We start from the raw sequence: 57,671 nt of genomic DNA, 5'->3' as shown, positions 1-57,671 counted from the left end.
GGAGACCGGCCTGATCTCCGACGTGCTGCACCACCTGGACGAGCAGCGCGCCGACGGTGCGGAGACCACGCTGGAGGACGCCCGCCCGCACTTCGCGGAGAGCTGGATCAGCAGCATCGCCGTGCGGCCGGACGACAGCGCGGAGCACGGTGCGCCGGTGCCGCCCTGCCGGTCCTGCGCGGCCCTGCTGGCGGAGCTCGGCGTCGAGGTGGTCGAGGGGGGTCGGCGATGACGGAGGCCCGTTTCACCACGGCACTGCGCGAATCCCTGGCCGAGGCCGGCTGGACCGAGGGCCGCCGGCCCGACGCCGACGCCGAACAGCGGCTGCTGATGGCGGTCGTCGCGGTCGTCGACGAGGACGCCCTGGTGGAGCCGTCCGAGGCGGCGCAGCGCTTCCTCGCGGAGTACGGCGACCTGACCGTCCCCCGCGGCGGCCCCGGGGTGGAGGTCGCGGCGCACAGTGCCGTGATCGACCCGGCGGTGGCGCGCGGCAGCCGCACGGTGGCCGCCGCGCTCGCCCGCCGGCTGGGCGCCTCGGTGTTCCCGGTCGGCCGGACCGGCGACGGAGTCCTCGCGCTCGACGCGCAGGGCCGGCTGTTCCGGCAGGGCCGGAGCGACTGGTGGTACCTCGGCGCCACCCCCGAGGAGGGGCTCGCCCGGCTGGTCGAGGGCTACGCCCCGGCCCGGGTCGGGGCCGACGGCCGGTGGACGGAGCCCGCTCCGCTGCCGCGCGCCGTCCACCAGGACAGCTGGACCGACCACGGCCCGGCCAGCGAACTGCTCGCCGCCGCCATGGCGCTGGCGGCCGAGGCCACCCGCCCGCTGCGGCGGTACGGGGTGCCCGCGGTCGGACACCTGACCCTCACCGTGGAGGGCGAGGGCGTCGAACTGCCGCTGCTGCACCGCGAGTTCGAGCTCGACCCGGCGGATCCGGAGGGGCGGATCGCGGACATCGTGGACCGGACGTTCCTGCGGCCCGGCACCCGGCCGGTCCGGGTGTCCGTCCGGCTGGCCGGCCCGCCCGCCGCCGCCGGCGACTGGGACGTCCTGGTGGTCGCCCGCGCCGACCGCAGCAGGCAACTGGCGCTCCGGCACCGGGGCTTCGCCGGCGAGCCGCTGCCCGAATCGCCCGAACTCACCGCCACTGTCGCGGCGCTGGCCGCACTCGGCGACGCACACCGCACCGCAGGAGGAAACGCATGATCACCCAGGAGCAGGCCCTCGCGAAGGCGCAGGCATGGCTGAACGACGGCGCGCCGCAGGGGGCCGCCGGGCGGGAGGTCAGGTTCCGGGAGTTCGACCTCGGCTGGGTGGTGTGGGCCGCGCCCGCGCCGCTGGAGGTGGACCCGGCGACCGGGCAGCCGCGCCCGCCGGCGAACCTCGGCGACGCCACCGGCGTGGTCGACCGGGAGACCGGAGAGATCAGCACCTGGCCGTCGATTCCGATCGACGCGGTGATCGACGCGTACCAGGAGCGCCGAGCCGGACGGTGACCGCCGGTGGGGGTGGATGTCACCGTTCGTAGCGGCCGGGCCCCGCTGCCAAGGGGCCCGGCCGCGAACGCAGTTGGGCCCGCCGCCACTGTTCACCCGGGAACACTCGACCCTCACTGGACCATCACGACTCTCCGTCGCGCAGAGCGAAGACCTCTGCTGCGGGGCCGCCGTACGGCGTGACGGACTTTGCCAACTCCATACCTTCGGGGCGTGCGTCGCCCCGGGAAGCTCCCCGCCGAGGTGACGTTGCGTCACCTCGGCGGTCGTCTTCGGCCCTACGCTTCCGGACGGCAAGTAGAGTTGCCTGCCAATTGGCGGGTACGGCAGCCGCGAGTGCCTCGGCCTGCCCTGAATCCGGTGCGAGCGCTGCGGCGTGTCCGCGAGACCGGAGGGCGGGGGTCCGAGCCCGGCTGCCCGGGGGCGCGAACACCTGGAGGGTGGAAGAAATGGCGAACGAAACGGTGTGGATCGACCTGGACGAGGTCGAGACCGCAGCCAAGAAGATCATGGACCTGCTGCACGAACTGGAGGGCCCGGCCAACCGGTTGGAGGCCAAGGTCAAGCAGGTCGAGGAGACGGTGTACGGCAGCGACCTGCTCGGCAAGGCCCTCAAGGGCGGCGGCTCGTCGGTCGGCGGGCTGGGCAAGCACCAGCAGCAGGCCCTCACCGGCATCCGGGAGTTGATGAAGAACGCCACCGCCGTCGGGCAGAACCTGCAGGCCATGGCGGCCCGGCATCGGGTCAACGACGAGGAGCACGGCGACCGGATCGGCCGGATCACCACCGACGGGACCACCCCGGCGTCCCCGCGCCCGGCCTCCCCGCGTCCGGTCGGCGCCGACGCGGCGCCCCCGGCGGTGCCGAGCGCCGACCGGGAGATCCGCGTGCCCCACGAGACGGTGGCCGTCGACCGCGAACCGGACCTGCCCCCGCCGCCGGCCCCGATCGCGTCGATCGGCAACACCGGCGCGGACGACAGCTACCACAAGCCGGACGCCCCCACCCTCGACTACAACCACCACAAGAACACCCCGGACCCGATCCGCGGCGGCGGCGGGCCCGGCATGCGGCAGGTCATCTGACCGAGAAAGCCCCCGGGCGAGGCGTCGCCCGGGGGCGTGTTCATTCGTTGTCCATCGCGGCCGGGGACGCTCACCCGTCCAAGCTCCGAACATGATCGTCCACCCGGAGAGCCTGCCGCCATGATCGTGCTGCCTGCCGACCTCGCCGAAGTCCTGAAGACCGTTCAGAAGAACGAGAACGGCAAGGACATCGCCTTCCCCGACGCCAACGAGGAACTCCTCGCCGAACTCGCCGCCGCCTGGGACGAGTGGAACCGGATCGCCGACACCCACGTGCGGGCCATCACCGAGGCGGCGCAGCGCGCCATGGCGAGCATGTCCGGACCGGCCGCCGACAGCTTCCAGCAGTACCTGCAGAAGTTCGCCGGCGGCGAGGACTCGCACGTCGCGACCACCCTGCAGTCCGGGAACGCGATCGCCACCTCGCTGCACGGGGCGACCGGCGCGGTGATCGACACCAAGAACGAGATGGTCCGTGAACTCCAGTACGCGAAGAAGTACATGGAGCAGAACCCGGCCGGCAAGAACGACGACATCGCCAACTCCGCAGGCATCAAACAGGCCGCGGCCGTCTATCACCAGTACGTCGGACAGGTCGTCGGCGAGGTGGACGGCAAGCTCCGCAAGAACGCCGGCCACCTCGCCGACATGACCGGCATGGCCAAGAGTTGCGCCCTCAACGGGGCTGGTGGCAACGGGAGTTCGGGTGGTGCGGGCGGGGCCGAGCAGATGTCCGGACGCAGCCCCGCCGTCATGCCGGCCGGGGTGCGCGTGCCGGGCGAGACCGGTGACGGGGCGGGCGGGCCGTACGGCGGCGCGGCCGCCGCGCGCCCGTTCTCGCTGCCGGACGCGCCCGGGGTCGGCGCCGGTCTGCCCGGCGGGGCGGGCGGCGGTGCCGGCGGGGCGGGGGCCGGGGTCGGGTCGCACGGCGGCGTGCCCGGGTTCGGCGGCGTCGGCGGGGCCGGATCGGCGGGCGGCGCGGGGCAGTCGGGCGGGGCTCCGGCGCTGACGCCGTTCAAGCTGCCCACGCCGAACTCGCCCAACCTCGGGTCGGGCGGATCGGGCGGCGGCGCACCGGTGTTCAGTCCGCTCGGCGGCGCGGGCGCACACCCGCTGAACCTCGCCGGGCTCGGCGACCTCGGCAGCGGCATCGGCACCGAACTCGGGTCCGCCCCGGGCGCCGGCCCGTCCGGCAGCCGCTACTCGCCGCTCGGCAACTCCGGCCCCGGCGCCGGGCTGAGCGGCAGCGTGGGCGGCACTCCGTTCGGCGGCCTCGGCAACCTCGGCCGGACCGGTGGCTACACCGGCAGCTCGGGTGCGTCGCCGCGCAGCGCCGGCGGCCCGGCCCCGTTCCGGGGCGCGGGCAGCAACCCGTTCGGCGGTGCGGGCGGTTCCTCCGCGCGCGGCGGGGGCGGGGTGGGCGGCGCCGGGTCCGCGCTGCGCGGTGCCGGCGCGGGCGGTGCGGGGCTGGGCGGCGCGGGCGGCGGCAGCGGGATCGGTGCGCGGTCGGCCCGGGTCGGTGGCGGGGCCGGGGTCGGCGGCGGTTCGGGGCTCGGCGCGGCCGGCGGTGCGTCGGCGCGGGGGATGTCCGGCGCGGCCGGGGCGGCCGGGCGGGTGGGTTCGAGTGGGCTCGGCTCGGGCGGCGGCGCGGCCGGCGGGCGTGCCGCCGGGGTCGGCGGTGCGGCGGGCATGGGCGCGGGCGGCCCGATGGCCGGCATGGGCGGCGCGGGACGCGGCGGTGGCGGCGGAAAGGACGGCAAGGGGGGCAACCGGTTCCTCAGCCCGACCCGCTTCGGCGCGGAGGGCGAGGAGGAGGACGAGCTGCTGCACGACGCCGGCATCCTCGGCCAGGCCGGCGAGGTCGGCCCGTGCGACCGCAACTGGCACCGTGCGCGCCGCCGTTGGCTGGACGACGCCCGCGCGGACGGCACGTTCACCGGCCCGGAGCCGGCCGCCGCGCCGGTTGCCGCCGGTCCGTCCGGTGAGCAGGAGATGCTGAGCCAGTTGGCCGGGGTGCTGCTCGGGACGGGTGCCGAATCCAGCGAAGTGGCGTCCTCTGAAGCGGACTTGACGGAGCGTCAGGGCGATGTCGCGGCGTCCGGCGCGGACGACGCCTACCTGGAGCGTTCGCGCAGCGTGGCGGCGCGTCGGGGCCACGGTGATGTGCCTGAGTCGGCCGCGCCCGGCGACGCCGCGCCGGCCGCCGGGGCGGGTGGCGCGGACGAGAAGCCGGAGCGTGCCCCGCTGCTGCAGGAGGAGGGATTCCAGGTGCCCAGCCCGTTCCTGCGCGCCGCGCTGTCCCGGCTGGCCACCGCGCCCGGGGCCTCGGGGGCTTCGGGCGGGCCCGCTGCGGGCTGATCGCGGCTGCCGTCGAACCGAACTGACGAAGGAACACCATGAGCAACGACGAGCAGGCCTGGTACGCGGCAGCCGAGGCCGAGGCCGAACCGGCGGTCGCCACGCGGTTCCGGGTGGGTGCGGCCGATCCCGTCGGGGAGTCGTCCTGGACCGCCCCGGAGGCCTTCCAACAGGCCGACGCCGCACCGCAGTTGGCGGGCCGGGCGGTGCGCGGACGGGACGAGCCGGCCACCACGCTGGGGTCGTTCGAGCGCGGCGAGCCGGCGCAGCCCGTCGAAGGGGCGCCGGCGCCGCCGCGCATCACCGCTCGGACGCTGGGCCGCTCCGAACCGCCGCCCGCCGCACGGCCGTCGGAGCGGACGCCCACCGAGCCGCTCGCCGCGCGCACGAAGGTCGGCACCGCCGCCGTCCCCGGCAACCGGATCACCGCCAGGCCGGCGGCGGTCGACACGTCCGGGAAGGCCGGCACCGGTTTCCAGGTCGACCCCGCGCAGTACCAAGCGGCGGCGTCGTCCATGCTCGCCGTCTCCGAACAGGTGGGCTCGCTGTACAGCTCGCTCAGCTCGTACCTGCCCGCACTCGAGTCCCAACACCCTTGGGGCAACGACGAGTCGGGCAAGCAGTTCGCCGAGGGCGAGAAGGGCTACCTGAAGTACAGCAAGGACACCCTCGACGTCGTCAAGGGCCTGCCTGCCGCGCTCAAAGGCATCGCCGACGGCCTGAAGGCGATGGCCGACGGCTACCAGAACGCCGACGAGGGCGTCGTCACCGCGCTGAACGGCGTGGACCCCGGCAACGCGCCGATGCCCGCCTCGCCGCAACTGCCGAGCCACGCCCCCATGCGGATCATCCCGCCCAGCTACCACAGCACCCCGAGCCACCAGAGCGGAAGGCACTGATCCCATGGCGGTCGAACTCCCGGAGCCCCTCCAGTGGGTGCTCCTGCTGCTCGCGGGCTGCCGGTGGCCGGAGGCCGACGAGGACCAGCTCCGCGACATGGCCGACCACTGCCGCAAGGCGGCCGAGGCCCTGGCGGACGCCGCGCAGGCCGGCGACGCCACCATCAAGCGCGCCCTCGAAGGCCAACAGGGCGTCGCCGCCGAGGCGTTGGGCACGTACTGGGAGAAGTACTCGGTCGGCAAGGGCACCGAACAGGACCCCGGCTACCTGCCCGGCGCGATCAACGCGCTGAACGGCATGGGCGACATGCTGGAGCAGGTCGCCAACTCGGCGGAGACGGCGAAGATCCAGATCATCGCCCAACTCGGCATCCTGGCCTTCGAGATCGCGACCGCCGAGGCGGAGGCGCCGTTCACCGGCGGACTGTCGATGCTGGAAGTGCCCGGGTTCATCGCGGCGAGCAAGGCCACGGTCTCGGCCACCCTGAAACTCCTGCTGAAGGAGATGCTGGTGATGGCGGCCAAGCAGGCCGCCCAGATGGCCGCGATCAACCTCCTCGCCCAGGGCATCGAACTCGCCGAGGGCCACCGCAAGAGCATCGACATGAAGGAAGTCGGCCAGAACGCGGCGGGCGGCGCCGTCGGCGGCGCGTCCGGCCACCTGATCGGCAAGGGCATCGGCAAGGCCGGCGAGAAGCTCGGCGTCGAGGCCGCGCTCAAGTCCACCGCCGGCAAGATGGCCACCGGCGCGGCCGTCGGCGTCGGCGCGGACGTCTCCACCCAGCTGATCACCACCGGCAAGGTCGACGGCAGCTCCCTCCTCGGCTCCGGCCTCTCCGGCGGCGCGGGCGCGGGCCTGCACGCGGGCGCGGCCAAGGCGAAGGGCCACTTCGTGACGCCCAAGGCCGCCGAGGGGCCGAAGCTGCCCGGCACGAACGGCGGTTCGGACGGGGCGACGCCCACGTTCAACAAGCCCGACACGGCCGGCGCCAGTTCGTACCACGGGCCGTCGGGGAGTGCGGGGGCGGGAGCCGCGAAGACGGCGGACTCGGGTGCGGGAGCGTCGAGTTCGGGTTCCGGCGCGAGTGCGTCGGGTGCGTCGCGCGGCGCGGATTCCGGGGCGGGCGCGGGCTCGGGCTCGGGCGAGTCGAAGGTGAGCGGGCTGACGCCGTTCGGCGGGGGGCGCGGTGCGAGCGAGGCGTCGCCGTCCGCCGGGCACACCGCCGCACCGGGCTCGGCCCCGAGCGAGCAGGCGGCGGCGCACGTCCAGGAGGCGGCGGCACCTCGTGCGGAGTCGCGTTCGGCCGCGCCGGTGCAGGAGACGGCTGCGCCGCGCCAGGAGCCGGTGGTGCCGCCGACGCGGGAAAGCGTGACGCCGCGCGAGTCGGTGTCGCGTCAGGAGCCCGTGCCGGCGCTGCATGAGCAGGCGGTGCCGCGCGAGACGGCAGCCTCGTCCACCACGTCGATGGCGCCCGAGTCGGTGCCGCGTCAGGAGTCGGTGCCGCCGACGCGAGAAAGCGTGACGCCGCGTGCCGATTCGCAGCCTCCCGCGCCGGTGCACGAGCAGTCGGTGCCGCGCTCGGAGTCGCAGGCTGCCGCGCCGGTGAACGAGTCTGTCCCGCGCCAGGGGACGGGTGCGCCCGTTCACGAGCAGGTGCCGCGCGAGGCGGTGGTCTCGTCCGCCACGTCGTCGGTGCACGAGTCGGCGTCGCGTCAGGAGTCGGCTCCGGCGTTGCACGAGTCCGGGCAGGCGCAGGCGGCCGTGCGCGAGTCGGTGCCGCCGACGCGAGAGAGCTTGACGCCGCGTGCCGAGTCGCAGCCTCCCGCGCCGGTGCACGAATCGGTGCCGTCGGTGCACGAGCAGGCGACGCCGCGCTCGGAGTCGCAGGCTGCCGCGCCGGTGAACGAGTCTGTCCCGCGCCAGGGGACGGGTGCGCCCGTCCACGAGCAGGCGGTGCCGCGCGAGGCGGTGGTCTCGTCCGCCACGTCGTCGGTGCACGAGTCGGTGCCGCGTCAGGAGTCGGCTCCGGCGTCGCACGAGTCCGGGCAGGCGCAGGCGGTCGTGCGTGAGTCGGTGCCGCCGGTGCGGGAGGAGGCGGTGCCGCGCTCCGAGTCGCAGCCCGCCGCGGCTGCGCACACGGCTGCGCCCCTGCCCGAGTCCGCTGCGCAGCGGGGGCGGGTCGAGGCAGCGAACGAGTCGGTGTTGCGGGCCGCGCCTGCGCACGAGTCCGTCCCGGCGTCGTACGAGCCCGCGCCGGGGAGTGATCCGAGGGAGCCGAGGCCGAGCGGGGCGGGCGTGATGCCCAACATCTCGGGTGTGCTGGGCGGGGCCGGGCACCTTGCCGCCGGCGGTACCAGCCTGGACGGTGGGACGCGGCTCTCGGCGGGGCCAGCCCCGGCCAGGGTGGCAGAGCAGGCGCCCGGGCAGGTCGTTCCGGACGGACCGGCGAGCGACACTCCCGCGCAGAACCCGGCGGCCGGTGCGCCGATGGCGGGTGGGTTCGCCCCGGGCCCGGTCGGCGGGCACACCGGGACCGGAGCCGTGCCGCGTCCGGCCACTCCTGCCGCTGCCGCCCCGGCCGGTGGCACGATCCGCCCCGGCGCAGGTCGCGTCGGCGAGTCGGCGGCCCGTCCGGTGACGGAGCAGACCCACGACCAGTTGCTGGACCGTCGGCGGCAGGAGCGGCAGACCGAGCTTGACCGGCTGGGCCGGGCGGGCAGCGTGCGGGACGCCGTCGAGCAACTCGGCGGCACCAGGCGGAACGTGTCGCGGGTGCGTCCGGCCGACGCGGACCGGTTGCGGCAGGACCTGCCGGGCATGACGCCGGAGCAGCGGGCCCAGGAGATCGCCAACCTCAGGCCGGAGCACCGGCGTTGGCTGGCGCAGGACCCGCGGTTCGTGGACGCGTTGAAGTCGTCTCTGCCGCCGAAGGACTTCGCCAAGGTGGCCGCCGAGCTGATCGTGCACGTGGACCCGCGTGCCGAGCAGGCCGCGTCCGCCCGCCTGGAGGCGCAGCGGCAGGTCGCCCGGATGCTCCAGGACCCGGACACCGCAGCGCAGTTGATGAAGAACGGCGCGGACGTGGTGATCGTCCCGAAGGACGTGCGGATGCCCGACGTCCCCGACCTGCACGACCTGCGCGGCCTGACCGTCGACAGCGAGGCGGGCGGCGGTCGCGGCTACGACGACATGCGGGGTTCGGGCGGCAGGCACTCCGCCGTCACCGAGGAGAACCTGCTGGGCGAGCGCACTTCGGTGGGCGCGGGCGGGCACTACGCGGACGGGTACTCCACCACCACGCACGAGTTCAGCCACACCGTGCACGAGTTCGGGCTGAGTGACCACGACAAGCAGACGATCAAGGACGCCTTCGAGAAGAAGACCGACGCTGCCAAGGACCCGGCGAAGAACGTGCAGTGGCCGGACGGCAGGACGCCCGGCAACTACTCGTCGAAGGACCAGCACGAGTACTTCGCCCAGGCCACCAACGCCTACCTGGGCACCAACCACGGCCGCGACCCGTACACCGGTGAGCCGCGCAACAACGGTGCGGAGTGGGTGAAGAGGAACGAGCCCGACCTGTACCCGCTGCTGGAGAAGCTGTACGGCCCGGACCCGTCCGCGCTCCACGACGGCGCTGCGAACCCGGTGCGCGAGACCACCGCGCAGAACGCCGCGTACGACGGCTTCCGCGAGTTCATGGAGCAGGTGGACGGTACGCCCCAGCCCACCGCCGAGCCCCGGCCGCAGCCGGCCGTCGAGCACCGGCCACCGGCCGCCGAGCCACGCAGGTCGAACGAGCAACTCCCGTCCCCGCCGCCCCCGCCGCCGACGGGTGCGCACGGCGGGACGACCGTGCCGGCTGCGACGGACCGCGAGAGCGGGCACCGGATCGACGGCAAGCACACCTTCGACACCATCGAGAAGTTCCTCGGGGACTCGGCGGAGTTCCGGCAGATGCGCCCCGATCTGGAGCGCTACGAGCGGGACGTGCTCAACGACAAGGACACGAAGGCGCTGCTGAAGCAGAACCGCAACGAGAAGTTCCTGCACGCGGACGTACTGTCGCGCAACGCGGACCGGCTGACCGACTCGGTCGCCCGGGCGGAGGAGCAGTTGGAGGTCCTTCGTCAGGAGGAGTCCACCGGTCGCCCGACGCCGGAGCGGTCCGCTCAAATCGCTGCGGAGCGCGCCAAGTTGGAGTCTCTGCGGGACGGTGCCCAGGCGCAGCGCGACCGGTCGGCGATCTTCGAGCACGAGCTCCGGAGGGGCGTGCCGGCCGAGGCCGCTCCGTTCCTGCGGGACCGGCAGGAGGCGGAGATCCGGGTTCTGCCGAAGACCATTGAGCGGATCAAGGCCGCCGAGGCGCACACCGCCGAGCTGGTGGCGAGGGCCGAAACCGGCGGCATGCCGGAAAGCCGGAAGACGGAGCTGGAGAGCCGGCAGCAGCGGTTGAAGGAGGCGCGCGAGGCGCGCGAGCAGGCCCTCAAGGATGCGGAGGCCGCCGTCCAGGCCGGGCCGCCGTCGGCGGGCAGCCCCCGACCGGGCGGGGTGGAGAAGCCGCAGGATGCGGGGCAGTGGAAGAACCTTGAGGACAGCTACCGGGTGGCGTTCGAGCACGCCGGGAGCGAGCTGATCGACGGGCAGCCACACGCGGAGAAGGTGATGCGGGAGGCCGAGGGCGAGACCGAGGTCAAGCTGAGCGACGTGAGCATCAACCGCAACCACGTGATCGCCGACTACATGGTGCACAAGTACGTGACGGCGGCGGTGTTCAAGGCCCGCTCGCTGGACGAGGGCAGCCACCGGGCGGCCTCGGACGCGTTCGGCGACTTCGTCAGTGCGATGGCCCCGGACCGGCACCGCGTGTACGACACGAGCGGCGCCAAGGCCGCGTCGAATTTCGACCGCGACACCGTGGGCGAAGCGGTCGTGGTGAGCCGGGACTTGGCCGCCACGCCCGCCACCGTCGATCTGCGGGGGACGTACGGGAAGGATCTCGCGGACGCGCTCGACACCAGGACGTTCGGCGACCGCGACAGCGCTGCCGCAGCCGCGCAGCAGCTGAACCGCGAGCTGGCCCGGATCGGCCTGGACGAGACCGCCCGCCCGGAACTCGACCGGCTCGCCGCCGCCGTCGCCGGGGTGCACGCCGACCGCCCGACCGCCCAGCAGCTCACCGCCGTGCACGATGCGGTGGGGGCGGTCCGCGACCGCGTCAAGGAACGCGCGGTCGACGATCTGGCGCTGGTCAACGGCATCACCGGGCCGCAGAAGATCGACGACGCGTCCGCCGTGCTGCGGGCCGCCGCCGACGGCCGGGGCGGACCGCGCACTCCCGAGGAACAGCGGCGGCTGGCCGGGCAGTTGGACGATCTGGCGGGCCACCTCGAACGGGCCGGCAAGGACCCGAAGGCGCTGCGCGACCTGGCGCGCGACCTGCTCGACCCCACCGTGCCGGTGGCCCGGGACCGGTACGGCAAGATCGCCGAGCAGCTCGCCGCCGGCCGGGCCGCGGTGCGGGAGTCCGAGGTGCGGCAGCGGCTGTCCGAGCTGGTCGATGTGCCCGTTCCCGGCAAGGCGCAGCCGGTGGAGATGACGCCGAAGGAGCGGAGGGACGAGGCGAAGGCGGCCGGCCGCCTGCAGGAGCTCCGCCAGAAGCTCGCCGACGCCTCGACGGCCTCCGCCGACGCCGACGCCGCCCATGCCACGGCCAGGAGGAAGGCCGAGGACTCCGCGAGGGCCGCCGAGGCCGCCACCGACCGGGCGGAGAAGGCCAGGGCGACCAGGGCGGCGGCCGAGGACGCCAAGGCGGAGCGGAAGGCCGGGGCGGAGGCGGTGAAGAAGCGCGAGGAGCGGATGAAGGCGCAGGCCAAGCTGGCCGCCGACGAACAGCAGGCGGACGACAAGGCCGCCGTCCGCGAGCGAGCGAAGCAGGTCTACCAGCAGGAGCAGCCGGCCCCGGCGAACGCCACCGCGAAGAAGGCCGCGCAGCAGCGGGCCTGGCTGGCGGGCGACCTGGAGCTGATGGGCCGGCAGTACGGCGGCGCGTACGCGCGCGCCGGGGCGGGCGGGAACCACCCGGCCGCGATCTTCGACCGGGCGCTGACCGCGAGGGTCGAGGACGTGCCCGGGATGATCAAGGAGATCAGCGACAGCCTGTCCAACAGCGCCTCCAACCTGCGCTTCGGCGACGACCGGATCAACCAGTGGATCCAGAACTTCCTGGACCCGCACGTCATCCGCGACCCCGAGGTGCTGACCGCCGTCGCCCACGGGCAGCTGCCGCCCGAGGCGCTGTACGCGCCGCACACCGCCGACCTGTTGCAGGCCGTGCGCAGCCTGGAGGCGAACGGGCTGGTGCCGGCGGAGCTGCGCGACATCATGGCCCCGAAGACGCAGGGCGACCTGGCGAGGGCGCTGGAGGACCGCGACCCGAGCCTCAGCTCCCGCATCATCGCCCATGACCTCGGAGTCCCGTCCGCGCACGCCGACCGCGTCCCGGTGTCCTCGTCCGGCGACCACGCGGCCCGGGCGGACGGCACCAGGCTGACGGACCAGCAACTGGCCGGTCTCCACCCGGAGGGCCTCTACCAGCCCGACCTGGTCCGGCCGCCCGTCGCCGACACCGACGTGGCGGTGACCGATGCCGGCCGCCCGGACGGGAACGCGCAGCCGCCAGACGCGGCGCAGACGGCCGGCCGCAGGCGCCGACGGGACGACGGCGACTCCGACAGCGAAGGCGACCCCGGCCCGAGCCCGGCGCGCCGCCGACTGGCCGGCCCCGACCCGGCCGGGCCTCCGCTACCGCCGCCTCCGCCGCCGTTGAGCAGCGGACACGGCGCGGGCACCGGCAACGGCACCCGTGGCTTCGGCAGTTCGTACGCCCCGCCGCCGCCGCCCCCGCCGTCCGGCCCGGTCGGGCGCGGCGGCAGTACCGGCCGCCACGTCGAGCCGATGGACATCGACGTCCCGCGCCCGACCGACCGCCGCGGGGCGGACGTCGAGCCGATGGACGTCGACACCCCGGGCGAGCCGCAGCCCCGCAACGAGCGCAAGCGCGGACGGGACGAGGACGGGGTGGCGCTGCGCCGGGACGACTCCGCGTCGGAGGGGCCGCAGGCCAAGCGGCAGCGCACCCCCGGGTACGAGAACACCGACGCCGTGATGCACGACCGCGGCTACCAAGCGGTGGGCCCAGCGCACGAGTTGACCGGCAGCCTGGTCAACTACCTCGGCGGCGCAGCAAAGTTGCACCCGCCGATGAGCAACTCCCTGCTGGGGCACGTCAATCCGCACGGGGCGCCGGCCCGGCCGGTGGACGGGTTCCGGCCCGGCAGCGACCTGAACGCCTGCTTCGAGAACGTGGAGGCGTACCGGGACACCCACTTCGGACGCCCCCGCGTCTCCGGGCAGACCCTGAACGGCACGGTCGAGCCGATCCCCGGCAACGTGCTGTGGAAGCGGCACGACGGGCCCGCCCTGTTCGGCCAAGGTGCCGACGCGGTAAAGAAGTTGATGAGGACGGTGCAGGCAGGCGGACGGGGCAGCTTCGCCACCGTCCTCGGCGCCGGACCGACCGGCGCGGGCCACGCCGTCGCACTCGTCCACGACCGGGACGGCACCCTGCGCTGGGCGGACCTGACCGACCGCCGGGTGTTCCCGGCCACCGGCGGGATGCCGTACAGCTTCGGCCGCGACTGGACGGTGTGGGCCTCCGTCGCCGACCCGCGCGAGAACAACATCTCCGGGCCGCACGACCCGGACTTCATGGCGCGCTACAGCACCTTCACCCGGCCCGAGCAGCCGCACGACACCGCCGAACCGATGGACGTCGACGACGCCTTCGGCGCCACCCGCACCGCGTCCACCGGCAGCGACCGCCCCGTGGAGCTCCCGCCGCCCGGACGGCGGGTGCCGGTGGCCGGGGACGGCTACTGCCTGCTCCGGGCGGTGGCCGTCGGCGAGCCCGGGCTGGGCGGTCCGGAGCGTCTCCAGGCCGAGGTCGGGCGCTACTTCGAGCAGCTCGGCCCGGAGAACTGGCCGACCGAGGTGGTGGCCAACTACCGCAACAACCAGCTCCTGCGCGAGGACCTGCCGGCCGCCGACCTGCTGGCGTACCTGCCCACCGAGGACCAGGCGGCGTTCCGGGGGCTGCCCGTGGACGAGCTGCGCGACACCATCGGACGGCACCTCAACGACAACCCGCCGCCGCCGTCCGCCCACGAGCGGGCCCTGCTGCTGCGGACCGTCCCGGAGTGGAACACCAACTGGCGGCTGACGGGCGGCGAGATGCTGCCGGCGGCGACCGCCCACGCCCTCGGCCTCCGGCTGCGCGTGGTCGACCACGACGGCACCACCCAGGCCGTCTTCGGCCCCGCGGACGGCCGCCCGGTGACGGTCTACCGCGCCGACGACCACTACGACGGCAGCGAACCGACACCGTCCACCTCGCCGGCCGACCACGCCCCGCCGACGGACCGCACCCCGCCGACGGAGCACACGCCGCCGACCGAACCGACCCCGGAGGCCGCGCACACGCCGGTCGCCGAACCCGCCCCGACACCGCCGCGCGACGCGTCCGCGCCGAGGCCGATCGCCGGAACCGACCTCGTGGTCGGGCTGACCGGGAACGGGCAGGCCGTGCGGGACAAGGTCGTCGAGGCGATCGTGCAGGCCGCGCCGGGAGACCGGGCGGCGGCCCGGGCGTTCGCGGAGGCGCACTTCGGGGCCGCGACGCTGCGCCCGATGCTCGGTGCGCTGTCGCGGGGCGAGGTGTGGACGGCGCCGTTCGACGCGCACGGGTGGAGCGGCAGCGTCAAGCTGACCGGCGAGGTCACCGGGTCCACGCGGCTGCGCACCGAGAAGATCGAGTTCGAGAACGGCGCCGACCGGACGGTGGCGACCGCGACCAACCGGGACGTGCAGTGGGAGTTCAACGCGGGCGTCCAGGCCCGGCAGGCGCGTGACGTCGGGGAGCCGTCGGAGCTCGTCGCGTACTACCACGCGCGCGGCCACGGCGAGGTCAACGTCGATCTGGGCGGCATGGTGGCCCGGTCGAAGACCAGTGGGCCGGCCGAGGTGTTCGGTTCGACGATGCGGCTGGAGCTCGACTTCGGCGACCTGCGCCACCACGGCGAGCCGGTCGGCACCGGATCCGCCGGCCGTACCGAAGCGGTGGACCTCGACCTGACCGTCGCCGTCCCGGAGCGGACCGACTCCACCGGCGGTGAGCAACGGGTGCCCCCGCAAAGGCTGTTGGACGGCCGGGTCGGCGGCCAGGAGATCGTGCTCGATCTCGCGCCGCGCGACGCCGGGCAGCGACGTCCGCCGGTGGAGGCGCTGCTGGACCGGGTGGAGGCGGCGGCCCGGGAGGAGTTCGGCGGGGACTGGCCCGCGCTGCGCGAGAAGGTCCTCGCGGAGGTCGATTTCGCCCGGCTCCAGCGGGACTTGAAGAGCATGACGGCCGGCGAGCCGGTCTCCGTCACGCTCGCCGACCGGCGCGGCGGACGGCTCGGCACCGTCGAAATCACCGCGCGGGTGGGGAAGTTGAGGCAGGCCGGGACGACCAAGGAGACCGAGTTCACCATCGGCACCACCGTGCAGCAGGTGCGCAGCACGGCGGCGAGCCGGGGCAACGCGGCGCAGCTCGGGCTGTCGGGCGCGGTGAAGCCGGGCGGCGGCCTACTCGGCGGGGGCGGTGCCGGGCGGTTCGGCGGCGAGCGGGTGGACATCCGCGGCGACGCCCGGACGTCGCAGCTGACCAGCAAGTCGAAGGTGCCCGGGGTGGTCTTCGAGGGCGCCGTGCACTTCGAGCTGTCCTTCAACGGCAAGTCCGTTGCGCACGAGGCGGGTTCGGCGGACGTCCGGCTGCTGGTCGATCGTGCGGACACCACCCCGGAGACCCCGGCGCGCTCCGATGGCGAGCCGGCGGCGGCGGAGCGCGAGGTGGCCGGACCGCCGGACAGCGTGTGGCGGGGCGGCGACGACCGGGGCGGCTTGGGCGAGAGCGTGGTGGTGCGCGACGTGGAGAGCACCGCGGCGCTGCGGTCGGCCCTGGACACCGGGGGGCGGGCACGGTTCGGCGGGGAGTGGGACTCCGTCCGCGAGCAGGTGATGCAGGCGTTCGGCCGGCCGAACCTGGCCGCCCGGCTGACCGGGATGACCCGGGGTGAGGCGCTGGAGGTGCGGATCCCCGGGAAGGAGGGGCTGGTGGTCACCGCCGTCGCGCGGGTCGAGGCGATGACGTACCGGCGGGCGGACGGCAAGGCGGAGATCAACACCGTCAACGAGACCAGCGCGTTCACCGTGGACCGCCGCCTCAGGACGCGCACCGCCGTCGAGCAGGGCCAGGCCGGCGGCGCCGTCGCCAAGGGCACGCCCGGGGTCGAGCTGGGCGCCACCGCGTCCGGCCAGCAGCGCCGGCGGGCCGGCGGGCAGGGCCGGCAGGCCGACCGGGTGTACGCCGGCGGCAAGTACAGTGCGCCGCAGGTGATCTACGGTGCCGAGCTGGTGGTGGACCTGCGCCTCGGCCGGCCCGGCGAGGCGGGCGGGGCGGTCCGTCCGGACGTGTCGGTGCCGCTGCGGGCCGAGGTGGGCCTGGACGCCCGGGACACCGTCAAGGCGTCGCCGGAGGCCGGGACGCGCTTCCAACCGCCGTCGCAGAAGCCCGAGTCGAGCCCTTCGCCGGCTGTCGAGGCGACCCACACCGCGCCCCGCCGGATGCGGGAGCGGGGGGAGCTGAACGCGTCGTACGTGGTGCACGGCCTGAGCGGCGCGGACAAGGTGCGCGCGGCGGTGGAGGACGCGGTGCGGGCCAGGCACGGCGAGCCGTCCGAGCAGGTCCGGCAGCGCCTCGGCGCCTCCTTCGACCGGCTGGCGCTCAAGGCGCAGCTGTCCCGACTCACCCGTGGCGGACGGATTTCCGAGACCGTCTCGGGTCGGACCTGGTCGGCGGAGGTGACCGTCACGGCCGAGCTGGGCGCGTCGACCTACCACGCGCAGGCGGAGAAGTACGAGTTCGAGTCCGGCACCCGCACCTCCAGCGGCCAGGGCAACCTGAGCGACCGCCGCAGCCGGCTGGTCGGCGGCGGCCAGGTCAAGGCGAAGGCCCCGTTGGTGGACGTCACGGGCGGCTACGCCCACCGGACGGACCGCGGTGACGGGCAGGCGACGGAGACCGTCGGCTCGGCGTCGAACCGGGGCAAGCACGTGGAGCCGGCCGTGTTCTTCGACGTCGCGACGCCGTACCAGGTGCGGGTCGCGTTCAAGCGGCTCGGCATGCCGGACGGCGTCGTCACCGAACGGGTCGAGACGGTGGCGCGGGTGGCCGTCCCGATGCGCGACGCCGAACCGGTGGCCGGGCCGCTCCAGCGGGCCACCGCGCGGCAGCCGAAGGGCTTCGTGGAGGGGCGGCGGCTGGACTCCTCGGCGATCGTCACCGACGTCCACGCACGGCCCGAGGCCGCGAACGGCGCGGCGCCCGGCGCCCGGCGGACGCTCGGCGAGGCAATCCTGTCGCAGGTCGAGCACGGCTGGAGGCCCGGCGGGCTGCGACTGCCGTCCGGCGGAGCGCGGCCGGAGCGCAACCCGTTCGACAGCGACTGGGCGGGCATCCGCCGCAAGCTGGACGAGGAACTCACCCCCGACCGGCTGCAGTCCAGGCTCAAGGCCATGACGGCCGGTGACGTGCTGGAGGTGGAGCACGGGCGGACCACCGTCCGCATTGGCGCGGTGCTCCGCCGGCGGATGGAGTACCTGGGGGAGTCGGGCACCACCGAGTTCAACGTCGGCACCGACGTGCAGCGCAGCTTCGCGCACACCGGCGCCACCGGCACCGGCCACCAGGGCGCGCTCGGCGCGGTGGCCGCCGTCCCCGTCCCCGCCGCGCCGCACGTCTCGGTGACGGCCGGCCTGACCGGCACCGGCGGGCGCGGCCACGACCGGGCGGACACCCAGGCCCGGAGCACCGCCGCCGGGTCCGCGACCAAGGCCAAGGTGCCGGGCAGCGCGTACGCCGGCGAGGCGGAGCTCCAGTTCACGATCACCCGGCGGCCGTGGATCGGCGCGCAGGTCCACCGGCGGCGCACCGCGACGATCGGGTTCGAGGCGCTGGTCGAGACCGGCGAGACCGTGCCCGTCGACGCGCCGGCCGAAAAGGCCTCCGACGCCGGGCAGTTGAGCGCCGTCGCGCTGTCGCCCGAGCCGGTGGCCGTCCGGGTGCCGCCGGAGCGGGTCTGGGAGGGCGGCCTGCGCGACACCGACGTGCTGCGCTGGCTCGGCGACGTCGGCGGCGTCCAGGACCTGCTGCGGCTGCGCGGCCCCGAGTACTTCGGCAGCTCCACCTGGCGGGAACTGGCGCCCGTGGTCGGCGCGATCACCTCGCACAGCCACCTGTCGGCGCTGTTCGGCGCCGCCACGCAGGGGGCGGGGGTGACGGCGACGGTGCCGTCCGACCGGGTAACACTGGGTGGCGGCAAGGGAGTTGAGGTCGGCATCAAGGTCGTCTCGCTGGAACACCGGGCGGTGGACGAGAAGGTCGAGCTGAGCCCCGCCAACGCGACCGCCTCCGGCGGTACCCGGTACGAGCTGTCCGCGCAGAACGCGGGCCTCCAGGGGCAGCTCGGCGCCAGGATCACCGGGGACGTCACGCACAGCCCGGCGGTGGTCGGCGGCGCGCAACGCCTGTGGCGCGACGGCGGCGGGCACGGGGACTCGGGGCAGGTGATCGCCAACGGCAAGTTCGCGACGCCGATGGCGCGCTACGCCGGGCATGCCGAGGTGGCGGTGACGCTGTTCGACGGGGCGCGAAATCCGGTGCGGGAAAAGGGCGTTGTGCCGTTCGCCGTCGACATCCCGCTGTCCGAGACCACCGGCCGGGAGGTCGCGGGCGATCACTACCTCGCCTTCACCCGGCAGCAGCCGGGCGGCGAACTCCGGGCCGCCGACGGCGACTGGCGGCTGGACGAGGTCCGGCGGGTGGTGGGTGCCGACGGCGACCACCTGCCGGGTTCCGACGGCGACCACCTGCTGGGCACGGTCCGGCTCGGACGGGCGCTCTACGGGCGGGAGTTCACGGCGGGCACCGCCACCGGCACGGCGCACATCCGGGCCACGCACCGCCTGGTCGAGCTCGCCGGCGGCACCGAGCGGCTCGCCGAACTGCTCGACGCCCCCTTGCAGGCGGACCGGGTCCGCAGGGCGGTCGGGTGGATCGAGGCGGCGGAAGGGCCGGTCACGCGCGAGGAGCTGGTCGCCGCGAGGGGGGATTGGAAGGACTGACCGGGGACGCGGGCCGAGCGCGCCCCGGGGGCCGTGGCCCGGGGGCGCTGCCGGCCGTCCGGGCGGTTCACAGGATGAAGACGCTCCGGCTGTCGTGCGGGTGGTAGGTCTCGCCGGGGTAGATCAGCCAGGTGACCTGGCCCGTGCAGTCGGGGCCCGCGTGCACCTCGGCGATGGCGTCCGTCTGGTTGCTCACCACGGACGGAACGGAGTCGTCGAGCGGATAGCAGCCGCTGGGGTCCTGATAGACGACACCGTTGACGATCAGGAGCCCCTGGGCCGCGCCGGCCGAGGTCGGGACCGCGAGCGCGAGCGTCGCAGCCGCTGCCAGGGCTCCCAGAATCCGTGCTGTCCGTCGCATGGCACACCTCTTCCCGTTGTCGCGGGCGGCGCCCTGCCGCCCGCCCGGGACCAACGTACCCAGAGTCATCGGGCCGCCACCCACGGTGTTGAACCGCACGTGCGTCCTGCCGACCCGCCGGGGCAGCGCGCCCGGAGGAGCCATGGCATTGACAGTCGATCGAGTCCGTCGGTGTAATGCTCACGCCCATCGCCGGGTGGGTCGTCGGGGGGAGCAGTCGTGGGGAACAGCAGGATCGAGACACTGTTCGAGCGGGACCGGGCGTGTCGGGGGGCCGGGATCGTGCTCGACGAGGTGGGCGGGGGCCGGGCGGTGGCGCGGATGACCGTCACCGAGGAGATGGCCAACGCGCACGGGATCGGGCACGGCGGGTACGTTTTCCTGCTGGCCGATGCCGCGTTCTCGTACGCGTGCAACAGCTACGGCCCGGTCGCCCTCGCGCAGGGGGCGCAGGTGACGTTCCTCGCGCCGGCCCGGCTCGGGGACGAGCTGGTGGCGGAGGCCACCGAGCGTTCCCGTGCCGGCCGGCAGGGCGTGTACGACGTCACGGTCCGCACCGCCGCAGGCGCTGTGGTGGCCGAGTTCCGGGGCCAGAGCGTCCTGGTCGCCGGGGTCCCGCACAGCGCCTGAGCGGTCACACGTCGCGGCGGGCGCCGAAGTACAGGGTGGCGAGGACGCCGCCGACGGCCCAGGCGAGGTAGACGAGCCATTCGCCGGCGGGCTCCGCGGGGAAGGCGATGTTCGGGTTGGCCGGGGCGCCGATCAGCTCGTGCAGGGTCTGCCAGGCGCGGAACGGCGTCGCGTGGTACAGGCACGCCGACCAATGGTGGTTCTGGCTGAGGAAGTTGGGGATCAGCAGCAGGACGGTGACGGTGGTGACGGTGGTCGCCACGCTGTGCCGGACGAGCGCGGCCAGGCCCAGGCCGGTGAGGGCGCAGACCGGCGGCAGCAGGGCGGAGGCCAGCAGGGCGCGCCAGATGCCGGGCTCGGCGAGGGAGATGCCGGCGTGCTCGGCGGACAGGATGGCCTGGGTGAGGAAGAACGACGTGCCGGTGGCGATCAGACCGAAGGCGGTCATCACCGCCGTGAGCACGGCGATCTTCGCGGTGAGCAGCGCCCGCCGGGCCGGCACCGCCGCGAAGGTGGTGCGGATCTGGCCGGTGGAGTACTCGCTGACCAGGGCGACCGCGCCCAGGCTTCCGGTGATCAGCAGGGTGGCGATGCAGGCGTTGTTGGTGAAGCTGGCCGACAGCGAGGAGTAGGGGACGAAGAACTCCCGCCGCCCGGGGGCGAACTGCTCCCAGTCGTCGACGTCCGCGATCGCCGCGTTGGCGTTCAGCAGGACCAGCCCGAGCAGGCCGACGGCCAGGCCCCAGCGGATGGAGCGGAGCGAGACGAGCTTGAGCCACTCGCCGGCGAGCAGGTCGCGGAAGCGGGCCCGCGGCTCGTCCACCGTGAGCGGGGCGGCAGGGGCGAGCGCGGTCATCGGGTTTCTCCTGCGAGGTATTCGACGCTGTCGGCGGTGAGTTCCATGAACGCGGTCTCCAACGAGGCCGCCGCGGTGGCCAGTTCGCGCAGCCGCAGGCCGTGCCGGTGGGCGAGGTCGCCGATCGTGTCGGCGTCCAGGCCGGTGACCGCCAGGCGCTCCGGCCCGTCGGGGCGGACGGTCGCGCCGGCGGCGGTCAGCACCCCGGCCAGGGCGTCCGCGTCCGGCGTGCGGACGGTGACGCCGCCGCCCCGGCCGCGTGCGGCGAACGCGGCGAGCGGCTCGTCGGCGATCAGACGGCCGCGGCCGACCACCACCAGATGGTCCGCGGTGTGCTCCATCTCGCTCATCAGGTGGCTGGAGACGAACACGGTGCGGCCCTCCGCGGCCAGCTGCCGGAACAGGCCGCGCACCCAGCGCACGCCCTCCGGGTCGAGCCCGTTCAGCGGCTCGTCGAACAGCAGCACCGGCGGGTCGCCGAGCAGCGCGGCGGCGATGCCCAGGCGCTGCTTCATGCCCAGCGAGTAGCCGCCGATCCGCCGCCGGGCCGCTCCGGCGAGGCCGACCTGTTCCAGCACCTGCTCCACCCGCTGCCGCGGGATCGCGTTGCCGCGGGCCAGCACGCCCAGGTGGGCGGCGGCGCTGCGGCCGCCGTGCACGTCGGAGGCGTCGAGCAGGGCGCCGACGTGGCGCAGGCCGCGCGGGTGGTCGCGGAAGCGGTGGCCCCCGACGGTGACGGTGCCGCCGGTCGGCTCGTTCAGGCCGATGATCATCCGGAGTGTGGTGCTCTTGCCGGCGCCGTTCGGGCCGAGGAAGCCGGTGACGCGGCCGGGGCGGACGGTGAAGGTCAGGCCGTCCACGGCGACGGTGCGGCCGTAGCGCTTGGTGAGTTCGTTGACTTCGATCACGGACCCAAGGTTTCCGGCCCGGCCCGGCCTTCCGCGTCGGCCCCGCACCGACACTGCGGGCGGCCGGTGTCGACCCCGGTCGTACACCTCCGGTCCGACGCCCGCGGGGCGGCCGACTGGCTACGATCGAGCCCATGTCCGCGAACCCGCACTCCCTGCTCAGACGTGTACCGCCCGGCGGTTGGGCGGCGATCGCCTGGACGGCCGGGCTCGCCTACTCCTTCGTGGTGCTGGTCCGGCTGCCCGGCGAGTCGCGCAACGACTTCCACCGCGGCGTGTGGCTCGCCGGCGACAACCAGCACCAGCTCGCCGTCTGCGTGCTGCTGTCGCCGGCCGGCTGCGCGCTGCTGCGCCGCCGCCCGGCGGCCGCGCTCGGACTGCTGCTGGCCGGCGCGGTGTTCGGCGCGTTCGCGATGCACTCCACCGTGATCGACGTCCCGCTGATGCTCGGCGCGGACGTGGCGCTGTGGCACATCGCGGCCACCCGGCGCCGCCGCGAGGTGGTGCTCGCCTCGGCGATGGCCGCGCTGGTGCTGGTCGGCTACCCGGTCGTCCGGGTGCTCGTCGGCTTCGTCATCGGCACCTCCAGCGCGCTGGCCGCCCTGCTGACGGCGGCCGTCGCCGTCCTGCTCGGCAACTCCGCGGCGGAGTCCCGGCGGCACGCCGCCGAACTGGGCGCGAACGCCGCCGCCCGCGCCGTCGCGGGCGAACGGCTGCGCATCGCACGCGAGTTGCACGACATGGTGGCGCACAGCATCGGCATCGTCGCGCTCCAGGCCGGCGCCGCCCGGCTGGTCCTCACCACCCAGCCGGAGGCCGCCCGGGAGGCGCTCGGCCGGATCGAGAGCGCCGGCCGGGACACCCTCGCCGGGCTGCGCCGGATGCTGGTCGCGCTGCGCGCCGCCGAAGACGACCCGGACGGGCGGGCCGCCCCGCTCGGCCCCGCCCCCGGGCTCGCCGACCTGGACCGGCTGGCCGCCGCCACCACCGCCGCCGGGGTCGCCGTCGAGCTCCACCGGTGCGGCGAACTGGACTCCCTGCCACCGGAGTTGGACATCGCGGCCTACCGGGTGGTGCAGGAGGCGCTGGCCAACGTGGTGCGCCACGCCGGTGCGCGCTCCTGCCGGGTGACGGTCGAGGGCGGGGAGGACGAGGTGTCCATCGAGGTGCTGGACGGCGGCGGGCTGCGCGCCACCCAGCCCGGCGGGGCCGGTTTCGGGCTGCTCGGCATGCGGGAGCGGGTGGCGCTGCTGCACGGCTCGTTCACGGCCGGGCCGCGGCCCGCCGGCGGCTTCCGGGTCGCCGCCACCCTGCCCCGGCCGGTCGGTGCCCGATGACGGTGCGCATCCTGCTGGTCGACGACCAGCCCCTGATCCGCGCGGCGCTGTCCATGGTGGTCAAGGACACGCCCGACCTGGAGATCGTCGGCGAGGCCGGCACCGGCGACGAAGCCGTGGCCCTGGTGGGCGAGTTGGCGCCGGACGTGGTCGTGATGGACATCCGGATGCCCGGCATGGACGGCATCGAGGCCACCCGCCGGATCACCGCCTCCGACTGCGCCGCGCACGTCCTGGTCCTGACCACCTTCGACGAGGACGAGCACGTCTACGGCGCGCTGCGGGCCGGCGCGGCGGGCTTCCTGGTCAAGGACATGGGGTTGGAGGAGATCCTGGCCGCCGTGCGGGTGGTCGCCGCCGGCGACGCCCTGATCGCCCCGCGGGTCACCCGCCGCCTGATCGCCGACCTCACCTCCCGTCCCGCGCCCGGCAGTTCGGCGCCCCCGCGCGCGCTCGGCGCGATCACCGAACGCGAGCGGGAGGTGCTCACCCTGATCGGTCGGGGCCTGTCCAACGCCGAGATCGCCGAGGAGCTGTTCCTCAGCGTCGCCACCGTGAAGACCTACGTCACCCGCCTGCTGTCCAAGCTGGACGCCCGCGACCGCGTCCACCTGGTGATCCTCGCCTACGAGGCGGGCCTGGTGGGCGCCGCGCGCTGACCGGGGTCAGTGCGCGGGGCGTTCGTCGATGACCTGGCGGAGCTTGCCGGTGCGGGGGTTGGTGACGAGTTCGCCGCGCGGCACCCATTCGATCCGCAAAGGGTGGATGGCGCCGATGGCGGTCTCGTCGGCGTAGGTGGGGCGGGCGTCGAGGACGGCGCGCAGCAGGGTGTCGGTGAGGCCGGGCGGCGGTGGGGCGGTGTGGCCGAGGCGGATGATCAGGCCGTCGCGGCCCGCCCAGCGGCGTTGCACCAGCTGCATGCCGGTGATGTGGCTGTCGGGGTCGTGGGCGAGCAGCACGTCGCGGACCTGCTCGGTGGGCATGGAGACGATGCCGACCCGGGCGCCCTCGGTGGAGCGGCCCAGCAGGCGGAAGCGGCGGCAGTCGGCGTCCACCCATTCGGCGCGGTCGCCGGCGGGGTAGCGCAGGATCGGCACCAGGGTGCGGAACAGGTTGGTGACGACGACCCGGCCGGGGACGCCGGGTTCGGTGATCGGCTCGCCGGTGGCGTCGTCGATCAGCTCGACCACCGTGCGGTTCGGGAACGCCCGGTGGACCCGCAGGTCGTCGCCGGCGGGCACCGGCCCGGCGACCAGCCCGGCGTCCACCGAGGCGTAGCCGATGGAGGAGAGCGCGGCGTTCGGGAAGGCCGAACGCAGCAGCGGGCGAAGGTCGTTGAAGAGGATGTCGCCGCCGAACAGGATCAGTTCGACCTGCGGCGCGGGCCGGCCCTGCGCGAGCAGGGTCTCGGCGACGGCGGACAGCTTCATCGGCTCCCCGGCCAGCACGTCCGCGCCGAAGCCGTGGATCACGTCGGCGACGTACGCGTCGGGCGCGGTGGCGATCGGCAGCCGGACGTTGTCGATCGGCGCGTGCTGGAGCGCGTACTCGATGAACAGGAAGCCGCTGTAGAACTCGCCCGCGCGGAACAGGTTGGCGACCCGCTGCCCGGGCCTGAGGCCGGCGTCGACCAGGCCGGCGCCGAACGCGGTGACGGAGTCGAGGTGCTCCTCGCGGGTCCACGGCGAGAACTTGGGCGCGCCGGTGGTGCCGCCGGACTTGTAGACGCAGGCGTCGGTGAGCGGGCCGGTCAACAGCCGGTTGTCGGGCCAGGAGTTGGCGGCCCAGAACGCGACCTGGTCGATCACGGGCAGCTGGGTGAGCGAGCTGACGGCGGCGGGCACGTCGCGGTAGAGCTCGCGGTAGAACGGGGAGTTGGTGCGGGCGTGGTCGACGAGTGCCTGAAGTGGCTTGGCGGGCATGGTGGTTGCTCCCGGAGGGGTCAGCGGGTGGGGGTGCGGCCGATCCATTCGTGGGCGAGGCGCTGGATCGTGCTGCCGTCGCGGTCGGCGAGTTTCGCGGAGAGGTGGTCGGCGGCCCAGGCGTTGGTCGGGATGCGGAACGGCGGCGCGTCCTCGGCGAGCGCCCGCACCACCGCCTCGGCGACCTCCGCGGCGCTCTGCCCGGCGTTCGCCCAGCTCTGCCCGAGCCGGTCCACGTACGCGGCGAAGGTGTCCGCGTACGGGCCCGAAGCGGCCTGCACGGTCTGCCGGTTGACGTCCGGGAAGTGCCCGAACCGGGTGTCGGGGACGTAGCCGGGCACCACGATCGAGACCCGCACGCCGTGCGCGGCGGCCACCGGGGCGAGCGCCTCCATGAAGCCCTCGACGGCGAACTTGGCCGCGCAGTACGCCTCGTTGAAGGGCTGGCCGACCACGCCGTGCACGCTGCCGATGGTCAGCAGCCGGCCCCCGGAGGCGCGCAGCAGCGGCATCGCGGCGCGCGAGACGGCCACCGTGCCGAAGAAGTTGACCTCCAGGTTGGCGCGCAGCGGGGCGGCGGTGGACATCTCCAGCGTCGGGTCGAAGTTGGAGATCCCGGCGTTGTTGACCACCGCGTCCAGCCGGTCGAGGTCCGCGAAGCAGGCCGCGACGGACTCCTCGTCGGTGACGTCGAGCCGGCGAACCTCCGCCCCGGGCGCGGCGGTTCGCAGCACGTCGGCGCGTTCCGGGTCGCGGACGGTGGCGATCACCGCCCACCCGGCCCGGGCGGCGGCGGCCGCGGTGGCCAGCCCGATGCCGGACGAGCAGCCGGTGATGAGCACGGACTGACGCTCCGTCATGAGACCTTCTCCGCGAGCTCGTTGACGCTGTCGGCGGCCTTGGGGAGGTCGGCGTCCATCCGGGCCTGGACGCCGAGCGCGGGCAGGAAGGAGCAGGCGGCGAGCAGGGTGCCGCCGACCATCGTCCAACGGGCGGCGTCCAGGATGCCCAGCGGGCCGGTGAGCAGCGAGACGGCGAGGCCGCCGGCCAGCGCGGCCAGCGGGATGACGCCCCAGGTGGCGGTGCGGAACGCGGCGTGCATGGCGCCCTGGTGCTGCGCGGACATCCGGGACTGCCGGGCGGGCGCGGAGCACACGTTGATGCAGGACATGAAGAAGCCGTAGCAGCCCATGGTGACGGCGATGACCGGCCCGGCGGGCAGCGCCGGCGCGGCGAGCACGCCGAGGCCGACCAGGCAGTGCAGCAGCAGCGACCAGGCCATGGTGCGTCCGATGCCGAGCCGCCGGCTGATCCGCGGGGCGACCAGCGCGCCGAGCAGCGCGCCGACCGCGCCCGCGGACATCGCGGCGCCGAACACGCCGACGGTGACGCCGAGGCCCCGGTAGGCGAACACCGGCAGCACGGTGACGAACACCGGCCCGCCCGAGTTGAGGGTGACGGCGGCCAGCACCACCCGGCGCAGCACCGGGTCCTGCCAGTTCAGCCGGAAGCCCAGGGTGAGCCGCTGCCACACCGAGCCCTGCGCGACGGTGCGCTCGCCCCACGGCCGCATCCAGCGGAAGCAGGCCGCGGAGACCAGGTAGCTGGCGGCGTCCACCAGCAGCGAGGCCGCGCCGAGCGCGCTGTACAGCGCGGCCGCGATCGACGGCCCCGCGACCTCGGCGACCGAGCCGCTGCCCTCCAGCCGCGAGTAGGCGCGCACCAGGTGGTCCTTGTCGACCACCGCCGGGACGGCCACCAGGTAGCCGACGTTGAAGAAGATGGTCGCGCCGGACACCGCCGCCACGCAGCAGAACAGCAGCGGCGTGGAGAGGAAGTCCAGCCAGTACGCGATCGGGACGACGGCCACCGCCACCAGCCGGACCAGGTCGCAGACCAGCAGGGTGATCCGGTTGTCCCAGCGGTCGACCAGCACGCCCGCGATCGGGCCGAGCAGCGGAATGCCCAGGTACTGCGCCATGGCGACGATGCCGACCTGGAACGCGGAGGCGTGCAGCACGAAGATCATCAGGGTGGGGACGACGAACACCGTCACCCGGTCGCCGATGTTGGACACCGACTTGCCGACGAAGAACAGGTTGAAGGCCCGGCCGAGCGGCTCGGGCGCGCGCCGCCTCACGACTCCTCCCGGACCACGAAGCCGGCCGTCTTCCCGGTGCGCTCGTTGCCGATCAGCGCGTCCACCACCCGGACCTGCACATGCTCCGGGTCGTGCACGAAGGCGGTGCTCAACGTGAAGGTGGCGGACAGCAGTTCACGCCGCAGCGCGTCCGGGTCCGGCAGCGCGCCGAGCACCAGCACGTCCACCCGCCGGGCCCGGCCGCCCTGCTCGGTGATCACCACCTGGCAGCGGGTGACGCCGGGTTCGCGCTCCACCCGGGCGATCAACTCGTCCACGTGCAGGCCGAGCCCGCGCACCTGCACCACGTTGTCGCGGCGGCCCAGCACCCGCATCGCCGGGCCCGGCCGGCCGCACCCGCACGCCGTCAACTCGCCCGCGTCGCCGGTGCGGTAGCGCAGCACCGGGTTGAGCATCGCCGGGTCGAGGGAGGTGAAGTCCAGCAGCCCGCCGTCGCCGACGTGCACCAGCTGGTGCGGGAACGGGTGGAAGGTGTCGGCCGGGCAGTCGGGGGTGTTGGAGCCCACCACCCAGGTCTCGGTGGAGCCGAACATGCCGTGCCGGCGGGCCTTCGGCGCGACGGCCGCCAAGTCCTCCTCCAGCTGCGGCTGCCAGGCCTCGCCCAGCCACAACACCTTGCGCAGCGAGGGCAGTTCGATCCCGGCGGCGCGGGCGTGCGCGAACCACAGCCGCAGCACGCTCGGGGTGCCGCCGATCGCGGTGACCTTCCGGTCGGCGAGGAACCCCAGCCACTCGGGATACTCCTCGCGGGTCACCGCGCCCAGCGCGATCACCCGGCAGCCCGACAGGTCGGCCAGGCCCGCCGCCAGGAAGTGCGCGCCCCACATCCGGCCCGCGCCCCAGGCGTTGACGAAGACGTCGTCGCGCTCCAGCGGCCGCCAGTGCTCGTACACCTTCGCCATGTAGAAGCCCGTCGGCGCGTACCCGACCTTCGGCGCGCCCGTCGAACCGCCGCTCTGGAACAGCCAGGTGGCGCCCTCGGCGGCGGCGGGCTCCAGGTGGGCGAGCGCGGTGTTCAGGTCGTCCTTGGTCAGCGGCGGCAGTTCGGCCAGCTCCGCCAGCGTGGCCGGCGCCTTCGCCCGCGCGTACCGGTCGCCGAACCCCGGGACGGTGCGCAGCAGTTCGAGCGTGCGGCGGGCGACGGCCAGGCCGTCGGCGGCCTGCGCCTCGGTCAGCGAGAAGCTCATCGCGCGCCGCCCCCGTTCGCCAGGAACGCCGCGTGCGCGTCCCGGTACGCGACGAACCGGGCCCGGGTGACGTCCCGCTGCACCGAGCGGTCCGGGTCGTCGAAGTCCGGGGCGATCACCCCGTCCGGCTCCAGCTCGGAGAACCAGAACCGCTCGCCGTCGTGCAGGAAGTCCACGCAGAAGAACGGGATCGGCAGCTTCTTCGCGAAGTACGCGGTGGCGTCGGCGAGTTCGGGCGGTATGTCGCAGAACTCCATCGAGCCGCCCCGGCTCGCGTTCGCCACCGGCGAGCCCGCCTCCGGGGTGCGGCGCAGCACCGCGTACGGCTTCCCGTCGATCACGTACACCCGGTAGTCGACCGTGCCGTCGCCCAGGTACGGCTGCGCCACCAGCGTGGTGTCACCGCCCTGCGCGAGGCTCGCCAGGCCGCGCACGTCCTCCGGCGAGCGGGCCAGGCAGATCCCGCCGCCGCCGCACCAGCCGGCCGGCTTCACGATCGCCGGGAACGCCAACTCGCCCAGCGCCACCTCATATTGGTGCTTGGAGACGTCCCGGCCCGAGCCGATCCGCACCGACGGGATCGGCGGCACCGGCGAGTCCGCCAGGAACAGCATGGTCGCCAGCTTGTCGTTGCCCAGCAGCGACACCTGCGCCGGGAACGGCAGGTAGAACCCCGCCTGGTCCAGCACCGTGCACAGCGCCAACTGGTTGAACACGTCCATCGACTGGTACGGCAGCGAGTACAGCGCCGTGATGAACAGGGTGTCCTCGGGCGTGACGAGCTGATCCTCCACGTACACCTTCGGCCGGCCCGGATCGGTGCCGTCCACCGTCACCGCCTCCGGGGCGTGCCGGGACCACTCCATGCCCAGCTGCGCGGCGATCTCCGCGAACATGTCCCAGAAGTAGTGCTTCCACATCGCACCCGACCGGGTCGACTCCCGGTCGGGGAAGATCCAGACCATCCGGCGCAGCCGCGCCGACGCCTCGCTCACTTGCCCTCCTCGGGGCCCAAAAGGTCCAACAGCTCCGGAAGTCCGGCGCCCTCGCCGCGCGCCCGGCGCTCCGCCCACCAGGCGCGGCCCGCCGCCGGCAGCGTGTCCACCGGGTCCACGTACGGGAAGCGGCGCCCCAACTGCCCCTCCCCGTCGCCGACTTCGGACGCGTCCAGCTCCACGGACGTGTGGTAGTTCTTCGTCCAGTACGAGACGCCGCGCTCCCGGTCGTACCCGACCGCCTGGTGCACCCAGCGCTTGCCGACCTGCGGCACGTCCACCACCAGGCGCGGCGTCGCGTAGCCCGGCAGGTAGCCGAGGATCGCCTCCTGGAGGCGCTGCGCCTCGGACAGCGGCAGCCGCCAGTGCTCCGCGTTCGGGATCACGTCGCACAGGTAGAAGTAGTACGGCAGGATGTTCGCCTCGCCCTGGAGGGCGAAGCACAGGTCGAGCAGCGCCTCCGGGGTGGCGTTCACCCCGCGCATCAGCACGCCCTGGTTGCGCACGTCCCGCACCCCCGCGTCCAGCAGCCCGCGCGCGGCCTCGGCCACCAGCGGGGTCACCGACGCGGCGTGGTTGGCGTGGGTGTGCACGGCCAGGTTGACCGAACGCCGGGCCGCCAGCCGGGCCACCCGCTCCACGCCCGCCAGCACCTTCGGCTGCAGCCAGTGCTGCGGCAGGCCCACCACCGACTTGGAGGCCAGCCGGATGTCGCGCACCGAGCCCAGCTCCAGCAGCCGGGTCAGGAACAGCTCCAGCCGCGGCCACGGCACGTTCGCCAGGTCGCCGCCCGACACCACCACGTCCCGCACCGACGGGGTGCGCTTGAGGTAGTCGAGCATCTGCTCCTCGCGGTCGGCCGGGCGCAGCACCAGCCGCGCCTTGGCCACCTGCGGGGTCGAACGGCCCACCAGATCCATCCGGGTGCAGTGCCCGCAGTACTGCGGGCAGGTGGACAGCAGCTCCGCCAGCACCTTGGTCGGGTAGCGGTGCGTCAGGCCCTCCACCGCCCACATCTGCGCCTCGTGCAGCGAATCCCGCGCCGCCAGCGGATGGCTCGGCCACTCGGGGTGCCGGTCTGAGCGCACCGGCAGCATGTACCGGCGCACCGGATCCGCCAGGAACGCCTCGGTGAACGCCGCCGGCTCCAGCGCGGCGCCCGCCGCCACGGTGTTCAGCATGTGCGGCGGCAGCAGGATCGACATGGTCGCGAACTCGGCCTGGTCGGCGGCCAGTTCACGGTAGAAGGAGTCGGTGAGCAGCGGCCCGAACAGCTCCCGCAGCTGCCGCTCGTTCTGCACGCAGTGCGCCCGCTGCCACTGCGCGTCCCGCCACTGCGCGGCCGACACCTCCCGCCAGCCCGGCAGCCGCCGCCAGTCCGGCTCGGCCAGCTCCCGCCGCACGTACTGGTACGGCTGTCGCAACCGCCGGTCCATCAGGGACGCGCCGCGAGCAGCAGGTCCGCGTGCCGGGTGCGCAGCTCCCGCTTGAGCACCTTGCCGGTCGGCCCGAGCGGGAAATCCCGTTCCTCGGAAGCCACTTGGAGCGCCGCGAGCTCCGCCAGGCCGGCCTTCGCCAGCTCGGCGTTGGCCGCCTCCAGCAGCCCGTCCGCCTCCGCCCCGGCCTGGAGCCGCACCACCGCGATCGGCCGCTGCCCGCCGTCCGGGGCCGGCACGCCCACCACCGAGCAGTCCTGCACCCGGTCGCCGCAGTCGGCCAGCAGCACTTCCTCCAGCGGCAGGCTGTACACCGGCCCGTCCAGGGTGTCGATCACGTCCACCGTCCGGTCCAGGTGGAAGAACCGCCCCTGCTCGTCCCGGTAGGCCACGTCGCCGGTCAGCCAGAACCCGTCCACCCGGAACGACCGGGTCAGCCGGTCGTTGTTCCAGTACCCCGGCGTGATCGACGGCGCGTCCACCGCCAGCAGCCCCACCGTGCCGTCCGGCACCTCCGCGCCGTCCTCGTCCAGCACCACCGCCCGCCGCACCACCTCCGACGGCCGGCCCACGCAGCGGTCCGCGCGCTCCGTCTCCGGCGAGGTGACCTGCCCGAACAGCGCCATGCCCATCTCGGACGACCCCAGCCCGTCCACGAACTGCGAACCCGCCAGCGCCGGCTGCTCGGCCCGCTCCTGCGGCAGCAGCCACGGCCGGATCAGCCCCGCCGGGCGCTCGCCCAGCTGCACCAGCCGGCGGATGTGGCCGAAGTGCGCGCTGTCGCCCGTGTTGAACCAGGAGTGCACCTTCGCCGCGCCCTCGACCGGAAGCTCGCCCGTCGCCAACTCGACGAAGGTGCGCGGGAAGGAGGCCACCATGGTCGGGTGGAACGCCTCCATCACCGGCTCCACCACCGCCCGCCGCCAGTCCGCCATCACCACCGTCGGCAGGCCCAGCAGCGTCGCCGTCATGAAGTAGCTCAGGCCGCCCGCATGGGTGTGCGGCATCAGCGACATCAACCGGTCGTACGGCTCCGCCGGGAACCGCACCATCCGCGGCTGCTTCCCCTCCCAGAACTGCCGGTGCGCCAGCATCGTCGACTTCGGCGTCCCCGTCGTCCCCGAGGAGTGGATCAGCGCCACCACGTCCTCGGCCGCGTGCCGGTACGGATACCCCTCCGGGAGACCCGCCGACGCCGCGTCGAACGCCTGCACCTCCGCCGTCAACGACAGGAAACGCGGCCGCAGTTGAGGATCCTTGCGGTACGCCGACGCCAGCCGCGTGGTGTCGTCCGCGACCACCCCCACCACCCCCACGTGGCTCAGGTAGCGCACCATCACGTCGTGCCGCATCGCATCGTTCACCAGCGCCGGAACCGCACCCAGCGCGGTCAGCGCGAAGAAGTGCAGCAGCGGCTCCAGGCCCTCGGCGATCACCACCCCGACCGGCTCGCCCGGCCGCACCCCGTTCGCGTGGTACCACGCCGCGTACCGGTCGCGCAGCGCCACCAGATCCAGCAGGCTGTGCCCGCGCAGCACCACCTGCCCCCGGTGGTCCAGCCGGTGGCTGAACGCGAACGGCACCGCGCGGTGCGGATTCGCCTCCACCGCCCGGTCGAGGAAATTGCCCGCACCCAGCGTCGGGTCGGACATGAACCCTTCTCTGACGGCAAGCGGCGCGATGGATGTCTGATCGCTCATGGCGGTCTCCGGTCTCTCCGGTCTTCCGAAGCAGGACTCGACGCCCGGGCACGCCCTCGTGGAGCGCGCGACCGGGCCGGGGGAAAGGGGCCCAACTGCTGTGCTGTGTACGGCTGCTGAAACTTCTGGCTACTCGCCCTGCGGGCCGATCAGCTCGGCCACGGCGCGGCGACCCGAACGGATCGCGCCCTCCAACAGGCCGAAGAACTCGGTACTGGTCTCGGTGCCCGCGAAATGCACCCGGCCGTGCGGCGCCGTCAACGTCGGCCCCAGCGCCGACCAGTCGCCCGGACCGAACAGCGCCGCGTAACAGCCCCTGCTCCACGGCTCGTTGACCCAGTCCGTGACATGGAACCCGATCGGCTCCGGCAGCATCGGGAACAGCCGGGACGCCTGCCCGACCGCCGCCGCGCGCTGCTCCTCGGGGCCCAGAGCGGCGAAGCGGTGCGCCTCCGCGCCCGTGACGAACCCCGTCAGCACGCCCGGCGAACCCTCCGGCGGAGTGTCGTCCACCGTGGACAGCAGCGGACCGGCAGCGTTCACCGACCACCCCGACAGGCCGTGCGCCCGCCACACCGGCTCCGGGAACACCAGGTTCACCTTCACCGCGCAGCCCCGCTCCGTCCGCGACGCCGCCCTCGGCGCCGGCAGCGCCGGCCGGAACTCGATCGCGTCCGCGAGCAGCGGCGGCACCGCCACCACCACCGCCTCCGCGCGGTAACTCCCCTCCGGCGTACGGACGACGGCCTCCCGGCCGGTCTGCTCCACGGACAGCACCGGCTCGCCGGTGTGCAGCAACCCGCCGCGGTCCAGCAGCCGCCGGGTCAGCCGCTCGCACAGCCGGTGCGCGCCGCCCGCCACCCGGTCCTGCTGGGCGCCGCCCTCGAAGGCGTTCAGATAGCGCAGCCCGCCGCCGGACCGCAGGTAGAACGCCATGTGCAGCACCGAGATCCGGGCCGGATCGGCCGCCATCATCTCGCCCAGGAACAGCGGGAAGAACAACTTCGCGTCCGGGTGCGTCAGTTGGCGCTCCGCCCAGTCGGCCACCGTCATCGCGTCCAGCCGCTCGGCGTCCGGCGAGAGCCACGGCGCGTCCGGGCGGACGGCGGCCGTCAGCTCCTCCAGTTGCTCGAACAGGTCGCCCAGCGCGACCGCGCTCAGCGGCGGGAAGCGGCCGTCGCGGGTCGCGGCGCCGCCGTCCGCCGCCTCGGCGAGGGCGAAGCGGCTGGCGCCCTGCATGGTGGTGGGCGAGGTCTTCAAGTCGCAGGCGGCCAGCAGGGCGTGCAGCTCGGTGTGGCGGTCGCCCAGGTAGGCCGCGCCCGCGTCGATCCACCGGCCCGGCGCGACCTCGACGCCCCGGGTCCGCCCGCCGACCCGGTCCCGGGCCTCCAGCACCGTCACCCGCACGCCCCGGTCGGCCAGCTCGACGGCCGCCGTCAGGCCGGCCAGGCCCGCGCCGACCACGATCACCGAGCGCGGGTCCCGGGCGGTGCCTGCTGCGGTGCCCGTTGCGGTGCCTGTTGTGGGGCTCATCGGGCGGTCGCGGGGCCGGCCGCCGCGATGCGGGAGGCGAGGCCGGCCGGGGTGGGGTCGGTGAGGAAGTCCTCGAAGGTGAGCTCGGCGCCGTGGTCGCGGGCGACGGCGCTCAGCACGCGGGTGGCGATCAGCGAATCGCCGCCCAGCAGGAAGAAGTTGCCGTCCGCAGGGACGTCCTCCAGCTCCAGGACGCGGCGGAACACCGCCGCCAGCGCCGCCACGAGCTCCGTGCTGTCTGCGGCGGGTGCGGGTGAGGGTGCGGGTGTGGTGACGGCGGGCATGTCGAGGCTCATCGGTGGTCTCCTTCGACCGGTGCGGGGTGCGCGTGGTCTGGCGGTGCCAGCGGTGCTTGGTGGGCGGTGCTGTGCGGACTCCGGCGCTGTTTCCGTCTGACGGAGCGTCAGATATGCCGCCGGTGCGGAGCGGCCGGAGTGGATGTCCCGGCCGACGGGGGTAGGTCAGCGTGCGAGCGGGGTGGCGCCGTGCAGGCGGTGCGAGGCGGCGCGGTCGACCTTGCCGCTGGCGGTGCGGACCAGGTCCGGCACCACGGTGATCCGGCTCGGCACGAGGTGCCCGGGCACCCGTTCCCGCAGGTGGAGCAGGAGTTCGGCAGCGAGGGCCGGGTCCGGCCGGCCGGAGCGCGGGACGACGTACGCGACCAGCGCCGACCGTCCCGCCAGCGTGACGGCGGTGACGGCCGCCGCGCCCACGGCCGGGTGGGTGCCGAGTCCGGCCTCGACCTCGGCCGGGTCGACCCGGATGCCGCGGATCTTCACCTCGTGGTCCAGCCGTCCGAGCGAGGTCAGCACCCCGTCCTGGTCGCGCGCCGCGCGGTCACCGGTGCGGAACCAGCGCTGCCCGTCACGAAGGACGAACCGTTCGGCGGTGGCGTCCGGAAGGCCGAGGTAGCCGGTGGCGACGGCCGGGCCGCCGATCATCAACTCGCCCTCGGGAGTAAGGAGTTCGTCCACGTGGGGGAGCGCCCGCCCGAGAGGCGCGGGCGCGGCGGGGTCCCAGGGGCGGCCCGGTTGCGGGGTGCGCGGGCCGAGCAGGTCCACCGCGTGGGTGATCAGGGTGGTCTCGGTGCAGCCGTAGGTGTTCAGCAGCCGGACCCGCGCACTGCCCGCCAGGCGGCTCCAGTCCGCCAGCCGGGCCGGGTTCGCCGCCTCGCCGCCGATCACCATCAGCCTTACACAAGGCGGGAGTTGGGCGTTGCTCTCGGCGATGTGCAGGACCAGTTCGTGCCAGAACGCGGTGGGCAGATCGAGCACGGTGACGCCGCGCCGCTCGACCATCCGTAACAGTCGGGGGAACGACGCCGAGTGCGCCTCCGGATCGAACACCAGCCGCCCGCCGGCCGTCAGGACGGGCAGGATCTCCTCGAAGCAGGTGTCCCAGTTCAGCGACGCGAACTGCAACACCCGGTCCTCGGGGGTGAGTTCGAAGAGCTCGCGCAGCGAGCCGACCACCGCCGAGATCGCCCCTCGTGGCGTCTGCACCGGCTTCGGCCGGCCCGTGGATCCCGAGGTGAACAGCACGTACGCGGGGTCCTCGGGGGCTGCCGCGACCGGCGTGCCGATGCTGTCGCCTCCGTCGTTCGCTGCCAACTCGACGTAGCGTAAGCCGAGTTGGTCCACCTGCCGGGCATCCTCCGCACGGCCGACCAGCGCTCGGCAGCCGGCCGCCTCGGCCATCCGCTGCTGCCGCTCCGCCGGGAACCCCGGGTCGATCGGCACGTAGCTGCCGCCCGCCGCCAGGATGCCCAGCAACGCCACGACGGTGTCCGGGTGGTGCCTGGCCGGGACCGCGACCGGGCCGGGCCGGTCACTCAGCCGATCGGCCAAGCACTGTGCGCGGTAAGCGAGTTGCTGGTAGCTGAGCGTGTACTCGGGAGACTCGATCGCGGCTCGCTCGGGCCACCGGAGAACGGCTTCCGCGAACACGCCCAACAGGTCGGAATCCGATCTGTTGGCACCACCGTTCTTTGACATGCGCGCTCCAAGAAAAATGCCCAGAGGTGCCCGTCCGTGCTTCGGCGAACCGGGACTCTACCTCTCGCCATCCGGCCCCACAATGGTTGTTGAGTCGGTTTCCCAGTCGACCTGTGAGTGAACTGTGAACCCTCGACCCTCGCATCTTGATCACGTTCAGTGATCAAGCCCTCGAGCTGCCGTCACCCGCCGCACGGGCCGCCGCCGGCCGTTCTCGCATGCTGGTACAGTCCGCCACCCGACGGCCCGCAGGGGGTTCGGCGGCGGTATGACGCGGCGTCCAAAAATGCGTCCGGAACGGCGTTCTCCGTTACCGAACAAGCCCTCTTTGTCTCCGAACGAATACAGTCCGACCGAAGCCCGGCCGGACCTCTCCGGTAATGGAAAGCGATTACCCGCTGCCGCTCCCGGCGACGCCAATTCGCGCACCGGCGGACGGCGTTCGTTTGCCGAGACGCGCCGCCCAGCGACAACGGAGCGTAACCGTACAGAGGTCCGCATGGAGCGGATTTGTTCGAGCAGCGTTGACGGCAAAGCCAACGGCCCACCATGGACGGAACGCCGGCGGTCGCTGAAAGAGTCGAAGTGGCGTGCCGCCGCGCGGTGTTCGCGTGCTCCGCCGGACGTCGAAGGTCGTGGGAGCGCGTCCCATCCACCCGCCTGTCCACCGCCGGGCGCAGCACCGTTGGACGGCGTCCGCTCCGGCGAACAACCCCGGCGAGGCCGACAGCCGACCGCCCGCGCTCTCGTCGCGGGTACGGCGGTGCTCCGGCCGCAGACGCAGCACAAGAAGCGTTCGAACATGGTGTCTGCGGGACTCGCGTTGTCAGGCATGAGTGGCAGGGCAACGGCCGCCCGGTGCGTGGAGAGTCATCACCGGCGGATGGTCGACGTTCGTGCGCCCGCTGGGCGAGGTCAGTGGTGGCCGTGCAGTTCGTCGGCCGGGATGCAGTCGTGCATGGTGTTGGCCCAGTCGTTGGGCCTGCCGAGGACCAGCCGTGTCAACAGCCTGTCACCGGCACGCTGGGCGCACGGCATGATGTCCAGGTCCTGCGAGCCGATGTCGTTGCCGGTGTGATCTCGATGTCCCTGCCGGTGCTCTCCAGGTGGGCCATGAGCTCGTCCGAAAGCTCGGAGGGAGGTCGGCCGACCAGTCGGCAGCCCCGCCCACATGACCTGGGGGCCGGTCAGGGCGTCGACCGCGACGCAGGTCAATCCCATCGGGCCCACGGAGTAGGCCACCACGTCCGTGCGGTGGAACGGGGCGTCCACCGCACGGAACCTCGTACGCACCTGCTCGAACGGGCCGAACCTCCCGATCCCGGAGGCCGGGTCGGACGTGAAGCCGCATGCCGGCATCGCGGCGGCCGCCCCCTCGATGCTCATGCCGAACCGCAGCGGGCCGACCCGCTCCAGAGGCACGTAGTCCCAGAACTCCCGGTCGGCGTCGGTCAGCACAGCCCACGCGTCCGCCCACATGTCGAGCAGCCCCTTCCGGCGCTGTCTCCCACCGCTCTGTGCAGCTCAACCAAGGCCGCAACGTCTGCGACGGCTGCGGGGGCGTCGGACAGTCGCAGCGGGGAGACCGGGACGCTGTTGCGGGTGTGGACCGGCAGCTCGCCGTTGCAGCTGAAGGCGTGGAGCGATGAGGGGGCTCCGCCGAACCAGGCGGGACGGTTCTCCGCGGCCCAGGCCGCCGCAGCGTCGACACGATCCAGGTGCGCCAGTAGGTGCTCGGGTGCGGCCCACCGGTGAACTGCACCAGGAATCCGTGAGCCTCCACTGCCCACCAACCCCAGGTGAATCCAGGTCGGGAGTGCCACCGGACCGCATGACGGTGGTCCGGAGGAAGCGGCCCGGCGGCTGCGGGGGTGGGCGGAGCTGTCGCCGGGGTGTGTCAGGATCTGCTGCCGTGACCAGCGAACTTTGTGATCCCCTGGCCAGCCTGGACGATGTGCCCTGGGCGCAGTTGGGGCATTCCTACGGCAGGGCGGACGACGTGCCCGGGTATCTGCGGGCGATGTGGGCGGGGGACTGGGCGGGGGAGTATCCGCCGTTCGCCCGGCTGGCGAATCGCATCGTGCACCAGGGGACGCGGTCGCAGGCGGCCGTTCACACCGTTCCGTTCCTGGTGCGGATGGCGCTCGATCCGCGGCTGGTCGACCGGCACCGGGCGGTCGGGCTGCTGGGCGCCATCGCGATCGGGCTGGACAACAACTACCTGCCGGACGGCTACGACCCCCAGGAGGACCGCGCGTACCTGGCGCAGATGCGGGGCGAAGCCGACGAGCAGCACAGGTGGATCGCCGAAGCCGCGGACGAGGAGCAGCGCAAGGACCGCGCGGCGATCTGCGAGCAGCAGCTCATCGACGCCGAAGCGGTGGTGCTCGCGTACGACGCCGTCCGGGCGGCGCTTCCCGAACTCGCCGGCCTGCTGGCGTCGGACAGCCCCGAACTGCGCGCCGAGACCGCGAACCTGTTGGCGTGGTTCCCCGAATACGCGGGGACGTCGGTCCCGCTGCTCAAGGCGTTCGTCGCCGCCGAGACCTCGCCCGGCGCGGCCGCCACCGGCCTCGTCGCGCTCGGGCTGCTGGGCGACCCGTCCAGCACCGCCTTCGTCGAGGGGTACCTGGACAGCCCCGTCGTGGAGCTGCGCTGGGCCTCCGCGTTCGCGCTGACCCGACTCGGCGTCGCGACCCCGGCCGTCGTCGACACGCTGATCCAGGTCGTCGCCCGGCCGCCGCAGGACGCCGCGACGATGTCGTTCCTGAGCGGCTCGTACGGCAGCCTCGCCGTGATGGCCCTCGTCGAGACACCCGAGGGCGCGAGCCTCCGGGCGGTCGAGGCCATGCTCGCCCTGCTGGCCGCCAGTACCGGACGCGAGCGGTTCTACGACCGGTACTACACGGCACACCAGCTGCTCACCCTGGTCTTCCCGGCCACCCCCGCCGAACCCCCGCACTCCTTCCGGGACTTGAGCGAAACGCAGCAACGCGTCACCCGCTTCCTCGCCGCCCAGGACGACATCGCCTGGCCCTCCGGCGGCATGGACGCCCTGCGCCGCTGGAACGTCCCGACCGGGCGCGAGGCCCTGCACGCCTACGTGGACGCCGCCGCCGGCTGAGCGCACCCGCCCCGAGGGGGCGACCGTCCGGACTGTCGGTTGCGCCTCGTAGGCTCCGCCCATGACTGGGCAGACCTGGGAAGGCATTCGGGAGCGTGTGCGTGCACTGGGGGCGAATCCGGCCGGTGCCCGGGTGTTCGGTGCGCTGGGGCACCGGTTCGCCCTGGAGGAGCCGCTGACCGCGGCCGAGGTGGCCGACCTCGAAGCCCAGGCGGGCGTCGTCCTGCCCGAGGAGTACCGCGAGTTCCTCCTCCAGGTCGGAGCCGGCGGCGCAGGCCCGGCGTACGGCGTCTACCCCGTCCGACGGATCGAGGGCCGCTGGCGCTGGGAGGGCGACGGCGCCGACCTCGCGGACCTGTCCAGGCTGGGCGAGCCCTTCCCCCGGCAGGGCCCGGACCAGGAGCACGTGCGGGCGCTACTGGAAGAGCGGCCGAACGAGGAGGACTTCGAGGAGATCGAGGACTTCGACGACGCCATCGAGGCCTGGGACGAGCGATGGGAACCCGTGATGTTCGCCCCGGACCGCACCGTCGGCGCCGTCGTGATCTCGCAGCTGGGCTGCGCCGCCCGCCAATGGCTGATCCTCAGCGGCCCCGAGCGGGGGCGGATCTGGTCCGACGACCGGGCGGACGACGAGGACCTCACCCCGCTGCTGGGCGAGCGCGGCGAGCCGATGACCTTCGCGCGGTGGTACCTGGCCTGGCTCGACGAGAGCGAACGTCAGCTGCCGCAGGCGACCCCTTCGTAGCAGCGCCTGCGCCCTGGCCGGCCGTTCGCCGCCGTTGACACGGGCCGTAGGATCTCGCGGATGATCACTACCGCGCTGCTCATCGATGCCGCCGTCGTCCTGTCGGTCGCCGCCGGCCTGCGCTTCGGGCCGCGCGTGCTGGCCGGGGCGGCAGCGGGGCGGGGGCGGTGGGTGCCCGGGCCCGGGGTGGGGCTGGTGGCCGTGGTGGCGGTGGTGTACGTCAACCAACTGGTGTGCGCGGCCTATGTGTTGCGGGTGCACGGGGGCGACGCCTGGTTCGTGGCGCGGTACCTGCCGCCCGGGTGGTTCGCCCAGCCGGAAGGCAGTCCGGTGGTGCGGGCGCTGGCCGAACGGCTGCCCGCGCCGGGGGTGTTCGCGCCGAGCGTGCTGCGGGTGCAGGCGTTCCTGGAGCTGCCGCTGGTGCTGTTCGCGTACGGGACGGTGCTGCGCAGGCTGAGCCCGGCGCTGTACCGGGCGGCGTTCGGGTCGCGGGCGCTGGTGTGGGCGGCCGCAGGCTCGTACACGGTGGTGTTCGGCGTGGTGGAGTGGGCGCTGCGCAACCCGTGGACCGTCCAGGACCTGCTGCTCCGCGCCGCGTCCGCCGTCGTCACCGGCCCGCTGGTGCGCGCCCTCGCCCGCCGCGACCGGGGAGCCGAACTCCGGCCCGGGCCGGTCGGGTTGCTGCACTTCGCACTCTCGCTGTGGGCGATCGGCGGGCTGGTGATGGTGGTCTACGACACCGCGCTGCTCTACAACCTCGCACATCTGCGCGGACGTTGGCCGGAACTGCTGCTCTGCCTGGCGGTCCTGGCGGCCACCGCCCGCCTGCGCCCCACCGCCCCGGCCGCTGCCGACCCGGGCCCCGCGACGGCCGCGCTGACGGCGGTGCTGCGTCGCGGACTGGTGCTGTTCCTGGTGCCGGCCCTCGCCGTGCGCTACGGCCTGGGCTTCGCCCACCCCCAAGTCGCCCTGGCTGCCGGGCTGTTGACCGGCACCGCCGCCCTGTGCTGCCGCCAGGTGCGGGACGCGCTGCTGCCGCTCGCCCTCGCGGCGGCGTCCGGCCTCGCCGCCGCCTACCTGGCCCTGCACGCGGTCGCCGACACCTACCCCGAGAGCGGCCTGCTCCGCGCGATGGTCGCCTTCCTGGCCACCGCCACCCTGATCTGCACCCTCGCCGACCGCCGAGCCGGCGCTCGGCGGCCCGGGCCCGGGCACAGCAGCGGCCAGAATGTGCGGAGCGCCGCCTCGGAGGGTGAGCCGGGCGCGACGGGGTGCCGGTAGCGCTTGCTTCCGTAGGTCGGCCGGTACACGTTCTGATCGTTCCACTGGCGGCGGAAGTCGGGGTCGGCGCTCAGGTCGTCGACGAGCCGGGCGAGGCATTCGTCGTGCGGCTCGCGGCCGGCGCGCAGGCGCAGCGTGCCGACGTTCTCGCGGGCGGTGTCGGTCCAGTCCGCGTACAGCACGCGGGCGGCCGGGTCGAGGAACATGAACCGGGCCATGTTCCAGTCGCTCGGCGGGAGTTGGTCGAAGGTCGGGTAGAAGGCGCGGGCGAGGCGGTTCATGGCGAGCACGTCGAGACGCTGGTCGAGGACCAGGGCAGGGATGGCCACGGCATCCGCGTCAACGCGGCGCGCCTGGCCTGGTGGAGAGCCCGATTATCGCGGCCATGGACAGAGCCACCGAGCCCATGAAGTCGATCGTCGCCGCGCATTCGATGGGCCGCATCGCCCGCGCGGGGCGGAAGCTCGATGACGCCAGGGATTCGGCCGGTTCGGCGGCGGGCTCACGGCCTGGGCGGCGGTGGGAGGTTCGCGGGCGCGTGCCGGGCCCGGTCGCGCGTGCGGAAGCCGAAGCCGATCAGGGTGACGCTCTCGCCGATGCCCACGGGCGTGCGGCCGTGGGGCGTGAGTGCGCCGTCGAACACGACACCGTCGCCTGCGGCCAGGTCGTGTTCGAGGTGGCCGTCGGCGGTGATGAAGACGGTCGAACTGGGCGCGGCGACAGCGGCGGTGGGGCGTTCGTGCGTGAGGCACAGGATCAGGTTGATCTCGCCGAAGCCGAACTCGTCGACGTGGAAGTCGAGGAACTGCCCGTTGTCCCGGTACGCGAGGTAGACGCCGGCGTGCGGCTGTTCGACCTCCAAGCCCGTGGCCCGGGCCACGACGGCGGCGAGATCGACCCGGGTGGCGAAGCGGGTCGCCGCGTCACCGACGGGCGCGTTCCACTTGCCGTTGTGGAGGTACCCGGCGGTGGCGAGGGCGTCGTCGGCCTCCTGCGCCATCGCGGCGATCGGCTCGGCGGCGAACGGCCGGTCGCGCAGGAGACGCGGATGCACCCGCTGGTGGGCGGCGAGTTCTCGCACGGCGTCCCGCAGGCCCGGGAAGTCCTCCACCCATCGGGCCGGTGTCCGTGCGGTGGTGCGGGACCGGAGCCAGGCGGTCCACCCGGCGCTCCATCCGTGCGGCACCGGGGAGTTGGGGGTGGCGCGGCCGAGCAGCAGAGCGAGACGGTCGAGTGCGGCCTGGGTGGATTCCACCAGTTCGGCGTTGCCCTTGGCGATCCGCAGCCGCAGTGCCTCTTGCAGGTGGGCCAGGGCCCGCGTGTGGTCGCCGAGTTCCATCAGGTGCTTGCCGAAGTGCTGGTGCGCGAAGTCGAGGAGTTCCGGGTACCGGCTTCGTGCGGTGGCGAGTGCGCTGCGGTAGAGCGTGTCTGCGGCCCGCGTGTCACCTGCGTAGCGGTGGGCGTCGGCGAGGTTGATCCCGGCGGCGACGACGGACCGAGTGCGGCCGGCGGCAGTGGCCAGGTCGAGTGCCTGCCGCAGGAGTGCGCGGGCTTCGTCGTGGTGGCCCAGCGTCATCTGGGCGATGCCGATCTCCCTGGTCAGGAAGCGGATTCGGGAGGGGTCGGCGGTGGCGTCCAACTCCTGGCGGAGCCGGCCGACGGCAAGGGTCAGCTCGTCCCGGTCGATGGGGATCATCCGCAGCCGGTCGTCCTGGGTGATGAGGTGTTGGAGCACGGGGTCTTTCCTCCTTCGGTGGTGCTCGGCCCGCACTGCCGGTCGCAGGTCTTCTGTCCCTTGAAGCAAGCGGGGAGGTTCAGGGGTCTGGCTGCGGCCTCATGAAGGATCACCGCCAGGCGAGGACGGAAGCTTCGCGAGGCTTTGGCCGCACCCGAGCGTGGCAGAAGGTAGCCGTTCTGCTACGTTCCGCATATGACTTACCAGCCAACACGCCGCCAGGCGCTCCGAGTCACGTTCGCCGGCCTTGCGGCGTCATGCGTCGCAGGTGTCGGACGGCCTGCGGCGGCCATGGAGCCCCGCGGTGGCCGCGGGAGCCGCCTGCAGTATCAGGACCGCTACCGCGAGCTGTTCAACGCCTGCGGGAACGACCCCGCGAAGAAGCTGCTGGTCGGACAGCTGCTGCTCGACAACTACGACCGGGATGCGCGCATTTACCGCGTACCCGACCGTGCCGCCGTGGTGCGCATGCACGCTGCTCTGGTGCGCCAGCAGGTGGCTCGAAAGGCCGGCACGAACCTCTGAAAGTCTCCCTTGCGGTCTCGTCGGCTGGCGCGTCCCTCGGCGGCCGGCCGGGCGGGTTCACTTCCGGAAGTGGCTGGGGTAGTCGTTGGCCTCCGCCTTGCTCCGGAGTACCTCGTCGTCGGGGTGCAGGCTCAGGGCTCGCTTGATCAGAACGTCCTCGGTCTCCACCCTGTTCGGATCGGGCACGCAGCATTCCACCGGGCACACCTCCTGGCAGGCGAGTCGGTCGAAGAAGCCCACGCACTCGGTACAGGCGTTGGGGTTGATCACGTAGATCTCGTCACCCGCGCTGATCGCCTCGTTCGGGCACTCCGGTTCACAGGCACCACAGTTGATGCAGTCCTCGGTGATCTCGATGGCCACGGCAGCTCGTTCCTGTTCCTCGGGGGCAGTCCGATGACCAACGAGCGAAGGACTGCGCAGTACCGCACAAGCTGAGCAGGACCGGCCAACACGGCGGAGCGGCGAACGAGCGGGAGTGCCTTCTACCCGGGGGCCAGGTCGGCGTCCTCGTCGAAGTCGCCCAGGTGGAGCGGGAGTTGGGAGGGGGCGGAGCGGAGCAGGGTGGTGAGGTGGTGGGCCAGGTGGCGGGGGCGGATGGTTTGGGGGGTGGTGGCCAGGTCGGGGAGGCTCCACCAGTGGTGGCCGTAGCGGGCCTCCTCGGGGTCGATGCGGGTGGCGGCGGCCTCGGTGGCGGTGAGGCGGCAGAGGCGGTACTCCTCCCACTGGTCGAAGTGCCGGCCGTCGACGCTGAACCGGGTGCGGCGGGTCCAGGCGAGCGGGCCGAGCCGGTCGGTGGTCAGCGTCAGGGCGGTCTCCTCGCGCAGCTCCCGTACGGCCGCCGCCAAGGCGTCCTCGCCGGGCTCGATGCCGCCGCCGACGGTGAACCACCAGCGGGCGCCGGCGGCGCGCGGGTCGCGGCCGCAGAGCAGTAGCAGGCGGTCCCGGTGGTCGAGCAGCAGGACGCGGGAGGTGCGGCGGCGGTGGACGGGCACGGGGTGCGTCAGGACGGGTGGCGGACGCCGAACCACTGCTCGGCGTCGAACTCCACGAAGCGTTCGACCTCGGTGAAGCCCAGCTTCGAAGCCACCTGCAGCGAAGGGCCGTTGGCGACCTGGGTGGTGAGCACCACCGGCTCGCCGACCCGCGCCCCCGCGCACCACGCCAGGGCAGCCGCGCACGCTTCGGTGGCGTACCCGTGGCCCCAGGACTGCGGGAGGAACAGGTAGCCGAGTTCGGTCTCCTGCCCGTCCGGCAGGACGTGGCCGGGGCGTTCCGGGGCGCGGCGGTCGAGGGTGACCAGGCCGATCATCGCGCCGTCGAGCTCGACCGTGAACAGGCCGGGCCGCTGGGAGGGCTGCTCGGGCACGGTCCGCTCGAACTCCTCGCGCGGGCGCGGGCCGCCGATGTAGGTGCCGACCTCCGGCGAGGTGAACAGGTCGATGACGGTCGCCCGGTCGCGCGCCTCCGGCATCCGGAGCACCAGCCGCTCGGTGCGGATCGGTTCGGACAGCCAGGTACCGGCTCCAAGATCGGTCATGCCCGGCAAGCTACCGCAGGGCCCGGGGCGGCAGAAGGTCTTTGGGCGAATCAGTACCGGGCCGCAGCACGGGGGCGGTCGCAAAAGCCCTGGTACGGGCGGCCGGTGACGTGCCAGCATCGGCGGATGCCCGCCCGCAACCGCAAGCTGCCGCGCGGCCTCTCGTGGCCGCTCACGCCGACCGACATCCGCTCCGCGCTGGGCGGGGCGGACGACGCGCCGCCCGATGTCACGTTCTGCCGCTGGCAGGTCGACGGGGGCAGCGAGGTGCTGGCGGTCGAGTGGCTGCCGGAGCTGCGCGGCAACTACGGCGGGGGCCGCCACTCGGACCTGTGGGAGACCTGCCAGATCTGGGTCTACCCCCTGCCGTCCTCCCGGCGGGCCGCCGCCCGGGAGGCGCTCCGGGCCGAGGCGCTGCCCGCGCTCGCGGTGTGGACGGCCGCCGCCCGCACGGCTCCGGAGGGGTGGCGGACGGTCCGGCGGCGGCGCGCCTGGCGGGTCGCGGAGGACGGGGCGGTCAGCTGGACGGACGACCCGCGCTGACCCCGCCGACGCGTGCTGACCCCGCCGACGCGCGCTGACGCCGGGCCGCCGGAGCGTCAACCGGCGGGCGCGAACAGCTCGTCGAGGTGGTGGGTGAGGATCGCCAGCGCCGCCTCGCCGTCGCGCTGGCCGCCCAGGACGCTCTGGCCGAGGCCGTTGACCAGGGCGGCCAGGCCGGCGGCGGCGATCTCCGGGTCGCGGGCGGGGGAGAGGTCGCCGGCCTGCTGGGCGGCGCGGAGCTGCTTGGCGAGGAAGGACTCCAGCAGCTCGGCCTGGCCGGTCCCGTGCTTCGCCAGCGCCTCGGGATCGTTGAGCACCAGGGCGTAGTACGCGGTGTAGGTGCGGGCGATGCGGCGGCTCTCCGCGTCGGTGGGCAGGATGCAGGCCAGCACGGCGGTGACCAGCGCGCGCGGGGTGGGCGGGCTGCCGGCGGCGGTGATCCAGCGGGCCATTCGGTCCTGGAGCTGGGCGCCGAGCCGGGCCAGCGCGTCCAGCAGCAGGCCCTCCTTCGTCTCGAAGTAGTACTGGACCAGGCGCAGTGAGACGCCGGCCTCGGCGGCGACGGCGCGCATGCTGGCGGACTGCAGCCCTTGGGTGTCGGCGATCCGCAGCAGCGCCTCGGCGATCTGCCGTCGGCGCTCCTCGTGTTCGACCTTGGTGTTCATGATCCGGCCTCCCTGGTACGCCCGTATCATGCCGTGATACACCTGTACCATGCGAATGAGCGAGTTCAGGAACGCCCAGGCCGCCGACCGTTTCCGCACCGCCTACGACCATGCCCTGGCCGCACTCTGGCCCGGCCCGCGCACCCCGATCGACGTCCCGACCGATTACGGCACCACCCGCGTCCACCGCGCGGACGCCGACACGGACGCCGACTCCGACGCCGGTACGGGAGGCCGGCCGATCGTGCTGCTCCCCGGCTCCGGCGGCAACGGCCTGATGTGGCACCACCAGCTGCCCCGACTCGCCGCCGAACGCGAGGTGTTCGCCGTCGACCCGATCGGCGAGCCCGGCGCCAGCACCCAGTGCACGCCGATCACCGACGGGGCGGACGCGGCGGCCTGGCTGGACCAGGTGCTGGCTGAACTCGGCCTCGCCGACGTCCACTTGGTGGGCTGCTCGTACGGCGGCTGGGTCGCCCTCCAGCACCGGCTGCACCGCCCGGGCCGGGTCGGCGCGGTGACCCTGCTCGACCCGGCCGGGTTCAACGGCTTCGGCTTCCGGTTCTACGCCTGGCTGATCGCCGGCGGCCTCGCGGCCGGCGCGCCCCGCGTGCTGCGGCCCCGACTGGCCCGGGTGGTCGGCAACAGCGCCGTCCTGGAGGACGAGTTGATGAGGCTCTCCCGGGCCGCGATGGGCTTCCGTAGGGCGCTGCCCGTCCCGCCGGTGCTCACCGACGAGGAACTGCGCCGGATCGACCTGCCCGCGCAGTTCCTGCTCGGCGCCCGCAGCGCCCTGCACGACTCCGCAGAGGTCGCCGCCCGGATCACCCGGGTGCTGCCCACCTCCCGGGTGGAGGTCGTCCCGGGCGCCGGACACTCGCTGCCGATCGACGAACCCGCCCTGGTCGCCGACCGGATACTCGCCTTCGACAATTGAACACCCCTACCGGGTAAGGGAGTTAAGGGCCGGGGCGGACGATCTGCACCAGGTTGCCGCAGGTGTCGTCGAACACCGCCGTGGTCACCGGCCCCATCCGGGTCGGCTGCTGGGCGAACTCCACCCCGAGGGCGCTCAACCGGTCGAACTCCGCCTGCACGTCGTCCACTTGGAACGACACCGCCGGAATGCCGTCCCGCACCAGCGCCTCCTTGTACGGCGGGACGGCCGGATGCCCGGAGGGCTCCAGCAGCAGCTCGGTGCCGCCGGGCTGCTCCGGCGAGACCACCGTCAACCACCGCGCCCCGCCGCCGAGCGGCACGTCGTGCTTCTTCACGAAGCCGAGCACCTCGGTGTAGAAGCGCAGCGCCTTCTCCTGGTCCTCGACGAAAACCGAGGTGATGTAGATCCGCATCCCGTGGCCCTCCGAGCCCTCGACGTCCGCCCCGACCCTACGGCCGCCCCGCGCCCCGCCCGCAGGCGGCGCGCCGGGCCGGGCGGTGTGCCGGGCTGGGCGTCCCGCACCCGGCGGAGTGCCCGAACCCGGCGGTCACTGCGGGTGGTTGGGGAGGCGGGCGGCGGTGGCGGTGAGGAGCAGGTCGAGGGCGAGCGGGTAGGCGCTGCGGCGCATGTCGGCGGCGAGCAGGTCGGCGGTGGCGGCGATGTGCGGGTGGGTGGCGGGGGAGAGGGTCCGGTAGGCGGTGTCCCAGACGCCGAGGTCGGCGCGCTGCGCGGGGGCGGGGAGGGCGAGTGCGGCGGAGTCGAGGACGGCGAAGCCCAGGGCCTGGTCGATGAAGGCGTGGTAGAGGGCGACGGCGTCCGGGTCGGGGAAGCCCGCGTCGCGCAGGATGCCGAGCAGGGTTTCGATGGCGCGGATCTCGTTGGCCCGGCCGGTGGTGCGGTACGCCGCCAGCACGGCGGCCTGCGGATGGGCGAGCGAGTGGGCGTGGATGCGCAGGCCGACCTCGCGCAGGTCGGCGCGCCAGTCGCCGGTGGGCCGCCAGCCGTGCAGGCCGCGCCCGATGAGCTCGTCGGCGACGGCCAGCAGCAGGTCGTCCGTGCTGTGGAAGTAGCGGTAGATCGCGCTCGGGTCCGCGCCGAGCGCCGCGCCGAGGCGGCGGACGGTGAACGCCTGCGCGCCGTGCTGCCCGACCAGGCGCAGCGCGGTGTCGACGATGGCCTGCTCGGACAGCACGGTGCCCTGCTTGGTGGGGCGTCGCCGCCGGCGCGCCGCCTCGGGGACGACCCGGTCCACCGCCCGCCCGGTGTCCGGCTGCTTCGCCGCCCGCCCGGTGTCCGGCTGCTTCGCCGCCCGCCCGGTGTCCGGCTGTTTCGCCGCCCGCCCGGTGTCCGGCTGCCTCGCCGCTCGCTCGTTCATGGTGGTCGAGCTTATGACAACGCCATTGACGTGTGAAGAGCTCCGCCGGTTTCATGGCGCTCCTGCCGGTGCCCCGCCCAGCTGCGGCCCGGCGCCCCCACCCCGGCGTCCCCGCCCGGCGTGCGCACCCCCAACTCGCGTACGCCGCTGGGGCGTTCCCCCACGATTGAATCGGTGGTGATCCCTTGGCAACGATGGTCGAGAACGGCGGTCCCGGTCCCGGTCCCGTTCCGGACGGCGGCGGCTCCGCCCCGCAGGAGATGCGCAGGTCGGTCGGCGTCGGCGCGGTGGTGGTGATCGCCGCGTCCAGCACGGCCGCCACCACCTCGATCGGCATCGGGCTGGGCCTGATGGCGGGGGTGGTCGGCCTGCACCTGCCGGCCCTCATGCTGCTGGCGTTCCTGCCGGTGCTGGGCATCGCCTGCGGCTATGGCCGGCTGAACCGGGCCGAGCCGGACGCGGGCAGCTCGTACCGGTGGGTGGGCCGGGTGCTCAACCCGTGGCTGGGGTTCCTGACCGGCTGGGTCAACATCGTCACCACCATCGTGTTCATGGCGTACACCACCACGGTGACCGGCTCGGCGCTCGTCCAACTGGCCGGGACGGCCGGATTGCACGCGCTGCCCGGCGTGGAGCTCGATCCGGACTCCAGCGCCCAGTGCACACTGATCGGCATGCTGGTACTGCTGGGCGCGACGGTGGTGGCCGTGCGCGGGCTCGACCTGGCGGCGGCGCTCCAGAAGTACCTGCTGGTCTTCGAGTACGCGGTGCTGATCGCGTTCTGCGGGTACGGGCTGTTCGCCGGCGACCAGCCGTTCAGCCTGTCCTGGTACAACCCGTTCGAGCTGACCTCGCCGACTGCGCTCGCCCAGGGCATGGTGTTGGCGGTGTTCTGCTACTGGGGGTTCGAGTCGGTGTTCAGCGTCGGCGAGGAGGTGCGTGACCCGAAGGACGCCACCCGCGGCGGGTTCCGCTCGCTGCTGCTGATGCTCGGGCTGTTCCTGTTCGCCGGCACCGCCTTTCAACGGGTGCTTCCGCTCCAGGAGTTGGCCGACAACGGGGCCACCGGCCTGGCGTACTTCGCCGACCGGCTCGCCGACCAGCCGCTGGCCGCGCTGCCGCTGGTGGCGCTGACCTGCTCGGCGGCGGCCTCGCTGCAGGCCGCGGTGATCCCGACCGCGCGGGGCGCGCTGGCGATGGGCCGCGACGGCACCCTCGGCCGGGCCTGGACGCGGTTGCACCCGCGCCACCGCACCCCGTCCACCGGCACCTGGCTGATCACCGGCATCGCGCTGGCACTGGCCGCGCTGGCGCTGGTCATCCCGACCGTCACCGAGCTGATCTCCGCCACCGTCAACGCGATCGGCATCGTGGTCGCGCTCTACTACGCGCTGGTGGCGATCGCCTCCGCCGTGCGCTTCCGGCACCTGCTGCGGGAGGACCTCGCGGAGGGGCTGAAAGCGGTGGTCGCGCCGCTGCTCGGCGGGGCGGTGCTGCTGCTGGTCGGCGGCTACCTGGCGTGGAGCCTGTACGACTCCGCCGACCACTTCGAACTCGCCGCCGACAACGGGTGGTTCGAACTCTCGGTGCCGGTGGTGATGATCGGCTCCGGCCTGCTGGCCGCCGCCTGGTCGCGCTGGGTGCGCCGCTCGCCGTACTTCACCAGCGCTCAATCCCTGTAACACCCCGAAGAGTTGAGGAAGCACCCATGAACCACGCCGACCTGGTCTTCACCGGAGGCCCGATCCACACCGGCGACGCCGCCCGCACCCGGGCCAGCGCGCTGGCCGTCACCGGCGGGCGGATCACCGCCGTCGGCCACGACGAGGTACGGGAGTTGATCGGCCCCCGCACCGAACTCGTCGACCTGCGCGGCAAGTTGCTGGTCGCGGGCTTCCAGGACGCGCACGTGCACGCGGTGTACGGCGGCATGGAGATGGCCTCCTGCGACCTCAGCGGCACCGTCGGCGTGGACGACTACCTGCGGCTGATCGGCGAGTACGCGGCCGCCCACCCGGAGCAGGCGTGGATCACCGGCGGCGGCTGGTCGCTGGAGAGCTTCGACGGCGGCCTGCCCACCCGGCAGCTGCTCGACCGGGTGGTGCCCGACCGCCCGGTGCTGCTCGCCAACCGCGACCACCACGGCGCGTGGGCCAACTCCCGTGCGCTGGAGGCCGCCGGGCTCACCCGGCACACCCCCGACCCGGCCGACGGACGGATCGAACGCGAACCGGACGGCACGCCCAGCGGCATGCTCCAGGAGGGCGCCGTCGGCCTGGTCGGCAAGCACGCCCCCAGCCCCACCGCCGCCGACCGCCTGGCCGGCCTGCTGCGCGCCCAGCGACTGCTGCACTCGCTCGGCATCACCGCCTGGCAGGACGCCCTGCTCGGCGAGTTCGGTGGCCACCCCGACCCGGCCGACGCCTACCTCGCCGCCGCCCGGCAGGGCATCCTCACCGCCCGGGTGGTCGGCGCGCTCTGGTGGGACCGCGAGCGCGGCGCCGAACAGATCCCCGAACTCGTCGCCCGGCGCGAGCAGTTGAACCACGGACGGTTCCGCGCCGGGGCGGTGAAGATCATGCAGGACGGCATCGCGGAGAACTTCACAGCCGCGCTCACCAGCCCCTACCTGGACGGCTGCGGCTGCGCCACCGCCAACTCCGGCCTGAGCTTCGTCGACCCCCTCGCGCTGCGCGAGCACGTCACCGCCCTCGACGCGCTCGACTTCCAGGTGCACTTCCACGCGCTGGGCGACCGCGCCGTCCGCGAGGCGCTGGACGCGATCGAGGCCGCCGTCGCGGCCAACGGTCGGCGCGGCAACCGGCACCACCTCGCCCACCTGCAACTCGTCCACCCCGCCGACCTGCCGAGGTTCGCCGAGCTCGGCGCGATCGCCAACATCCAGCCGCTGTGGGCCGCCCACGAACCGCAGATGGACGAGCTCACCATCCCCTTCCTGGGCCCCGAACGCGCCGCCTGGCAGTACCCGTTCGGCGACCTGCTGCGCGCCGGAGCCACCCTCGCGGCGGGCAGCGACTGGCCGGTCTCCAGCCCCGTCCCCATCGACGGCCTGCACGTCGCCGTCAACCGCCGCGAACCCGACGCCGACCCCGACACGCCGGTCTTCCTGCCCGACCAGCGCCTCGACCTGGCCACCGCGCTCGCCGCCTACACCGCCGGCACCGCCCACCTCAACCGCCTCGACGACACCGGCACCCTCCAGGTCGGCCACCTCGCCGACCTGGTCCTGCTCGACCGCGACCCGTTCGCCGCCCCCGCCGAGGAGATTGCCCACACCCGCGTCCTGCGCACCTACGTGGGTGGCCAGGAGGTCTTCACCGCCGAATAGTCCGGCGGCCCGCTGCCGCGTGGGCACCGCCGGGCGTCGTCCGGGAAGCAGGACATCCTGGTGGGCCCGGGCCCGGGGCCGGGGTCGGGCGAGGGCGACGGGCGGACACCGTGTCAGGCCCGATCGGGGCAGTCTGACACGGTGTCCGTTGCCCGGGCGCGGGCGGGCCGCGTAGCGTCCCAGCACGCGTCGGCGCAGCTCACGGAAGGCGGATCGGACAGATGGCCACGGTCAACGGCGGAGTCTCCTTCTGGTACGCGGCGACCGGGCTGCCCGAGCGGCGGCCCGCGTCGGTGGGGGAGGTGCGGGCGGACGTCTGCGTGGTCGGCGGCGGGTACACCGGGCTGTGGGCCGCGTACTACCTGAAGCAGGCCGCGCCCGAGCTCGAAGTGGTCCTGCTGGAGGCCGAGTTCTGCGGGTACGGGGCCTCCGGGCGCAACGGCGGATGGCTGTACAACGGGATCGCCGGGCGCGGCCGGTACGCCCGGCTGCACGGCGAGGACGCCGCGCGGCGGCTCCAACTCGCCATGAACGCCACGGTGTCGGAGACCCTGCGGGTGGCCGCGACGGAGGGCATCGACTGCGACGCGCACCGCGGCGGGGTGCTGGAACTGGCCACCACGCCCGCCCAACTGGCCAGGCTGAAGGAGCGGTTCGCGCACGAGCAGGCGTTCGGCGCGGACGATGTGCAGCTGCTGGACGCCGCGCAGACCGCCGAACGGCTCTACGTGCCAGGCGCGTTGGGCGCGACGTGGACGCCGAACGGGGCGCGGGTGCACCCGGCGAAGCTGGTGGTCGGGCTGGCGGCGGCCGCCGAACGGCTGGGCGTGCGGATCCACGAGTCGACCCGCGTCACCGCGATCGCGCCGGGCCGGGCCGCCACCGCGCAGGGCGGCGTCACGGCCCGCGTGGTGCTCCGCTGCACCGAGGGATTCACCGCCAACCTGCCCGGCCAGAAGCGCAGTTGGCTGCCGATGAACTCCTCGATGATCGCCACCGAGCCGCTGCCGCCCGAGGTGTGGGAGGCGATCGGCTGGCAGGGCCGCGAGGTGCTCGGCGACGAGGCGCACGCCTACATGTACGCGCAGCGCACCGCCGACGACCGGATCGCGCTGGGCGGCCGCGGCCGCCCGTACCGCTACGGTTCGCGGATCGACCAGGACGGCGCGACTCCCGCCGGCACGATCGCCCAACTCCGGGACGTGCTGGGCCGGATGTTCCCGGCGGCGGCCGGGGCCCGGATCGACCACGCCTGGTCGGGCGTGCTCGGCGTCCCCCGCGACTGGTGCGCCACCGTCGACCTCGACCCCGCCACCGGTCTCGGCTTCGCGGGCGGCTACGTCGGCAGCGGCGTCGCCACCGCCAACCTGGCCGGGCGCACCCTGCGTGACCTGACGCTCCGTCAACTCGGCCTGGGTGGACGGACCGAGCTGACCGACCTGCCCTGGGTCGGCCACCGGGTGCGCCGCTGGGAGCCGGAACCGCTGCGCTGGCTCGGCGTCCACACGCTGTACGCCCTCTACCGGCACGCGGACCGCCACGAGCGCGCCGCCACCTCCCCGCTCGCCGCCCTCGCCGACCGGATCGCCGGCCGAGCCTGAGCGGCGCCGTCCGGCGGGGCCTGAACGACACCGTCCGGCCGGGCCTGAGCGGCGCCGCCCGCCCGGGCCCGCACACCCGCCACGTCCGACGGTCCGCGCAGCGCCGTGAACGAGGCCCCCTACCCCGCAGTCGCGAAATCATTCGCACACCTGTCGCACGGACGTGATAGGAATCTCCGTCCGGGGCGGCCTCACGGCGGCCCCGCGGATCGGCACGGCACAAGGGGACCGGGGATGGGGCTGTTCGACAGGCTGACGAAGCGGCGCGCCGGGGGCGGGACCACGCTCGACCCGGCGTTCGGCGACCCGGAGCTGGCGCTGCTGCTGGAGCGCGGCCGGGCCGGCGACTGGCCGGGGGTGCGGGCCGTCCTGGAGCAGGCCCGCGACCAGGCCGACCTGGTCACCATGGTCGACACCGTCAGCGACCTGACCGGCGCCGAGGGCTGGCTCGCCCGCGCCGTCGAGCAGCACCCCGACGACTCCCTCGCGCTGCTGGTCTCCGGCGCCCGGCAGCTGGTCTGGGGCTGGGAGGCCCGCAGCAGCGCGCAGGCCAAGTACGTCGGCGCCGACCAGTGGAAGGTGTTCGGCGAGCGGCTGGAACGCGCCGAGGGGCAGCTGTTCGAGGTCGCCGAGCGGGAGCCCGACTGGCTCGGCCCCTGGTACTTCCTGCAGGTCAGCGGGCGCGGGATCTCCGTCCCGAAGGAGGTCGCGACGCACCGCTTCGAGGCCGCCGTCCGCCGTGTCCCGCACCACCCGGCGTCCTACCGGCAGCGGTTGCAGCAGCAGTGCGAGAAGTGGGGCGGCTCGCACGAGCAGATGCACGCCTTCGCCCGCGAGTCGATGCTCGCCGCGCCCGAGGGCAGCCGGATCGGCGAGATCGTGGCCTACGCGCACATCGAGCACTGGCTGGCCCTCGACCGGGGCGACGACAGCCGCTACATGTCCGGCCCGGCCGTGGCCCGTTCGCTGCACGAGGCCGCCGAGCGCTCGATCTGGCACCCCGACGCCGTCCGCGACCGGACCTGGATCGGCGCGCACAACACGTTCGCCATGGCGTTCTCGCTGTGCGGCGAACACGCCGCCGCCCACCGGGTGTTCAGCGAACTCGAAGGCCGCGCCACCAAGTCCCCGTGGAGCTACCTCGGCGACCCGGTGGCCGTCTTCACCAGCCGCCGCGCCGCCGCCGCGCGGTGACCCCGGAGCACCACCGCAGCACCGAACGTCGCAGTACCGAACGCCGCAGCACCGAACGCCGCAGTACCGACTCCCGAAGCGAAGGACCCCGCCCGGTGACCCCGAACGACTCCAGCGCGCACACCTTCCAGGTGGACCTGCGCGGCCTGGTCGACCTGCTCTCCCACCACCTGTACTCCAGCCCGCGCGTCTACCTGCGCGAGCTGCTGCAGAACGCGGTCGACGCGATCACCGCCCGCCGGCAGCTCGACCCGGCCGCGCCGGCCGCGATCACCGTCACCACCGGCGACGAGTTCTCCGTCTCGGACACCGGCGTCGGCCTGACCGAGGCCGACGTGCACACCTTCCTCGCCACCATCGGCCGCAGCTCCAAGCGCACCCCGGACGGCGTCCTGGACGCCGGCCAACTCGCCGACGCGCGGGCCGAGTTCATCGGCCAGTTCGGCATCGGCCTGCTGGCCTGCTTCGTGGTCGCCGACGAGATCACCGTCCGCACCCGCTCGGCCCGCACCCCCGACGCGCCGGTGATCGAGTGGCGCGGCCGCTCCGACGGCCGCTACACCATCACCACGCTGCCCGCCTCCGCCCGCCCCCAGCCCGGCACCACCGTGACGCTGACCCCGCGCGCCGACGCCGCCGAGTGGACGTCCCCCCGCCGGGTCACCGAACTCGCCCGCCACTACGGCAGCCTGCTGCGCCACGAGGTGACGGTGGTCGACGGGGCCGGCCGCTCCACCCGGATCAACGAGACCCCGACCCCGTGGGCCCGCCGCCACGACACCCCGGCGGCCCGCCGCGAGGCGCTCACCGCGCACTGCCGCGACACCTTCGACTTCACCCCGCTCGACGTCATCGACCTGGACCTGCCGCTGGTCGGCCTGAGCGGCGTCGCCTACGTGCTGCCCGACGCCGTCCCGCCGTCGCGCCGCGCCGGGCACCGGGTGCACCTCAAGGGCATGCTGCTCTCCGACCAGGCCGACGAACTGCTCCCCGACTGGGCGTTCTTCGTGCGCTGCGTGGTCGACGCCGAACGCCTGCGCCCGACCGCCTCCCGCGAGGCGCTGTACGCCGACGAGACCCTCGCCGCCGTCCGCGAGGCGCTCGGCCTGCGCATCCGCGACTGGCTGACCGGCCTGTCCGCCAGCGACCCGGCGCTGCTGCACCGTTTCCTGTCGATCCACCACCTGGCCGTCAAGTCGCTGGCCCGGCACGACGACCAGCTGCTGCGGATGCTGCTGCCCTGGCTGCCGTTCGAGACCACCGACGGCAACGTCACCCTCGACGAGTTCGCCCGCGCGCACCCCGTCATCCTGGTCACCCGCACCGTCGAGGAGTTCCGCCAGGTCGCCCCGATCGCCGGCGCCGCCGGCCTCGGCGTCGTCAACGGCGGCTACACCTACGACCGCGACCTGGTGCACCGGCTGCCCGAGATCCGCCCCGGCTCCACCGTCGCCGACCTCGACCCGGCCACCGTCACCGCGCACCTCGACAACGTCGACCCCGCCACCGAACTCGCCGCCGCCGCGTTCCTCGCCAGCGCCCGCGAGGTGCTCGGCCGCTTCGACTGCGACGTCGCGCTGCGCACCTTCCACCCCAGCAGCGCCCCCGCCCTGCTGCTCGACGACCGGGAAGCCCGGCACGAACGCACCCGCACCCAACTCGCCGACCAGTCCGACGGGTTGTGGGCCGACATCCTCGGCTCGCTGGGCAGCTCCGCGCCGCGCGCCCAACTCGTCCTCAACCACCTCAACCCGCTGGTCCGCCGGGCCGCCCAGATCCGCCACCCCGAACTCGCCACCACCACCGTGGAAGCGCTCTACGGCCAGGCCCTGCTGCTCACCCGCCGCCCGCTCAAGGCAAGCGAGTCCGCCCTGCTCAACCGCTCGTTCCTCGCCCTGCTCGACCACGCGATGCTCGGCCACGAGCCGACCGCGCCGCACCGGGAGCCGTGATGCTCGACACCATTGACGCCGTCCGCGCCGCCCTGCGCGCCAACGACGAACAGCCGCACGGCCGGCAGCGTACCGTCACCGCCGAGGAACTCGTCGACGCCGCCGAGCAGTTCGACGACCCCGAGCTGCTCGCCTACGCCCTCCTCGACCTGATGGAGGCCTACGAGTACGACGCCGAACGGCGCAAGCTCCCGGTCGTCTTCGCCCGCGTCGCCACCCTGCGCAAGAAGCACCCCGAAGGCTTCGACGGCTGGGCCGAACGCGCCGCCGACTGGCGCTACAAGTGGGTCGCGAACGCCCTGCGCAGCGTCCCCGACGTCCCGCTGGAGGCCGTCCGCCGCTGGCACGGCGAACTGCGCGAGCACTACCGCACCGCCGGGCACGACCTCCAGCCGTACTACGGCGAGCAGTACCACCTCGCCGCGCACACCGGCCAGGGCGCCGAGCCGGCCTTCGACCTGTGGGCCGGCCGGGTCCGCTCCGCGCTCAGCGACTGCCGGGCCTGCGAACTGCGCGCCCAGGCACGGCACTTCGTCCGCCTCGGCGACGACCGGCGGGCCCTGGAGATCTGGCAGCCGGTGTTCGACGGCGAACACTCCTGCGCCGAGGAGCCGCACGTCAGCCGCGCCCACGCGCTGCTGCCGCTGCTGCGGGCCGGCCGCGCCGACGACGCCCGCTCCGCCCACCTGGCCGGCTACCGGTGGGCCCGCGGCCGCTCCCGCGCCGCCGAGGAGATCGGCCTGCACCTGGAGTTCTGCGCGCTGACCGGCAACGAACCGCGCGGCCTGGAGATCCTCGCCGACAACCGCGACCTGTTCGACCAGCACGGCGACCCGCTGGCCCGCCTGCACTTCCTCACCGGCGCCCAGCAGCTGCTCGCCCGCCTCGACGCCACCGGCCACGGCGACGTCCCCGTGGCCGGCCCGCCCGGCGCCCGGCACACCGCCGCCGAGCTGCTCGCC

The 57,671-nt window shown here is 74.0% G+C and carries 43 protein-coding genes (2 of these 43 cut by a window edge); 21 read left to right on the top strand and 22 right to left on the bottom strand.

Features of this window, described 5'->3' with window-relative positions:
• The 7 genes from ACWEMJ_RS01240 to ACWEMJ_RS01210 form a co-directional block, all read left to right on the top strand.
• Positions 1-232, top strand: the 3' portion of a protein-coding gene (locus ACWEMJ_RS01240) for a YwqJ-related putative deaminase (protein ID WP_452134834.1). It extends 596 nt beyond the left edge of the window; the window shows 232 of its 828 coding nt (coding positions 597-828); its start codon lies beyond the left edge, outside the window; the stop codon is at positions 230-232.
• Positions 229-1,203 (top strand): SUKH-3 domain-containing protein, encoded by a 975-nt coding sequence (locus ACWEMJ_RS01235; RefSeq protein ID WP_452134833.1) that lies wholly within the window; start codon positions 229-231, stop codon positions 1,201-1,203. Before ACWEMJ_RS01240 ends, ACWEMJ_RS01235 begins: the two co-directional genes overlap by 4 nt.
• Positions 1,200-1,493, top strand: a complete 294-nt coding sequence (locus ACWEMJ_RS01230; protein ID WP_452134832.1) for a hypothetical protein — start codon at positions 1,200-1,202, stop codon at positions 1,491-1,493. The genes ACWEMJ_RS01235 and ACWEMJ_RS01230 overlap by 4 nt, the downstream gene beginning before the upstream one ends.
• A gap of 449 nt (positions 1,494-1,942) precedes the next feature.
• Positions 1,943-2,578 carry a hypothetical protein gene (locus ACWEMJ_RS01225; RefSeq protein WP_452134831.1) on the top strand — a complete coding sequence of 212 codons (636 nt, stop codon included), beginning with the start codon at positions 1,943-1,945 and terminating at the stop codon, positions 2,576-2,578.
• Positions 2,579-2,698: 120 nt separating this feature from the next.
• Entirely contained in the window at positions 2,699-4,936 is a 2,238-nt protein-coding gene (locus ACWEMJ_RS01220; RefSeq protein ID WP_452134830.1) for a WXG100-like domain-containing protein, read from the top strand.
• 38 nt (positions 4,937-4,974) lie between these two features.
• The gene (locus ACWEMJ_RS01215) at positions 4,975-5,835 is read left to right on the top strand and encodes a hypothetical protein (RefSeq protein ID WP_452134829.1); all 861 of its coding nucleotides are present in this window, start codon (positions 4,975-4,977) and stop codon (positions 5,833-5,835) included.
• Positions 5,836-5,839: 4 nt separating this feature from the next.
• Complete coding sequence (locus ACWEMJ_RS01210; RefSeq protein ID WP_452134828.1) at positions 5,840-19,117, top strand: WXG100-like domain-containing protein; 13,278 nt, start codon at positions 5,840-5,842, stop codon at positions 19,115-19,117.
• Positions 19,118-19,184: 67 nt separating this feature from the next.
• Here the strand turns inward: ACWEMJ_RS01210 and ACWEMJ_RS01205 are convergent, their stop codons facing one another.
• The gene (locus ACWEMJ_RS01205; RefSeq protein ID WP_452134827.1) at positions 19,185-19,478 is read right to left on the bottom strand and encodes a hypothetical protein; all 294 of its coding nucleotides are present in this window, start codon (positions 19,476-19,478) and stop codon (positions 19,185-19,187) included.
• Between the two features lie 219 nt (positions 19,479-19,697).
• On the opposite strand from ACWEMJ_RS01205, the gene paaI reads away from it, so the two are divergent.
• Positions 19,698-20,108 carry a hydroxyphenylacetyl-CoA thioesterase PaaI gene (paaI, locus tag ACWEMJ_RS01200; RefSeq protein ID WP_452134826.1) on the top strand — a complete coding sequence of 137 codons (411 nt, stop codon included), beginning with the start codon at positions 19,698-19,700 and terminating at the stop codon, positions 20,106-20,108.
• A gap of 4 nt (positions 20,109-20,112) precedes the next feature.
• Here the strand turns inward: paaI and ACWEMJ_RS01195 are convergent, their stop codons facing one another.
• Together ACWEMJ_RS01195 and ACWEMJ_RS01190 are read right to left on the bottom strand one after the other, a co-directional pair.
• Entirely contained in the window at positions 20,113-20,964 is an 852-nt protein-coding gene (locus ACWEMJ_RS01195; RefSeq protein ID WP_452134825.1) for an ABC transporter permease, read from the bottom strand.
• Positions 20,961-21,872 (bottom strand): ATP-binding cassette domain-containing protein, encoded by a 912-nt coding sequence (locus tag ACWEMJ_RS01190; RefSeq protein ID WP_452134824.1) that lies wholly within the window; start codon positions 21,870-21,872, stop codon positions 20,961-20,963. Before ACWEMJ_RS01190 ends, ACWEMJ_RS01195 begins: the two co-directional genes overlap by 4 nt.
• Positions 21,873-22,006: 134 nt before the next feature.
• Between ACWEMJ_RS01190 and ACWEMJ_RS01185 the strand changes: the two genes are divergently transcribed.
• Together ACWEMJ_RS01185 and ACWEMJ_RS01180 are read left to right on the top strand one after the other, a co-directional pair.
• Positions 22,007-23,209 (top strand): sensor histidine kinase, encoded by a 1,203-nt coding sequence (locus ACWEMJ_RS01185; protein ID WP_452134823.1) that lies wholly within the window; start codon positions 22,007-22,009, stop codon positions 23,207-23,209.
• The gene (locus tag ACWEMJ_RS01180; protein WP_452134822.1) at positions 23,206-23,868 is read left to right on the top strand and encodes a response regulator; all 663 of its coding nucleotides are present in this window, start codon (positions 23,206-23,208) and stop codon (positions 23,866-23,868) included. The genes ACWEMJ_RS01185 and ACWEMJ_RS01180 overlap by 4 nt, the downstream gene beginning before the upstream one ends.
• Positions 23,869-23,874: 6 nt before the next feature.
• Here the strand turns inward: ACWEMJ_RS01180 and ACWEMJ_RS01175 are convergent, their stop codons facing one another.
• The 11 genes from ACWEMJ_RS01175 to ACWEMJ_RS01125 all read right to left on the bottom strand — a co-directional run bounded on the left by ACWEMJ_RS01175 (position 23,875) and on the right by ACWEMJ_RS01125 (position 37,616).
• Positions 23,875-25,131, bottom strand: a complete 1,257-nt coding sequence (locus ACWEMJ_RS01175; RefSeq protein ID WP_452134821.1) for a phenylacetate--CoA ligase family protein — start codon at positions 25,129-25,131, stop codon at positions 23,875-23,877.
• Positions 25,132-25,151: 20 nt separating this feature from the next.
• A complete protein-coding gene (locus ACWEMJ_RS01170) occupies positions 25,152-25,991 on the bottom strand; it encodes an SDR family NAD(P)-dependent oxidoreductase (RefSeq protein ID WP_452134820.1) in 840 nt (279 codons plus the stop codon).
• The gene (locus tag ACWEMJ_RS01165; protein WP_452134819.1) at positions 25,988-27,271 is read right to left on the bottom strand and encodes an MFS transporter; all 1,284 of its coding nucleotides are present in this window, start codon (positions 27,269-27,271) and stop codon (positions 25,988-25,990) included. The genes ACWEMJ_RS01170 and ACWEMJ_RS01165 overlap by 4 nt, the downstream gene beginning before the upstream one ends.
• Complete coding sequence (locus ACWEMJ_RS01160; RefSeq protein ID WP_452134818.1) at positions 27,268-28,479, bottom strand: AMP-binding protein; 1,212 nt, start codon at positions 28,477-28,479, stop codon at positions 27,268-27,270. Before ACWEMJ_RS01160 ends, ACWEMJ_RS01165 begins: the two co-directional genes overlap by 4 nt.
• The gene (locus ACWEMJ_RS01155; RefSeq protein ID WP_452134817.1) at positions 28,476-29,474 is read right to left on the bottom strand and encodes an ATP-grasp domain-containing protein; all 999 of its coding nucleotides are present in this window, start codon (positions 29,472-29,474) and stop codon (positions 28,476-28,478) included. The genes ACWEMJ_RS01160 and ACWEMJ_RS01155 overlap by 4 nt, the downstream gene beginning before the upstream one ends.
• On the bottom strand, positions 29,471-30,898 hold the full coding sequence (locus tag ACWEMJ_RS01150) for a KamA family radical SAM protein (protein WP_452134816.1): 1,428 nt from the start codon (positions 30,896-30,898) through the stop codon (positions 29,471-29,473). Before ACWEMJ_RS01150 ends, ACWEMJ_RS01155 begins: the two co-directional genes overlap by 4 nt.
• Positions 30,899-30,909: 11 nt before the next feature.
• Positions 30,910-32,562 carry a class I adenylate-forming enzyme family protein gene (locus ACWEMJ_RS01145; protein ID WP_452134815.1) on the bottom strand — a complete coding sequence of 551 codons (1,653 nt, stop codon included), beginning with the start codon at positions 32,560-32,562 and terminating at the stop codon, positions 30,910-30,912.
• A 177-nt stretch (positions 32,563-32,739) separates the two neighbouring features.
• Positions 32,740-34,143 (bottom strand): flavin monoamine oxidase family protein, encoded by a 1,404-nt coding sequence (locus tag ACWEMJ_RS01140; protein WP_452134814.1) that lies wholly within the window; start codon positions 34,141-34,143, stop codon positions 32,740-32,742.
• Complete coding sequence (locus ACWEMJ_RS01135; protein WP_452134813.1) at positions 34,140-34,439, bottom strand: phosphopantetheine-binding protein; 300 nt, start codon at positions 34,437-34,439, stop codon at positions 34,140-34,142. The genes ACWEMJ_RS01140 and ACWEMJ_RS01135 overlap by 4 nt, the downstream gene beginning before the upstream one ends.
• A 165-nt stretch (positions 34,440-34,604) precedes the next feature.
• Positions 34,605-36,137, bottom strand: coding sequence for an AMP-binding protein (locus tag ACWEMJ_RS01130; protein WP_452134812.1), 1,533 nt, complete (start codon positions 36,135-36,137; stop codon positions 34,605-34,607).
• A gap of 915 nt (positions 36,138-37,052) precedes the next feature.
• Entirely contained in the window at positions 37,053-37,616 is a 564-nt protein-coding gene (locus tag ACWEMJ_RS01125) for a hypothetical protein (RefSeq protein ID WP_452134811.1), read from the bottom strand.
• Between the two features lie 433 nt (positions 37,617-38,049).
• On the opposite strand from ACWEMJ_RS01125, the gene ACWEMJ_RS01120 reads away from it, so the two are divergent.
• Positions 38,050-39,261: a HEAT repeat domain-containing protein gene (locus ACWEMJ_RS01120; protein ID WP_452134810.1), complete on the top strand. Its 1,212-nt coding sequence runs from the start codon at positions 38,050-38,052 to the stop codon at positions 39,259-39,261.
• A 61-nt stretch (positions 39,262-39,322) separates the two neighbouring features.
• Positions 39,323-40,009, top strand: a complete 687-nt coding sequence (locus ACWEMJ_RS01115; protein ID WP_452134809.1) for an SMI1/KNR4 family protein — start codon at positions 39,323-39,325, stop codon at positions 40,007-40,009.
• A gap of 1,103 nt (positions 40,010-41,112) precedes the next feature.
• Here ACWEMJ_RS01115 and ACWEMJ_RS01110 read toward each other — a convergent pair.
• Together ACWEMJ_RS01110 and ACWEMJ_RS01105 are read right to left on the bottom strand one after the other, a co-directional pair.
• Positions 41,113-41,619, bottom strand: a complete 507-nt coding sequence (locus ACWEMJ_RS01110; protein ID WP_452134808.1) for an MmyB family transcriptional regulator — start codon at positions 41,617-41,619, stop codon at positions 41,113-41,115.
• Positions 41,620-41,792: 173 nt separating this feature from the next.
• Positions 41,793-43,025, bottom strand: a complete 1,233-nt coding sequence (locus tag ACWEMJ_RS01105; protein WP_452134807.1) for a tetratricopeptide repeat protein — start codon at positions 43,023-43,025, stop codon at positions 41,793-41,795.
• A gap of 195 nt (positions 43,026-43,220) precedes the next feature.
• Between ACWEMJ_RS01105 and ACWEMJ_RS01100 the strand changes: the two genes are divergently transcribed.
• Positions 43,221-43,550 (top strand): hypothetical protein, encoded by a 330-nt coding sequence (locus ACWEMJ_RS01100; RefSeq protein ID WP_452134806.1) that lies wholly within the window; start codon positions 43,221-43,223, stop codon positions 43,548-43,550.
• Positions 43,551-43,607: 57 nt separating this feature from the next.
• On the opposite strand, the gene ACWEMJ_RS01095 is transcribed toward ACWEMJ_RS01100, so the two are convergent.
• From ACWEMJ_RS01095 to ACWEMJ_RS01085, 3 genes are all read right to left on the bottom strand, one after another.
• A complete protein-coding gene (locus tag ACWEMJ_RS01095) occupies positions 43,608-43,913 on the bottom strand; it encodes a YfhL family 4Fe-4S dicluster ferredoxin (RefSeq protein ID WP_452134805.1) in 306 nt (101 codons plus the stop codon).
• Between the two features lie 122 nt (positions 43,914-44,035).
• Positions 44,036-44,545 carry an NUDIX hydrolase gene (locus tag ACWEMJ_RS01090; protein WP_452134804.1) on the bottom strand — a complete coding sequence of 170 codons (510 nt, stop codon included), beginning with the start codon at positions 44,543-44,545 and terminating at the stop codon, positions 44,036-44,038.
• A gap of 8 nt (positions 44,546-44,553) precedes the next feature.
• A complete protein-coding gene (locus ACWEMJ_RS01085; protein ID WP_452134803.1) occupies positions 44,554-45,090 on the bottom strand; it encodes a GNAT family N-acetyltransferase in 537 nt (178 codons plus the stop codon).
• 126 nt (positions 45,091-45,216) lie between these two features.
• On the opposite strand from ACWEMJ_RS01085, the gene ACWEMJ_RS01080 reads away from it, so the two are divergent.
• The gene (locus tag ACWEMJ_RS01080) at positions 45,217-45,633 is read left to right on the top strand and encodes a hypothetical protein (protein ID WP_452134802.1); all 417 of its coding nucleotides are present in this window, start codon (positions 45,217-45,219) and stop codon (positions 45,631-45,633) included.
• A 56-nt stretch (positions 45,634-45,689) separates the two neighbouring features.
• On the opposite strand, the gene ACWEMJ_RS01075 is transcribed toward ACWEMJ_RS01080, so the two are convergent.
• Entirely contained in the window at positions 45,690-46,298 is a 609-nt protein-coding gene (locus ACWEMJ_RS01075; protein WP_452134801.1) for a TetR/AcrR family transcriptional regulator, read from the bottom strand.
• A 55-nt stretch (positions 46,299-46,353) separates the two neighbouring features.
• On the opposite strand from ACWEMJ_RS01075, the gene ACWEMJ_RS01070 reads away from it, so the two are divergent.
• Positions 46,354-47,235 carry an alpha/beta fold hydrolase gene (locus ACWEMJ_RS01070; RefSeq protein ID WP_452134800.1) on the top strand — a complete coding sequence of 294 codons (882 nt, stop codon included), beginning with the start codon at positions 46,354-46,356 and terminating at the stop codon, positions 47,233-47,235.
• A gap of 22 nt (positions 47,236-47,257) precedes the next feature.
• Here the strand turns inward: ACWEMJ_RS01070 and ACWEMJ_RS01065 are convergent, their stop codons facing one another.
• Both ACWEMJ_RS01065 and ACWEMJ_RS01060 read right to left on the bottom strand, forming a co-directional pair.
• Positions 47,258-47,650 carry a VOC family protein gene (locus ACWEMJ_RS01065; protein WP_452134799.1) on the bottom strand — a complete coding sequence of 131 codons (393 nt, stop codon included), beginning with the start codon at positions 47,648-47,650 and terminating at the stop codon, positions 47,258-47,260.
• A gap of 135 nt (positions 47,651-47,785) precedes the next feature.
• Positions 47,786-48,613, bottom strand: coding sequence for a TetR/AcrR family transcriptional regulator (locus ACWEMJ_RS01060; protein ID WP_452134798.1), 828 nt, complete (start codon positions 48,611-48,613; stop codon positions 47,786-47,788).
• 194 nt (positions 48,614-48,807) lie between these two features.
• Between ACWEMJ_RS01060 and ACWEMJ_RS01055 the strand changes: the two genes are divergently transcribed.
• The 6 genes from ACWEMJ_RS01055 to ACWEMJ_RS01030 form a co-directional block, all read left to right on the top strand.
• On the top strand, positions 48,808-50,295 hold the full coding sequence (locus ACWEMJ_RS01055) for an APC family permease (protein WP_452134849.1): 1,488 nt from the start codon (positions 48,808-48,810) through the stop codon (positions 50,293-50,295).
• Positions 50,296-50,321: 26 nt separating this feature from the next.
• A complete protein-coding gene (locus ACWEMJ_RS01050; RefSeq protein WP_452134797.1) occupies positions 50,322-51,962 on the top strand; it encodes an amidohydrolase in 1,641 nt (546 codons plus the stop codon).
• Positions 51,963-52,183: 221 nt separating this feature from the next.
• Positions 52,184-53,563, top strand: a complete 1,380-nt coding sequence (locus tag ACWEMJ_RS01045) for an NAD(P)/FAD-dependent oxidoreductase (protein WP_452134796.1) — start codon at positions 52,184-52,186, stop codon at positions 53,561-53,563.
• A gap of 234 nt (positions 53,564-53,797) precedes the next feature.
• The gene (locus ACWEMJ_RS01040) at positions 53,798-54,757 is read left to right on the top strand and encodes a hypothetical protein (RefSeq protein WP_452134795.1); all 960 of its coding nucleotides are present in this window, start codon (positions 53,798-53,800) and stop codon (positions 54,755-54,757) included.
• A gap of 95 nt (positions 54,758-54,852) precedes the next feature.
• Positions 54,853-56,709 (top strand): HSP90 family protein, encoded by a 1,857-nt coding sequence (locus ACWEMJ_RS01035; protein ID WP_452134794.1) that lies wholly within the window; start codon positions 54,853-54,855, stop codon positions 56,707-56,709.
• On the top strand, positions 56,709-57,671 hold the start of the coding sequence (locus ACWEMJ_RS01030; RefSeq protein ID WP_452134793.1) for a hypothetical protein. It continues 1,971 nt past the right edge of the window; 963 of the gene's 2,934 nt are visible here — the first part of the coding sequence; its start codon is at positions 56,709-56,711; its stop codon lies beyond the right edge, outside the window. The genes ACWEMJ_RS01035 and ACWEMJ_RS01030 overlap by 1 nt, the downstream gene beginning before the upstream one ends.

The organism is Kitasatospora sp. NPDC004531, from assembly GCF_053602195.1.
This window is presented reverse-complemented; position numbering and strand designations above follow the sequence as displayed.

Bases quoted from the DNA above. Each gene is read 5' to 3' on its own strand.
- ACWEMJ_RS01235 (WP_452134833.1), top strand. From the start codon at position 229: ATGACGGAGGCCCGTTTCACCACGGCACTGCGCGAATCCCTGGCCGAG.
- ACWEMJ_RS01230 (WP_452134832.1), top strand. From the start codon at position 1,200: ATGATCACCCAGGAGCAGGCCCTCGCGAAGGCGCAGGCATGGCTGAAC.
- ACWEMJ_RS01225 (WP_452134831.1), top strand. From the start codon at position 1,943: ATGGCGAACGAAACGGTGTGGATCGACCTGGACGAGGTCGAGACCGCA.
- ACWEMJ_RS01220 (WP_452134830.1), top strand. From the start codon at position 2,699: ATGATCGTGCTGCCTGCCGACCTCGCCGAAGTCCTGAAGACCGTTCAG.
- ACWEMJ_RS01215 (WP_452134829.1), top strand. From the start codon at position 4,975: ATGAGCAACGACGAGCAGGCCTGGTACGCGGCAGCCGAGGCCGAGGCC.
- ACWEMJ_RS01210 (WP_452134828.1), top strand. From the start codon at position 5,840: ATGGCGGTCGAACTCCCGGAGCCCCTCCAGTGGGTGCTCCTGCTGCTC.
- ACWEMJ_RS01205 (WP_452134827.1), bottom strand. From the start codon at position 19,478: ATGCGACGGACAGCACGGATTCTGGGAGCCCTGGCAGCGGCTGCGACG.
- ACWEMJ_RS01195 (WP_452134825.1), bottom strand. From the start codon at position 20,964: ATGACCGCGCTCGCCCCTGCCGCCCCGCTCACGGTGGACGAGCCGCGG.
- ACWEMJ_RS01185 (WP_452134823.1), top strand. From the start codon at position 22,007: ATGTCCGCGAACCCGCACTCCCTGCTCAGACGTGTACCGCCCGGCGGT.
- ACWEMJ_RS01180 (WP_452134822.1), top strand. From the start codon at position 23,206: ATGACGGTGCGCATCCTGCTGGTCGACGACCAGCCCCTGATCCGCGCG.
- ACWEMJ_RS01175 (WP_452134821.1), bottom strand. From the start codon at position 25,131: ATGCCCGCCAAGCCACTTCAGGCACTCGTCGACCACGCCCGCACCAAC.
- ACWEMJ_RS01170 (WP_452134820.1), bottom strand. From the start codon at position 25,991: ATGACGGAGCGTCAGTCCGTGCTCATCACCGGCTGCTCGTCCGGCATC.
- ACWEMJ_RS01160 (WP_452134818.1), bottom strand. From the start codon at position 28,479: ATGAGCTTCTCGCTGACCGAGGCGCAGGCCGCCGACGGCCTGGCCGTC.
- ACWEMJ_RS01145 (WP_452134815.1), bottom strand. From the start codon at position 32,562: ATGTCCGACCCGACGCTGGGTGCGGGCAATTTCCTCGACCGGGCGGTG.
- ACWEMJ_RS01140 (WP_452134814.1), bottom strand. From the start codon at position 34,143: ATGAGCCCCACAACAGGCACCGCAACGGGCACCGCAGCAGGCACCGCC.
- ACWEMJ_RS01135 (WP_452134813.1), bottom strand. From the start codon at position 34,439: ATGAGCCTCGACATGCCCGCCGTCACCACACCCGCACCCTCACCCGCA.
- ACWEMJ_RS01130 (WP_452134812.1), bottom strand. From the start codon at position 36,137: ATGTCAAAGAACGGTGGTGCCAACAGATCGGATTCCGACCTGTTGGGC.
- ACWEMJ_RS01125 (WP_452134811.1), bottom strand. From the start codon at position 37,616: ATGTGGGCGGACGCGTGGGCTGTGCTGACCGACGCCGACCGGGAGTTC.
- ACWEMJ_RS01115 (WP_452134809.1), top strand. From the start codon at position 39,323: ATGACTGGGCAGACCTGGGAAGGCATTCGGGAGCGTGTGCGTGCACTG.
- ACWEMJ_RS01100 (WP_452134806.1), top strand. From the start codon at position 43,221: ATGACTTACCAGCCAACACGCCGCCAGGCGCTCCGAGTCACGTTCGCC.
- ACWEMJ_RS01085 (WP_452134803.1), bottom strand. From the start codon at position 45,090: ATGACCGATCTTGGAGCCGGTACCTGGCTGTCCGAACCGATCCGCACC.
- ACWEMJ_RS01080 (WP_452134802.1), top strand. From the start codon at position 45,217: ATGCCCGCCCGCAACCGCAAGCTGCCGCGCGGCCTCTCGTGGCCGCTC.
- ACWEMJ_RS01075 (WP_452134801.1), bottom strand. From the start codon at position 46,298: ATGAACACCAAGGTCGAACACGAGGAGCGCCGACGGCAGATCGCCGAG.
- ACWEMJ_RS01070 (WP_452134800.1), top strand. From the start codon at position 46,354: ATGAGCGAGTTCAGGAACGCCCAGGCCGCCGACCGTTTCCGCACCGCC.
- ACWEMJ_RS01065 (WP_452134799.1), bottom strand. From the start codon at position 47,650: ATGCGGATCTACATCACCTCGGTTTTCGTCGAGGACCAGGAGAAGGCG.
- ACWEMJ_RS01060 (WP_452134798.1), bottom strand. From the start codon at position 48,613: ATGAACGAGCGAGCGGCGAGGCAGCCGGACACCGGGCGGGCGGCGAAA.
- ACWEMJ_RS01055 (WP_452134849.1), top strand. From the start codon at position 48,808: ATGGTCGAGAACGGCGGTCCCGGTCCCGGTCCCGTTCCGGACGGCGGC.
- ACWEMJ_RS01050 (WP_452134797.1), top strand. From the start codon at position 50,322: ATGAACCACGCCGACCTGGTCTTCACCGGAGGCCCGATCCACACCGGC.
- ACWEMJ_RS01045 (WP_452134796.1), top strand. From the start codon at position 52,184: ATGGCCACGGTCAACGGCGGAGTCTCCTTCTGGTACGCGGCGACCGGG.
- ACWEMJ_RS01040 (WP_452134795.1), top strand. From the start codon at position 53,798: ATGGGGCTGTTCGACAGGCTGACGAAGCGGCGCGCCGGGGGCGGGACC.